The sequence below is a fragment of the Methylorubrum salsuginis genome, assembly GCF_900114375.1.
GTDB lineage: Bacteria > Pseudomonadota > Alphaproteobacteria > Rhizobiales > Beijerinckiaceae > Methylobacterium > Methylobacterium salsuginis.
In genome coordinates, this window is the sequence record NZ_FOSV01000025.1 from 1 (window position 1) to 55,038 (window position 55,038).

Annotated in this window: 56 protein-coding genes and 4 pseudogenes (1 of these 60 only partly in view); 34 read left to right on the forward strand and 26 right to left on the reverse strand. The window is 66.6% G+C overall.

The window, feature by feature from the left end; all coding sequences use genetic code 11:
• Window positions 1-89 precede the first annotated feature (89 nt).
• Complete coding sequence (locus tag BM140_RS25990; protein ID WP_165616517.1) at window positions 90-746, reverse strand: restriction endonuclease; 657 nt, start codon at window positions 744-746, stop codon at window positions 90-92.
• Window positions 747-887: 141 nt separating this feature from the next.
• On the opposite strand from BM140_RS25990, the gene BM140_RS25995 reads away from it, so the two are divergent.
• Complete coding sequence (locus tag BM140_RS25995) at window positions 888-1,346, forward strand: hypothetical protein (RefSeq protein ID WP_165616518.1); 459 nt, start codon at window positions 888-890, stop codon at window positions 1,344-1,346.
• Entirely contained in the window at window positions 1,346-2,131 is a 786-nt protein-coding gene (locus tag BM140_RS21220) for a hypothetical protein (protein WP_131803910.1), read from the forward strand. The genes BM140_RS25995 and BM140_RS21220 overlap by 1 nt, the downstream gene beginning before the upstream one ends.
• Before the next feature lie 188 nt (window positions 2,132-2,319).
• Here the strand turns inward: BM140_RS21220 and BM140_RS25550 are convergent, their stop codons facing one another.
• Window positions 2,320-2,775, reverse strand: a complete 456-nt coding sequence (locus tag BM140_RS25550; RefSeq protein WP_131803912.1) for a hypothetical protein — start codon at window positions 2,773-2,775, stop codon at window positions 2,320-2,322.
• A gap of 202 nt (window positions 2,776-2,977) precedes the next feature.
• On the opposite strand from BM140_RS25550, the pseudogene BM140_RS21230 reads away from it, so the two are divergent.
• Window positions 2,978-3,735 (forward strand): annotated as a pseudogene (locus BM140_RS21230) (IS5 family transposase).
• On the opposite strand, the gene BM140_RS25555 reads toward BM140_RS21230, so the two are convergent.
• Window positions 3,695-3,991, reverse strand: a complete 297-nt coding sequence (locus BM140_RS25555; protein WP_131803914.1) for a hypothetical protein — start codon at window positions 3,989-3,991, stop codon at window positions 3,695-3,697. The pseudogene BM140_RS21230 and the gene BM140_RS25555 sit on opposite strands and share 41 nt — an antisense overlap.
• On the opposite strand from BM140_RS25555, the gene BM140_RS26000 reads away from it, so the two are divergent.
• A complete protein-coding gene (locus tag BM140_RS26000; RefSeq protein ID WP_165616515.1) occupies window positions 3,878-4,234 on the forward strand; it encodes a hypothetical protein in 357 nt (118 codons plus the stop codon). The genes BM140_RS25555 and BM140_RS26000 overlap by 114 nt on opposite strands.
• Before the next feature lie 392 nt (window positions 4,235-4,626).
• Here BM140_RS26000 and BM140_RS21235 read toward each other — a convergent pair whose 3' ends face one another.
• From BM140_RS21235 to BM140_RS21255, 7 genes and pseudogenes are all read right to left on the reverse strand, one after another.
• Complete coding sequence (locus tag BM140_RS21235) at window positions 4,627-4,812, reverse strand: hypothetical protein (RefSeq protein ID WP_091950865.1); 186 nt, start codon at window positions 4,810-4,812, stop codon at window positions 4,627-4,629.
• Between the two features lie 23 nt (window positions 4,813-4,835).
• Window positions 4,836-6,128 (reverse strand): exodeoxyribonuclease VII large subunit, encoded by a 1,293-nt coding sequence (locus tag BM140_RS21240; protein ID WP_244535560.1) that lies wholly within the window; start codon window positions 6,126-6,128, stop codon window positions 4,836-4,838.
• Between the two features lie 217 nt (window positions 6,129-6,345).
• Complete coding sequence (locus BM140_RS21245; RefSeq protein ID WP_091950867.1) at window positions 6,346-7,266, reverse strand: hypothetical protein; 921 nt, start codon at window positions 7,264-7,266, stop codon at window positions 6,346-6,348.
• 338 nt (window positions 7,267-7,604) lie between these two features.
• Entirely contained in the window at window positions 7,605-9,473 is a 1,869-nt protein-coding gene (locus tag BM140_RS26405; RefSeq protein WP_244535561.1) for a hypothetical protein, read from the reverse strand.
• Window positions 9,474-9,535: 62 nt separating this feature from the next.
• Entirely contained in the window at window positions 9,536-9,967 is a 432-nt protein-coding gene (locus BM140_RS26410; RefSeq protein WP_244535562.1) for a hypothetical protein, read from the reverse strand.
• 67 nt (window positions 9,968-10,034) lie between these two features.
• Window positions 10,035-10,484: pseudogene (locus tag BM140_RS26700) on the reverse strand (relaxase/mobilization nuclease domain-containing protein); the annotation flags it as partial.
• A gap of 11 nt (window positions 10,485-10,495) precedes the next feature.
• Window positions 10,496-10,804 (reverse strand): plasmid mobilization protein, encoded by a 309-nt coding sequence (locus BM140_RS21255; protein ID WP_091950871.1) that lies wholly within the window; start codon window positions 10,802-10,804, stop codon window positions 10,496-10,498.
• A gap of 615 nt (window positions 10,805-11,419) precedes the next feature.
• On the opposite strand from BM140_RS21255, the gene BM140_RS21260 reads away from it, so the two are divergent.
• Together BM140_RS21260 and BM140_RS21265 are read left to right on the forward strand one after the other, a co-directional pair.
• A complete protein-coding gene (locus BM140_RS21260) occupies window positions 11,420-12,193 on the forward strand; it encodes a hypothetical protein (protein ID WP_091950873.1) in 774 nt (257 codons plus the stop codon).
• Window positions 12,194-12,493: 300 nt separating this feature from the next.
• Window positions 12,494-13,300 (forward strand): hypothetical protein, encoded by an 807-nt coding sequence (locus tag BM140_RS21265; RefSeq protein ID WP_091950875.1) that lies wholly within the window; start codon window positions 12,494-12,496, stop codon window positions 13,298-13,300.
• A gap of 144 nt (window positions 13,301-13,444) precedes the next feature.
• On the opposite strand, the gene BM140_RS25220 is transcribed toward BM140_RS21265, so the two are convergent.
• Complete coding sequence (locus tag BM140_RS25220) at window positions 13,445-13,630, reverse strand: hypothetical protein (protein ID WP_114436012.1); 186 nt, start codon at window positions 13,628-13,630, stop codon at window positions 13,445-13,447.
• A 406-nt stretch (window positions 13,631-14,036) separates the two neighbouring features.
• On the opposite strand from BM140_RS25220, the gene BM140_RS25560 reads away from it, so the two are divergent.
• The 7 genes and pseudogenes from BM140_RS25560 to BM140_RS21295 all read left to right on the forward strand — a co-directional run bounded on the left by BM140_RS25560 (window position 14,037) and on the right by BM140_RS21295 (window position 22,494).
• Window positions 14,037-15,170, forward strand: coding sequence for a hypothetical protein (locus BM140_RS25560; RefSeq protein ID WP_131803917.1), 1,134 nt, complete (start codon window positions 14,037-14,039; stop codon window positions 15,168-15,170).
• A 21-nt stretch (window positions 15,171-15,191) separates the two neighbouring features.
• Entirely contained in the window at window positions 15,192-15,701 is a 510-nt protein-coding gene (locus BM140_RS21270; RefSeq protein ID WP_131803919.1) for a GNAT family N-acetyltransferase, read from the forward strand.
• Window positions 15,702-15,859: 158 nt separating this feature from the next.
• Window positions 15,860-16,168, forward strand: coding sequence for a hypothetical protein (locus tag BM140_RS21275; RefSeq protein ID WP_091950880.1), 309 nt, complete (start codon window positions 15,860-15,862; stop codon window positions 16,166-16,168).
• Window positions 16,140-17,693 carry a GNAT family N-acetyltransferase gene (locus tag BM140_RS25565; protein ID WP_131803921.1) on the forward strand — a complete coding sequence of 518 codons (1,554 nt, stop codon included), beginning with the start codon at window positions 16,140-16,142 and terminating at the stop codon, window positions 17,691-17,693. Before BM140_RS21275 ends, BM140_RS25565 begins: the two co-directional genes overlap by 29 nt.
• Window positions 17,690-18,280 (forward strand): ATP-binding protein, encoded by a 591-nt coding sequence (locus BM140_RS26705; protein ID WP_091950882.1) that lies wholly within the window; start codon window positions 17,690-17,692, stop codon window positions 18,278-18,280. The genes BM140_RS25565 and BM140_RS26705 overlap by 4 nt, the downstream gene beginning before the upstream one ends.
• Window positions 18,281-19,465: 1,185 nt before the next feature.
• A complete protein-coding gene (locus BM140_RS21290) occupies window positions 19,466-21,460 on the forward strand; it encodes a DUF6538 domain-containing protein (protein WP_091950887.1) in 1,995 nt (664 codons plus the stop codon).
• Window positions 21,461-21,672: 212 nt separating this feature from the next.
• Window positions 21,673-22,494 (forward strand): annotated as a pseudogene (locus tag BM140_RS21295) (IS5 family transposase).
• Between the two features lie 174 nt (window positions 22,495-22,668).
• Here the strand turns inward: BM140_RS21295 and BM140_RS21300 are convergent.
• The 3 genes from BM140_RS21300 to BM140_RS21310 form a co-directional block, all read right to left on the reverse strand.
• Window positions 22,669-22,851, reverse strand: a complete 183-nt coding sequence (locus BM140_RS21300; protein WP_091950889.1) for a hypothetical protein — start codon at window positions 22,849-22,851, stop codon at window positions 22,669-22,671.
• 117 nt (window positions 22,852-22,968) lie between these two features.
• Entirely contained in the window at window positions 22,969-23,133 is a 165-nt protein-coding gene (locus BM140_RS26005) for a hypothetical protein (RefSeq protein ID WP_165616516.1), read from the reverse strand.
• Between the two features lie 770 nt (window positions 23,134-23,903).
• Window positions 23,904-24,644, reverse strand: a complete 741-nt coding sequence (locus tag BM140_RS21310) for a DUF4142 domain-containing protein (protein ID WP_091950894.1) — start codon at window positions 24,642-24,644, stop codon at window positions 23,904-23,906.
• A gap of 282 nt (window positions 24,645-24,926) precedes the next feature.
• Here BM140_RS21310 and BM140_RS21315 point away from each other — a divergent pair, with 282 nt between their 5' ends.
• Window positions 24,927-25,298, forward strand: coding sequence for a phospholipase A2 family protein (locus tag BM140_RS21315; RefSeq protein WP_244535563.1), 372 nt, complete (start codon window positions 24,927-24,929; stop codon window positions 25,296-25,298).
• 181 nt (window positions 25,299-25,479) lie between these two features.
• Here BM140_RS21315 and BM140_RS21320 read toward each other — a convergent pair whose 3' ends face one another.
• The gene (locus BM140_RS21320; RefSeq protein WP_091950896.1) at window positions 25,480-26,130 is read right to left on the reverse strand and encodes a TetR/AcrR family transcriptional regulator; all 651 of its coding nucleotides are present in this window, start codon (window positions 26,128-26,130) and stop codon (window positions 25,480-25,482) included.
• Between the two features lie 378 nt (window positions 26,131-26,508).
• On the opposite strand from BM140_RS21320, the gene BM140_RS21325 reads away from it, so the two are divergent.
• The 6 genes and pseudogenes from BM140_RS21325 to BM140_RS21350 all read left to right on the forward strand — a co-directional run.
• Window positions 26,509-27,630 carry an HlyD family secretion protein gene (locus BM140_RS21325; RefSeq protein ID WP_207549491.1) on the forward strand — a complete coding sequence of 374 codons (1,122 nt, stop codon included), beginning with the start codon at window positions 26,509-26,511 and terminating at the stop codon, window positions 27,628-27,630.
• A complete protein-coding gene (locus tag BM140_RS21330) occupies window positions 27,627-29,174 on the forward strand; it encodes a DHA2 family efflux MFS transporter permease subunit (protein ID WP_091950900.1) in 1,548 nt (515 codons plus the stop codon). The genes BM140_RS21325 and BM140_RS21330 overlap by 4 nt, the downstream gene beginning before the upstream one ends.
• A 7-nt stretch (window positions 29,175-29,181) precedes the next feature.
• Window positions 29,182-30,666: an efflux transporter outer membrane subunit gene (locus BM140_RS21335; protein WP_091950902.1), complete on the forward strand. Its 1,485-nt coding sequence runs from the start codon at window positions 29,182-29,184 to the stop codon at window positions 30,664-30,666.
• A gap of 149 nt (window positions 30,667-30,815) precedes the next feature.
• Window positions 30,816-32,009 carry a patatin-like phospholipase family protein gene (locus BM140_RS21340; protein WP_091950904.1) on the forward strand — a complete coding sequence of 398 codons (1,194 nt, stop codon included), beginning with the start codon at window positions 30,816-30,818 and terminating at the stop codon, window positions 32,007-32,009.
• A 45-nt stretch (window positions 32,010-32,054) separates the two neighbouring features.
• Window positions 32,055-32,426: an energy transducer TonB family protein gene (locus BM140_RS26710; RefSeq protein ID WP_091950906.1), complete on the forward strand. Its 372-nt coding sequence runs from the start codon at window positions 32,055-32,057 to the stop codon at window positions 32,424-32,426.
• Between the two features lie 104 nt (window positions 32,427-32,530).
• Window positions 32,531-32,818, forward strand: a pseudogene (locus BM140_RS21350) (MFS transporter); the annotation flags it as partial.
• A gap of 197 nt (window positions 32,819-33,015) precedes the next feature.
• Here the strand turns inward: BM140_RS21350 and BM140_RS21355 are convergent.
• The gene (locus BM140_RS21355; protein WP_091950971.1) at window positions 33,016-33,645 is read right to left on the reverse strand and encodes a tyrosine-type recombinase/integrase; all 630 of its coding nucleotides are present in this window, start codon (window positions 33,643-33,645) and stop codon (window positions 33,016-33,018) included.
• 445 nt (window positions 33,646-34,090) lie between these two features.
• A complete protein-coding gene (locus tag BM140_RS21360; protein ID WP_091950908.1) occupies window positions 34,091-34,789 on the reverse strand; it encodes a glutathione S-transferase family protein in 699 nt (232 codons plus the stop codon).
• 205 nt (window positions 34,790-34,994) lie between these two features.
• Here BM140_RS21360 and BM140_RS21365 point away from each other — a divergent pair, with 205 nt between their 5' ends.
• The 3 genes from BM140_RS21365 (at window position 34,995) to BM140_RS21375 (ending at window position 37,064) form a co-directional block, all read left to right on the forward strand.
• Window positions 34,995-35,183 (forward strand): hypothetical protein, encoded by a 189-nt coding sequence (locus BM140_RS21365; protein WP_244535564.1) that lies wholly within the window; start codon window positions 34,995-34,997, stop codon window positions 35,181-35,183.
• Between the two features lie 33 nt (window positions 35,184-35,216).
• On the forward strand, window positions 35,217-36,056 hold the full coding sequence (locus tag BM140_RS21370) for an aldo/keto reductase (RefSeq protein WP_091950910.1): 840 nt from the start codon (window positions 35,217-35,219) through the stop codon (window positions 36,054-36,056).
• A 438-nt stretch (window positions 36,057-36,494) separates the two neighbouring features.
• The gene (locus tag BM140_RS21375) at window positions 36,495-37,064 is read left to right on the forward strand and encodes a type 1 glutamine amidotransferase domain-containing protein (RefSeq protein ID WP_091950912.1); all 570 of its coding nucleotides are present in this window, start codon (window positions 36,495-36,497) and stop codon (window positions 37,062-37,064) included.
• Between the two features lie 110 nt (window positions 37,065-37,174).
• On the opposite strand, the gene BM140_RS21380 is transcribed toward BM140_RS21375, so the two are convergent.
• The 3 genes from BM140_RS21380 to BM140_RS21390 all read right to left on the reverse strand — a co-directional run bounded on the left by BM140_RS21380 (window position 37,175) and on the right by BM140_RS21390 (window position 39,988).
• Window positions 37,175-37,588, reverse strand: coding sequence for an ester cyclase (locus tag BM140_RS21380; RefSeq protein ID WP_053610527.1), 414 nt, complete (start codon window positions 37,586-37,588; stop codon window positions 37,175-37,177).
• A 425-nt stretch (window positions 37,589-38,013) separates the two neighbouring features.
• Entirely contained in the window at window positions 38,014-39,126 is a 1,113-nt protein-coding gene (locus tag BM140_RS21385; protein ID WP_091950914.1) for an alkene reductase, read from the reverse strand.
• A gap of 40 nt (window positions 39,127-39,166) precedes the next feature.
• The gene (locus BM140_RS21390; protein ID WP_091950916.1) at window positions 39,167-39,988 is read right to left on the reverse strand and encodes an alpha/beta fold hydrolase; all 822 of its coding nucleotides are present in this window, start codon (window positions 39,986-39,988) and stop codon (window positions 39,167-39,169) included.
• Window positions 39,989-40,347: 359 nt separating this feature from the next.
• Here BM140_RS21390 and BM140_RS21395 point away from each other — a divergent pair, with 359 nt between their 5' ends.
• The 3 genes from BM140_RS21395 to BM140_RS21405 all read left to right on the forward strand — a co-directional run bounded on the left by BM140_RS21395 (window position 40,348) and on the right by BM140_RS21405 (window position 42,015).
• The gene (locus tag BM140_RS21395; RefSeq protein ID WP_091950918.1) at window positions 40,348-40,626 is read left to right on the forward strand and encodes a hypothetical protein; all 279 of its coding nucleotides are present in this window, start codon (window positions 40,348-40,350) and stop codon (window positions 40,624-40,626) included.
• A gap of 104 nt (window positions 40,627-40,730) precedes the next feature.
• The gene (locus tag BM140_RS21400; RefSeq protein ID WP_091950920.1) at window positions 40,731-41,789 is read left to right on the forward strand and encodes an SDR family oxidoreductase; all 1,059 of its coding nucleotides are present in this window, start codon (window positions 40,731-40,733) and stop codon (window positions 41,787-41,789) included.
• A gap of 46 nt (window positions 41,790-41,835) precedes the next feature.
• Window positions 41,836-42,015: an SDR family NAD(P)-dependent oxidoreductase gene (locus BM140_RS21405; RefSeq protein ID WP_091950922.1), complete on the forward strand. Its 180-nt coding sequence runs from the start codon at window positions 41,836-41,838 to the stop codon at window positions 42,013-42,015.
• Here BM140_RS21405 and BM140_RS21410 read toward each other — a convergent pair.
• Window positions 42,005-43,027, reverse strand: a complete 1,023-nt coding sequence (locus BM140_RS21410) for a zinc-binding alcohol dehydrogenase family protein (RefSeq protein ID WP_091950924.1) — start codon at window positions 43,025-43,027, stop codon at window positions 42,005-42,007. The genes BM140_RS21405 and BM140_RS21410 overlap by 11 nt on opposite strands.
• 602 nt (window positions 43,028-43,629) lie before the next feature.
• On the opposite strand from BM140_RS21410, the gene BM140_RS21415 reads away from it, so the two are divergent.
• The 4 genes from BM140_RS21415 to sorB all read left to right on the forward strand — a co-directional run bounded on the left by BM140_RS21415 (window position 43,630) and on the right by sorB (window position 46,503).
• Entirely contained in the window at window positions 43,630-44,118 is a 489-nt protein-coding gene (locus BM140_RS21415; RefSeq protein WP_091950927.1) for an RNA polymerase sigma factor, read from the forward strand.
• Window positions 44,118-44,834, forward strand: a complete 717-nt coding sequence (locus BM140_RS21420) for an anti-sigma factor family protein (protein ID WP_091950929.1) — start codon at window positions 44,118-44,120, stop codon at window positions 44,832-44,834. The genes BM140_RS21415 and BM140_RS21420 overlap by 1 nt, the downstream gene beginning before the upstream one ends.
• Before the next feature lie 123 nt (window positions 44,835-44,957).
• Window positions 44,958-46,169 (forward strand): SorA family sulfite dehydrogenase catalytic subunit, encoded by a 1,212-nt coding sequence (gene sorA, locus BM140_RS21425; RefSeq protein ID WP_091950930.1) that lies wholly within the window; start codon window positions 44,958-44,960, stop codon window positions 46,167-46,169.
• A 13-nt stretch (window positions 46,170-46,182) separates the two neighbouring features.
• The gene (gene sorB, locus BM140_RS21430; protein WP_174804894.1) at window positions 46,183-46,503 is read left to right on the forward strand and encodes a SorB family sulfite dehydrogenase c-type cytochrome subunit; all 321 of its coding nucleotides are present in this window, start codon (window positions 46,183-46,185) and stop codon (window positions 46,501-46,503) included.
• 49 nt (window positions 46,504-46,552) lie between these two features.
• On the opposite strand, the gene BM140_RS21435 is transcribed toward sorB, so the two are convergent.
• Window positions 46,553-47,992 (reverse strand): YncE family protein, encoded by a 1,440-nt coding sequence (locus tag BM140_RS21435; RefSeq protein ID WP_091950973.1) that lies wholly within the window; start codon window positions 47,990-47,992, stop codon window positions 46,553-46,555.
• Window positions 47,993-48,041: 49 nt separating this feature from the next.
• On the reverse strand, window positions 48,042-48,440 hold the full coding sequence (gene copM / locus BM140_RS21440; RefSeq protein ID WP_091950935.1) for a CopM family metallochaperone: 399 nt from the start codon (window positions 48,438-48,440) through the stop codon (window positions 48,042-48,044).
• Between the two features lie 197 nt (window positions 48,441-48,637).
• Between copM and BM140_RS21445 the strand changes: the two genes are divergently transcribed.
• From BM140_RS21445 to BM140_RS21455, 3 genes are all read left to right on the forward strand, one after another.
• Window positions 48,638-49,147: a sigma-70 family RNA polymerase sigma factor gene (locus BM140_RS21445; protein ID WP_091950938.1), complete on the forward strand. Its 510-nt coding sequence runs from the start codon at window positions 48,638-48,640 to the stop codon at window positions 49,145-49,147.
• Complete coding sequence (locus BM140_RS21450) at window positions 49,144-49,941, forward strand: anti-sigma factor family protein (protein WP_091950940.1); 798 nt, start codon at window positions 49,144-49,146, stop codon at window positions 49,939-49,941. Before BM140_RS21445 ends, BM140_RS21450 begins: the two co-directional genes overlap by 4 nt.
• 61 nt (window positions 49,942-50,002) lie before the next feature.
• Window positions 50,003-50,887, forward strand: a complete 885-nt coding sequence (locus tag BM140_RS21455) for a LysR substrate-binding domain-containing protein (protein ID WP_091950942.1) — start codon at window positions 50,003-50,005, stop codon at window positions 50,885-50,887.
• Between the two features lie 14 nt (window positions 50,888-50,901).
• Here the strand turns inward: BM140_RS21455 and BM140_RS21460 are convergent, their stop codons facing one another.
• The 3 genes from BM140_RS21460 to BM140_RS21470 form a co-directional block, all read right to left on the reverse strand.
• Window positions 50,902-51,993 carry a molybdopterin-dependent oxidoreductase gene (locus BM140_RS21460; RefSeq protein ID WP_091950944.1) on the reverse strand — a complete coding sequence of 364 codons (1,092 nt, stop codon included), beginning with the start codon at window positions 51,991-51,993 and terminating at the stop codon, window positions 50,902-50,904.
• Between the two features lie 64 nt (window positions 51,994-52,057).
• Entirely contained in the window at window positions 52,058-53,140 is a 1,083-nt protein-coding gene (locus tag BM140_RS21465) for a YeiH family protein (RefSeq protein ID WP_091950946.1), read from the reverse strand.
• 277 nt (window positions 53,141-53,417) lie between these two features.
• Window positions 53,418-54,218 carry a pentapeptide repeat-containing protein gene (locus BM140_RS21470; protein ID WP_091950948.1) on the reverse strand — a complete coding sequence of 267 codons (801 nt, stop codon included), beginning with the start codon at window positions 54,216-54,218 and terminating at the stop codon, window positions 53,418-53,420.
• A 185-nt stretch (window positions 54,219-54,403) separates the two neighbouring features.
• On the opposite strand from BM140_RS21470, the gene BM140_RS21475 reads away from it, so the two are divergent.
• Window positions 54,404-55,038, forward strand: partial view of a Crp/Fnr family transcriptional regulator gene (locus BM140_RS21475; RefSeq protein WP_091950950.1) — the 5' portion only. The gene runs 40 nt beyond the window's last position; only the first 635 of its 675 coding nucleotides appear in the window; its start codon is at window positions 54,404-54,406; its stop codon lies off the right edge, out of view.

A 55,038-nucleotide genomic window follows, 5' to 3' on the forward strand; every position in this document is an offset into this window, starting at 1 on the left:
GTCACCGTCCCGGATCGAGCCTTCCGGCTACCCATGGCCGCCACCATGCAGTAGCCTCTCAATCGGCTCGGTCCAAAATGCCGGTCAGGTCAGTCCGCGGGCACCTCGACCTTGAACTCGTCTCGGACCACGCCCCGGAGATCAATCGGCAGCCCTGGTAGTGGCGTTGCCTGGCCAAGTTGGCGCAGGTACGGCGAAAAGGCCGGCAGGATCGCGCCGATGAAGAGGTACTTTCGCCAGACGCGATAGTACGCCTCGCGCTCCGCCTCATCCTCGATCAGGTTCATGCCCGGGATGCCGAACGGCTCGTAATAGGTCTCAATGCTGTCGACAGCGCGCGCGAGTGACCACGTCCGGGCGCCGACCCACTTCTCGAAATGCCGCTGCTGAAACTGCGCGAAGGTGAGGAGTTCGATGTTGGTGTTGTGGGCGGCGAGGAGCGCGCCCGGCTGGAAGCCCACTTTCGAGATGATGTAACCGCGATGCGCGCCCGCCTCGGCCATCACAGTCCGGAAGCTGAAGACCACGTCCTGTGGGACATTGCTTTTCCAATTCTTGCACTCGCAGAGCGTGACCGTCTTGATCCCGTTGACCGTCTCCGTCGCCAGCACGTCAATTGCGGCCTCGCCGCCCCGGGGCAGGGCGATAGCGGCCTGGCGCACGGCGTCCATCCCACACTCAGCGAGGATCTGGCGCACCGCCTCTTCCAAGGCCTCCCAGGTCGGCGGTTCGCGTTGGGTGATCACGGGGTCATGGCCTTCCTCGGGGCAAGCCCACGGTGATGCTGAATGGATAGTGTGGCCGACACCTGCGGTCCACCGAACATCTAGGCTGTACGACACCCGAACGCTACAAGGGTCATCCCGGCAACCCGAGATTGACCGCGCTTGGCCGAGATCGACCCTATTGTTGAACCGCTCCTGACTGGGCTGCTGAACAGCCCGATGGCGGACTATGGCCGCGCGGCCACGGTGCGGCTTGAGGAGAACGAAGGATTCCGCGACGAGGGCTTCGACCTTCGCGCAGGCAGGCGGGCTGCGCAGCGCCAGCGTCGCCGGATGCGCGCTGAGCGGCAGATCAAGGCAATCGACGCCGTCGTCCAGAACGCGCTGACCCGCGAGCTCGCGCTTACCGATCGCCTTCAGGGTCTAGCCGAACGGCTCAAGATTCGCTCAATCGGTGTCCTTCCGGCCGGCACCGGCGAGGCGACGGCCGAAGCGGTTTCCAGCCCGGGCCCGATCGATGAGCTCCTCAATTCTGCGCGCGCTACGGCAATCAAGACCTTCCTGGAGGTTTGGGCCGACGCCGTCCGCGAGACGCGCCAGCGGCTGGAGCATGAGCTCTAATGGCCAAGCCCAGTGCCGCCACCCTAGCGAAAACTGCGGCCGAGAAGGCGGCGATGGAAGCTAGGATCAGCAAGGCCGCGGCCGACCTGGCGGTCGCCGCGCCGAGCCTCGCCTCAACGAAGGGTAAGACCTACGAGACCTGGGTCATGTTCGAAATTGCCGCACGGCTCGCGATCAGCCACAAGGTCAAGGCCCGCAATAGCGCGGGCAAGTCGACCACCACCTTCCGGGTGCGCGGCGGGCCCGGGCACATCAAGTCGGCGAGCGAGCCCCCCGGCAAACTACCCTGCCACTTCGAGCTCGGGTCGCCCCAGGCGAGAGAGCCGCTCGAACTTCACAACAGCGTCGAGCACGTCGGCCTCAGCGACGAGACGCACGAGTTCGACGTGTCGGCGATCTCGAAGCGGTACACCTCGGGCCTAAGGAAGTCTGCAAAGGGGGGACCCTACAAGGGCCCGTGTGCCCTCGGCCTGGAATTGAAGGCTTATGACGATGCGACTACGCTGGACAAGGCGATCGCGCGCGCCTTGCTAGGCACCGTCGTCGACCTCCACCCCGGCGCGGTCGTCAAGAGCGTGAAGATCGAATTCCGCGCCAAGGCTTCCGACACCTATGTCGAACGCTTCGGCTATCCGCGCGCGGCGCTCCTGACGACGGCTTGGATCACGCCCGAGACGCGGAAATTCCTTGAAGCCTACGGGATCGGCTCCCACCCCAATGTCGCTCCAGGGCACAACGAAGGCGATCTCGACGCACTGGCGTCCATGATCAGGCCTTGGCTCTGACGTCTACCTGCGCGCGGCCGCCGGGGGTGGAGCCTACTATGGCAGCGATCTTCTTACCCGACCAATGCTCGTCCACCCGTGCCCACGCTTGCCGATTGTTCGTCACATTGGCTCGGCCGGAACTCGCCTGTCGGGCTGGCAGAGCTTGGATTAGGGAAGTAACGAACAAGGGTCCTGGAGTGGCGTCATTAGAACAACGCTGCGCTTCGCGCGCGTGGCCGCCACATGGAGATTGGAACGGGCGAAGCGCTCGCGGTCGCCGCCTCTCGCTGACAGGTAGCGCTGGTAGACACCCTCGAAGACGATGACTCGTCGAACTCCTTTCCCTTGGACTTGTGGATCGTCCTCACCGTCACCCCGTGATGCGGGCGGGTCGTGGCGGCGAACTGATCCTCAACAACTGCGGCCGCCAGGTGTTCACGGGCGTCGCGATATGCACCGTTTGCGCGCCAGGCCTCGGCGAGTTGTCTCTCGATCTGGGCACCGCGCTGAAGCAGACGCAGATGACGCGCCTCACGAGCGACATGCTGCAGCTCTTCACGCGGGCTGTCCGCAAGGGCAGCGCGGACCAGGCGCCAGTCCGACATCGGATCGCCTGTGAGCACGATTTGCCGAACATTGCCGACGAGATCGCGGACGTCCATCGGAATGCCTCGGGCTCCATAGCCTGCATCGCCGCGCTGCCGGACTTGGCCGGCCGCCCGTCTCAGGCGTCCCGCCTTAGTCAGTGCTGTCGATCCAGCGGCCTCGGTGCGGCCCACCTCAAAGGAGGCTAGGTCGCGAACCCATAATGGCCGGCACGGCTGAGGTGCGGCGGCGTTAGCCCTCTGAGCAGGAGGGACCTGGATGGCGCGTTTTGACCTGACGGATGCGGAGTGGGCGGTGATCGAGCCGCTGTTGCCGACGGATGTGCGCGGCAAGGAGCGCGTGGATGACCGGCGGGTGCTCAACGGCATCTTCTGGCGGCTGCGCACGGGTGCACCCTGGGCCGACATCCCGACGCGCTACGGCCCGCATACGACCTGCGGCAACCGTTTTCGGCGCTGGCGCAAGCGTGGCATCTGGGATCGACTTCTGGACGCCGTGTCAAAGGCTTACGAGGGCGACCTGCAGATGATCGACGCCACCAGCGTGCGGGTGCACCAGCACGCCGCCTGCGCCCAAAAAAAGACGGCCGATCCGGTGGCATGGGTCGTTCGCGCGGCGGCCTGACGAGCAAGATCCACGCGCTGGTGGATGCCGAGGGCCGTCCCGTGGCCCTCAAGATCACCGAGGGCCAAGCGCATGACGGACGCTCAGCGGTCGACATGCTGGGCGGGCTGGGTGCAGGTCAGATCCTGCTGGGTGACCGAGCCTACGACAGCGACGCGCTCCGCACTCGGATGGCGGAGCAGGGCGCGTGGGCGAATGTGAAGCCGATGCCCAACCGCAAGCAGGTGCTGGCGTTCAGCCCCTTCCTGTACAAGTACCGCAATCTGGTCGAGCGCTTCTTCAGCAAGATCAAGCACTTCCGAGCCGTCGCTACACGCTACGACAAGGACCCCGACAACTTCCTCGCCAGCGTCAAACTCGCAGCCCTGCGTGTCTGGCTGCGAGCTTTATGAGTCCGCGACCTAGAGCTTCGAGCACCAAGGCGGCCAGCTGATGGGGGTCGTTGTGCGGCTCGAGTAGGAGCGCGATCAAAGCCGATGCCAAAATTGGCCCCTCAGCGGCGACCAGGATCTCGGCCGGGTAGGCGGGCAGTCCGTGGTCAGAGCCAAGCATGTAGTCGAAGGCGGTGATCGCAAGGGCGTTGGTGGGGACAAGGATCGCGACGGACCACTCCGGCGAACGGCGATAACGGTTCACAGCCTGCAGCATAGCCTGCTTCAACGGCCGCAGGCTCTGTCTACGGTAACGGTTAATGGTAACGCCGGAATAGGGCTCAGGCCGGAAAGCGCCATCCAGAATGGCGTCGGCGAACCGGATGATGTCTGTCCCCGCGCTACGGTTGTTCTCGCCGCCAAAATCGAACGGCTCCGGCTGGAACGCAGCGAGGAAATCATCAAACCGACGGGGGTCGGCGCCCTTGAAGTCGTAGATGCGCTGCTTCGGATCCCCTGAACTAGCTCCGCCTTTGCGAGCCTAGCAGGTCTTGCGGCCCCAGGCCGCTAAAGGTTCGCGCCCGCGAGCGGACCTTTCGAACGTCGCCAATGGGTCACGAGGAGCCCATCGCCTGAGCTGTGCCGAACGCCCGCCTACTTCTTTGCCAAGCTCTGAGGGCGGGCCACGATTGGCAAGAAGGCGCAGCAATCAACAACTAGCCTCGCGATTTTCCGCTTCGGATCAAGATTTGGTCCATGCCGATTTGATGATTCGTCTCAAGCGGTTCCGCGCTTCTGGGATTTTGGACCGTGCTCATACCTATGCGGTAGGGGCTTCGCCAACTGACCTCGCGGTGTAATCGCACCCAACCACTGCCGATGAACGCTCATCGGCGGTGGCTGTGCTATCTGTTACGCGCTGCGGCGGCGCAGCTCGGAGATCCGCGCGTTGAGTACGGCGCGTAGATCCTGCACCTCGGCATAGGCGGCTTCCGCCTTCTCGAAGGCGGCCAGCCCATCGCGGCGGATCTCCTGGGTCAGCGCCTCGATGCGCTTGACCGCTGCCAGGAAGCTCGGGGTGTCGGGGGAGTGGGTCATGGTATCGGCGTCCTCGTTCGATGTCAGTGGGCGGTGAAAGAGAAAGGTTCGACCCGGACCGGTACGGCGCCGTCCGGGAACTGCAGCAGCAGCGGCAGGCCCGCTGAGAGATCCTGGGCGCTGGTGACGATGCAGCCCGTATCGGTCGCGATCACCAGCACCAGGGCTGCGCTCAGGGCTGCGTCGTCCTCGGTGTCACCGAGAGGATCCACCTCGACGGGATCAGCATCCGGTTCTTTCCGCGTGATCCCGCCGACTGCCGCGCTCAATCCCAGCAGTAGGCTCTGCTCGACGGCCCGATCGAGCTGTCGCAGTCGTGCTTCGGCCGCGGTGACGAGATCTTGCAGCGCCATGTCGAAGGCGGTCGTGGCTCGTGCCAGGGCGATGCGGCTGGCCGCCCCGAGATCCTCCTCGATCGCAGCCTCAAAAGCGGCGAGCGCGCGCTCGGCCCGGAGCCCGGTGCGCTCGACGAGGTGGCGCACCAGCATCGCCGCCGCCGTCGGAGTCGGCTCGGAGCGCGCCGCCACTGCATCGAGGGCGGTGCGCGGCGTGCCGGCATGGCCGAGGCCGACGATCAGGTTCGGCACCCGATCTGCTGTCGCGGCATGCGCGATCGCGTAGCTGTTGAGCGGACGGAATGCTTCGATCGGCCCACCGCCGCGGCAGACCAAGGTCGCCGACAGTCCATACTCGGCATGCAGGCTCCTGACGCGGGTAAACGCTTCGACCAACGTGCGCTCGGCCCCGGCTCCCTCGAAGTTGGCCCACACCCGGTGGAGGCGGAGGAGACCTGCCGCTTCGAGCGACTGCAGCACGTGCTCGACGTCGCGCCGCGCCTCGCCATGCTCTGAGACGACGAGCGCAACATGATAGAGATCCTCCGGCTCGACCCAGTTGTCCGGCCCGAAGCGGCCCCCCTCGAGCCTCAGCCGCTGCAGCGTGCACTCGCGCTCAATGTCTGCTTCGAGCGGGATCTGCCCGAGCGAGAGCAGGGCCATGAGCTTGGCTTGGACGCCGGCTCCGCGGCCGAACCGCTGACGCAGGCCGGTGCGTAACTGAACCGCGATGGTACGGTTGACGAGGTCGGCCGGATCGAAGTCAACGCCATGCTCCGCTCGGATTAAGACGAGCTCGGGGGCATCGAGACGGACCTTCAGGCGCGGTGGATCGTAGCTCAGGCTCGCCTGCGCTTCGCCCAGCAAGAGGAGATAGCTGTCGGGACCGGCGGCCTCGACCGTGAGGACGCAGGCCCGCACGCTGTGTTCGCCGCGCAGCCGCTGGCGCAGCCAGCCGATCACGTCGCGCAGTTCGTGCACGTCGGCGGAGAGTGAGTCGGGTTCGAGCGCGCTGCCGCGGTCGTGACGGGCGCGCGGTGGCGCGTCGCCGCCGGAATGAGGCTGGTGTGGCGGCGTGTCCCTCCAGGCGGGGAATCGGTGATGTCGCATCGTGTCCGTTCGTGTGTCGTCGTGTGAATGGCGGGGCGAGCGGCCCGGCGGCCGTCATGCGGTCGCCGGGACTGTGGACGGGAGCGCGTCAGTCGAAGAGCGCTGCCCCGTTGACTGGCCGATCTTCGGCCGCCGGTGCCGGTTCGAGCTCGCGGGCGATCGCCTCGAGGCGGGGCCGGTCGGCCTCACGCAGCTCCCGATGCAGGATCTCGATCAGCAGCGCGGCGAGTTCGGGTGCGGTGTCGAAGCTGCGGAAGGCGAGCCCGTCGAGCAGCGTCACCGGCCGCGTCCGCCGCGTCAGGATGGGGACCGGGAACTCGCACAGCCGCTGCGCCAGGCCCGGGTCCGACAGGGACCGGAAGGCGAAGCCCGTGCCCGGTTCGACGATCACTGCGTCGAGCGTGCCCCACTCATATTGATCGAGGGCGGCATCGAGAGCGCGGTGAAGCGCTGCCACCGAACCCGGCTCCTCGAACGCGAGAGGATGCCGGATCAGCGCGATCATTCCGAGTTCGTGCCAGCGAGCGAGACCGTCCGCGATCGCGTGCGGCGCGCCATCGTCCGGCTCGATCAGGAATGCCCGGCGGAGCCGGCGCGGCATCGGCAGCTCGTGCTGCCTGTCCCACAGGCCGTTGGCGTCGAGCGCCTCCCGCACCCGCGCGTCGCGCTCGGCCCAAGCCCTCAGCATCAGGCCGCGATCCAGGCCGATGATCCGCCCGGTCAAGCCGAGCAGCGGATCGACGGTAAGCGTTAGCAGAACCGTATGATCGCCGACGAGATCTTCCTCGTGCAGCATGATGCCCGAGGCCTGCTCGATCTGGTCCGTGAAGTCAGCGGACATGAAAGCGGTGAGCCGACCGCTGCGCGTTGGGTCGAGCGCCTGAAGGTCGAACAACCAGCCGTCGTGGTGACGGCGGGGCCGGCTCGCCGTGGCGCGTACCCACAAGCCATCGGGCTCGAGCGCGCAGGCGGTCGCGTCCGCATCGGCGGGCAGATCGTGATGTGTCATTTCAAGGGTCCGTAATCAGAGAGGAGGTCGAAGACGCCTCGCCGATGCGAAGCGGACGCTGTCTCAGCGCCGCCCTGCCTCACCCGTCCTTTCCGGGATTTTCAGCGAAGGTGCCTTCGCCCTTTCCCCTCTCGATCCCTATTCTCTCAGCACCCAGCAACGGCCTGGGTGCGCAGGTCTTTCTCCGTCTTCCGTGATATCCAACGCAGGCGCGCGCGTGCTGTGAGGGGCCTGTGTCCAAGGCATCGCGGCGCCGAGCGACGCAGGCTGTTGCGTTCCGCCTCGAGCTGGCCCAGCCTTCGGGGGCAGCGCGTCCACAATCTCCCTGAGCGCCGATCTCACCGCTCCCCCGGGCCCTCCGGATCACCACGCCCGTTGCTCGCTTTCCTGCGTGTCGCACCCAACCTGGCTTCGCTCGGCGGGAGAGGCACCGGTCCGGCGAACGGCGGCACAGGCGAGGGTGTAGGCTTTGGCTTGTCCGGCCGCGCGCGTGCCTTCACAGCCTGTTCCAGCTCGGCCCACATCGCCGGTGTCGCTCGGTCGAACGCCCAGCAGCTGTCGGCCTCGTCGCGGAAGGCATGGGCCGCCGCGCGCCGGCCATAGCCGGTCCAGGCCCGACGGCCGATGCGCGGAACACCCGGCGCACAGGCGGTAACGAGGGCAGCGACCGCGGCCTCGCTGTGCCCAGTGCTGCGCAGGCGGCGAGCGATGAGCGCGTCGACCCGCGAGGGATCGGGCCAACGACCCTGCCAGCGCGCGAGCAGGTCGGCGCGGTGAGCCCAGTACAGCGCCGCGTCGGCGTGCGGCGTGCCATCGTCCGGGTCGGCGCCGCGGCCGAGGCGCGAGCCCGGACCGAGCCCGAAACGCCGGGCAAACACAGCGACGAAGTGTGAGATGAGACGGCCCAGCCGCTCGCATGTCATCCCCGTCGCGGTCACGATCTGCGCGTAGATCCGGGGGGCGTGACGCTCGGCACCGGGCAGAGCGGTGCCTGGGCGCTCGGCCGCGTCGATGCGCAGGCCGAAGCGTGTGCGGCCAAGGCCGAGGCTGAGCCGGAGATGCTCGCGCGCCTCGGCCAGCGCAGCCTGTTCGAAGGGCCGGTTCCGGTTCGGTGCGGTGAGCACGACCTCGTGGCGCCCGTCCCGCCGGTCCAGCACCAGGGTTGGGGCGAAGCCCGCCGCCTGCAATCGGCCGACATCCTCGATTTGCAGCCCTGAGAGCACGACGTGATGCCGCTCGTCCGAGATTGGCGTCAGATAAATGGCACTGTCACTCCCAGCCGCCTGCTCCAGCGCCGACCAGCCGGCAGCGATCCCGACCATCGGTCGCGGCGTCAGTTGCACCAGCCGGTTGGGAACCGGTCGATGCCGTCCGTCCTGATCGGAGGACGCCGGTGAGCGGGTGCGCTCGGCCACGACCCGGTAGCGCTCGGCCTGCATCCCCGCGTCATAGAGCGCGAGCAGGCCGGACAGGTTCGAGCCGCTTGCTTCCGGCTGTCGCACCGGAGCGAGGCGCGGCAGCGGCTTGCCGATCCGCCGCGCCAGCGTGCGGGCGCTCGGGGCGGCGCGCGGGGCCGGGCCGACGACAGCGGCCTTCAGCAGAGGCGCGATGTTCAGTTCCGGGTAGGTCGCATCGTACGCCTCACGCGCCGCACCTGCCGCAGTCTGCGCCTGCCGGGCGACGGCGAACAGCGCCGGATCGATGCCGGGCGCGGCCCGCGGCGACGGAACTGCCGGTGCCCGGTGATGGCCCTGCGGCAGTGGCGGACCGTCACCTGCCGGGCCCGGCTGGAACGGGCGGAGACGCGCCTCCAACTTCGCTCGACTGGCCGCGCGGCAGGTCGAGGCCTTCAGCACGATCCCGTCGACGATGAACACCGCGCCCGAACCCTTTGCAGCGTAGGCGATGCCGTGTTCGGCGAGGTTCCTATGCAGGTCGGCCCACGAGCGGGACCGCTTCACGATCGGACCGGCGATCTCGATCACCCGCCGCGCGGCGCTCTCCTCGCCACGGTACACTTCGGCTCTCGCCGCTCCCGCCGGCAGGGCATCGCTCGGCTCCACGCTGCGCGCGAGCAGCGGCGCGGACGCTGCCGCGCGGTGGGCTTGCCGGGCGCTGACCGCCGCGACGAGGCGGGCGCGGGCCGCTTCCGGCGTCGGTGCCGAGACCGCGCGCAGCCGTTCGATGACCCGCTCGGCCCTGACCACGTCCGGATCGGCACCGGGATCGAGCTGCCGGGCCGCGGCGGCCCGAACACGCGCGGCGTGGCTCAGGCGGGCTTCGGCGAGTCGGCGGACTGCGCGGGCCTTGTCGTTGCCCGCACCAGCCTGTCGTAAGTTTCGTCGCACCGCGTCTGCAGCCTCTGCACCTGTGTCTCCAGCGTCTGCATCTCCAGACGCAGGGCCTGCATCTCCAGGCCATGCCCGTCCTGTCTGGTCCGGATCTCGCCAACGACCGCGAGCACCGTGCGGAGTAGATCGAGCACCTTCGCCTGCCGCTCGATCGTCAGCAGTTGCCCCTCCGAGATCGCCGCGAGCGGGTCCGCTTCCTCGTCGCGTTCCCGCAGCATCTTCAGGATCTCGCCCGTGTCCTGATGCGCCGCCGCGGCCTCGCAATGCGCGCCGAGCGCCTCCCGCGCCGCTCGCTCGACCCAGGGCATCGTCGGTGCCCCGCCCGCCGTGTGTCCGGTACCGGATGACATGCTGCTCTCCTGTTCGTTCCTCGAGGACCTCGTTGTGAGCGCCGGGCTCCCGTTGCCAGCCCTGTGCGTGCTCAATCCGAGCGACGGCGCGCCCGATCGCGTTGTGGAAGAAAGCGACCCGCGTCGGCCTGTCCGCATCCGGTGCGACGCGCGAGATCAGCGCGTGCAGGTGTTGGTTGCCGGATCCGCCGAGATGCAGGGTCCAAATCACTTGGTGACCGCGCAGGCCGGTCTCCTCGAGTAGGATCGCGAGTGCCTGTTCGATTTGGAGGACCGTCGGCTGCTCACCGGCCCGCCAGGACAGCACGATGTGCTCGATCGCGCCCCGGGCGCGGGGGGCGCCCATCGCGGTGGCGATCATCTCAGCGACCTGTCCCGTGCGTGTGTCGGCGATGAGATGGAGCTGGCCCTGGGCCAGGATATCGCCGCGCTCCGCCCCGCCTGCGCCGCCGTCGATGTACGCAGCCAACTGCGCCACTTGCCGGGCGACCGGCGCGCCGTCGCGGCGCCTGGGCATGCGCTTGCCGATCACGACGGCGCGGCCAGATGCGCGATGGCGGAGCGGATGTCCTGCAGCGCGCGACAGCCGCTCTCGGCCATGCCGGGCGTTCGGATGCCAAGCTTGGCCAACCCGCCGAGGCGGCGCAACTCGCGGATCAGCCCTGCATCGACCTGCGCGGTGATATGGAGCCCGAGCAGTCTGCGCCGGGTGAGCGCGGCGAGCGTGAGACCCGCGGCCTCGGCCTCGCCGAGCAGGCGCTCGTACTCTTCGGGGGTGAGCCGGATCCCGACCTGTCTGGTCAGGATGCGCGTCTCGGTTCCGCGTCGGCCGGACATCGCGGCGGTCCTTTCCGGGGGGCTTCTGGGTCGGGGGTTCGGGGGCTCGCCCCGACAGGTGAGCGGGTGTGAGAAGCGTCAGCGCCGAACGGCGGCGTCTCGTTGCGGTCCGCGCCCGGCTTGGCCGGCGCGGATAGCAAAGAGCATCCTGCCCGCTTCGTTCTCCTCGGGATCGTCCTTCCGGGAGCACCCGCTCGCGAACGCCTGAGCGCTGGCAAGGCGCGCGGAACTGGTCACCGCGCGCCGGAACAGGTTGGCGACGCTTCCTCGCACCCCATGCGCAACGGGTCCGGGAGCGGCTGAGATTCGACGGGACGACATGTGGGAGGCTTCACTCCGGGACCGCTCATCCGCACGACCTGCAACAGATCGCTTGAGCACCCAGACAACACAGCCGATGACACGTGGCGTGTCAAACGGCTGTACTGACTTTACCTCGCGAATCGAGCGCGAAAACGCACATTGCAAGCATATCTATGGGCATTGTTTGCAGTCATCCACTTGGCAAGTCTTTGCTCAAGCGTGACCATGTGCGTGTCGGGTTCGGAACCGCCGCCCGACCCGATCCCACGCCAACCCGTGAGACATGCGATGACCAAAGTCCGAACCAGGCCGATGCCGATCCTGCCCAGCGAGATGGACGCAAACCGCTCGGCCCTGGCCGCGATGAAGCAGGAGACACCGCTGCCGCCACCGGAGCGAATGACCACGGCCAAAGCGGTGGCCGAACTCGCGCCCGAGATCCGGGCGCTGCTCAAGGCGGGGCATTCGCTCGACGAAATCGCCAAGCGCCTGCGCTTCGGCGGACGCGCGCTGAGCGGGCAGCAGCTGCAGCGCTACCTCAGCCGCTGCCAGACGCGCGCGGCCAAGAAGAAGAGCGAAGTCAAGACAAGCGCGACGCCGCCCACGCCCCGGGGTGCGACAGCAGCCCAGACGCCGGATGCACCGACGGTCGGTCCGTCGAGCCGTGGTGTGAGCGTGCAGACGAACCTGCCATCACGGAGCACGTCCGCGCCCGCGACGGCGGCGGTCGGCTCGGGTGCAGACGGTCATGTCCCCGTCACGGCAGCCCCGTCGTCGACCTTACCGCGGACCGTGCCCGTGGGCGGCACATCGCCTGGTCCGGTCTCCGGCGCGACAAACCTTCCGACGGATGCCAGTCTGGCTCTGGCGAAGCCGCAGAGCACGGCCTCGCCCGCGACCGACGGCCGGTCGGTCGCGGAGGCACAGAGACGGTCCATCGACATGCTGACGCGGACCGCACCCCCAAGCGCGAAGGTCGATCGTCCGCATGAGCCGAACATCACCTGGCGTGGAATGGGTACGACGACACCGTCGCCAGACGATCCTCAGGCCCAGGCGCGGCCTGAGCCCGGCAAACTGCTCTGAGCGCCCGCCTGACCGTCACTCTGCCCACGGCACGACCTGCCGCGGGCAGATCTGCTGTCGGTGCCAGCGGCGCCGCCGATGCCGATAAAACAACGGCTCTGGCATCACGACGACGGACGTGCGACAGCTCGGCCATGATGTGTATCGCCGCAACACCCTGCGCTGTCTGGTGGTGCTCCCTCTGAGGAGTGGCACGACACGTCATCTCACGAGGACGAACCCTGCCGCCGTTGTCCGGCAGGCCTGTTCTCAATCCCGACAGCTTTCCCGACGCGGCGGCTTCCATCCGGAGAACCGCCTGTGTTTGACATCCCCGCCGACCCGCGTCCCGTCGTCCTGACGGGCGATCGCCCGTCCGGACCGCTCCATCTCGGTCACTTCTGCGGCAGCCTATGCAACCACGTCACCCTCCAGCACGGTCACGACGCGTTCGTGCTGATCGCCGACGCGCAGGCGCTCACCGACAACGCCGACGATCCCGGGCGCATCACGAGACACGTCATCGACCTCGCCCTGGACGATCACGCCGTCGGGATCGATCCGAACCTCACCACGATCTGCGTGCAGTCGGCCATGCCGGCCCTCTGCGAGCTGACGCAGCTCTTCCTCAACCTCGTCACCGTGGCGCGACTCGAGCGCAATCCAACGATCAAGGAGGAGATCCAGGCGCGCGGCTTCGGGCGCGACATCCCCGCCGGCTTCCTGTGCTACCTCGTGGCCCAGGCCGCCGACATCGCCGCGTTCCGGGCCACCCTTGTGCCGGCGGGCGCCGATCCCGACCACCTGCGCGTCAGCGATCCCGGCCGGGTGGAGGGCAACGTGGTGTTCACCTATCTCGACGCGTTCGACCCCGATCGCGACACGGTTGCCGAGATGAAGGCACACTATCGTCGCGGCGGTCTCGGCGACACGGTGGTGAAGCGGCGCCCGGAGACCGTGCTGCTCGATCTGCTCGCGCCGATCCGTGCGCGCCGCACTGCCCGGGCGCATCGCCCGGACGATGTCCACGACATCCTGCGGGACGGCACCCGCCACGCCCGCGGCGTCACACAGGCGACGCTCGACACCGTCAAGGACGCGCTCGGTCTGTACCGCCTGGCACCGTAGCGGCGTCGCGCCAGCCGGCGACCGTCCGAAGCCGCTTCCGGGTACGACGGGTCGGCACCGTTCGCCGGTCCATTGCCCCGTCGCTCGCCGCGCTGCCGGCCGGGAACCCGGCGAACCGTCTGCGATGCACCGGGTCCGCCGCGCTCAGCGCAGGAACTGGAGGATGCCCTGGTTGGCTTGGTTGGCCAGCGATAACGCCGAGATCGCCAGCGACTGTCGCGTCGACACCGCAGCCTCTCGGAAGTACGAAGCTGGCTGCACCGCCAGGATCAATCTGCCCAAGCCGGCAAGCTTGGAGCCGCCTGTACCGCCGGGCAGGCCCTTTACCATTATGGTGTAGGTCGAGAGCGGGACGGGTCGAGATGCGTCTCGCCGCGATCTATCCGATCGATGGGCAGTGGCGGCATTCAACGCGGTCGAGGGAGCGTACCCGCACAACGAGATCACCCTGCGCCAAGGCATCCGGATCGTCCGTAAGCGGGACCGGCCGGGCCGATAACGGAGTCTGCACGTCAAAAAAACAGAGGGTAACTTTAGATTGGGCACCTCTGTCGTCGCGCTAAAGTTGAGCCTCTCATATGGTCCGCTGATGAACGGCACTCTTGCACTCTGGTACGAAAGCAATGATGCGGTACCGCAGCCGGGGGGCGCTGCACCTCCGTCAGCGCCCGATATGGCTGAGCCAACGTTACCGGATGGGGGTGGGTCGTCAGTGATCTGCGGAGCCACGGTTTCATTGCCGGGAACCGCCGAGTGTCGGCCAGCAACAACGCAGCCACGCTTAAGGCTCCATATCAACCTTTGGCGCGACTTGGACAAAAAATTCAATTTTCTCGACGTTGGGCTGCTCCTGACCGACGTTGAGAAGATCGATCGTATCTATCTCTATCTCCCAACGCACATCAATGCGAAAGATGTATTTGACCTTAGCGGGGCGCTGAAGGACGTCGAGACTTTGAACGCCGTTTTCAATGAAGTTTCTGCATTAGTTCGCGACAAAGATAGATATTTTGTGGTCGCCGCAAAACCGGAGAAACTTCGAGCAATCTACAAAATCAATGTAGCTCAGGACATATCGATCGACCCGGTCAACGTTCCGGGCAAATCCAACGGTACTATCATAGCTCTAAATAATTGTCTATGCACAGATATTGTAGAGGCAGACAAATTACATAAAGAGCACTATGTCAGGATCCGAATATTTTTAGAGGGTCCGGCTCAGAACTTATTTTCAACGGAGGATCGGGCAGCCAGTGTTGGGCTCGCACTCACGCAGGACATTCTAGAGACTACCGAATTTCGACTGAACGAGCGCAGAAGTTTCCCGCCGGATGTATTGCAACGTACGGCCGACGGTCAATTCTTTCTTGAGTCAGTCCACTATTTCTTGATACGCAGTCGAGATTATCAGCTAAGTAGTCAGCACCAAAATTTCCGAAAGGTCCGTCGTCTCGAGGACGAAATATGGTCGAGCTATCTCAGTGTTGGGAAGCCGGCGCCGCGAACGCATAATCGCTCGGCAGACGGGATGACTATCTATCAGTGGCGCGAACTTGCCGGAGGAGAAAAATCTATCGACGATTTCATCGCGTATGCGAGTTTCCGCACTGGCAAGCCACGGATCTGGACCTACTTCATCGCGATTCTCGCTATAGGCGGGATAGGCTCAGCGATTCTCAATGTCGTCCTATCAGGGCTCGCTCGCAGCTTCCGCGCTGCCGGTTTCGATCAGCCGAGCCCTGGTTATGCGAACCTGTATGCCGGATTGTTGCTCACTGTCTTCGCCCTAGCGCCGATGGCGGTGGCTGGGATCAGCCGGGCGTGGAAAAGAAGGCAAATGCGGGAGCCGCAGCCCTTTCAGCCGCGGTGAGGGTCCACTATGATTCTAGGGATGCCGATGCCGTTGACAACCAATGCCTCGTCCCTGCACGCAGGCCTAATCGATACCGCCGCCGGCTCCCTCGTCAGAGATGCGGAGCAGTTGTGGCCGACCCTGTCGCGCCTCGAGGGCACCTACCCAGGCTTCACATCCTGGTACTGGAACAAGGTCGTGTCTGGCCTCTCACGCGGCACTCGGCACTTATTCTGGGAGGGCAGCCTCGACGCGCCGTCTGCGGTCGCGATTCTCAAGCGGGAAGGCGGCGAGTCGAAGATCTGCACGGCCTGGGTGGCGGAGTCCGAGCGCGGACGTAGTCTTGGACGCCGACTCCTCGAGGAATCGATCGAGTGGCTTGGCGAGGCTCGCCCGCTCTTCACCGTACCGGCCGAGCGCTATGCGGAGTTCGAGCCATTGACGCGGAGACTAGGCTTTGTCGAGACGACCCGCATAGATTCCCTTTACCGGCCAGGGGTAGTTGAGCACGTGTTCAACGGTTCGCTCACTCCCTCCCTCAACACGTGAAAATGCCGCCGAGACAGGAGTCGTTATTTCCCTCGGAGGTTTGCGAGCGGCCGACGTTTCTATTCAGCATTCACAACCAATATGCAGAGCTGATCCTCAACGGGAAGAAAGACGTCGAGTTACGTCGACGTTTTGGACCACACGGATCGGGCTGCAAGATGCTGATCTATGCAACGCAGCCAATCGCCGCGGTCGTCGGCTACACGCAAATCGAGAATGTCGATCGCCTCCCGATAGTGGAGTTGTGGAACAGATACGGTGAACGCGCGTCCATCACCAAGGTCGACTTCATGCGCTACTTCGACGGCGTCGATGAAGGGTGCGCGATATTGCTGACGCGACCCAAGAGGTATGCCGCGCCGATCCGGCTGGATGAGATGCGGTCAACGCACGGCCTAAACGCACCGCAATCATACGTTGTCCTGCGGGAGGCCCACCGTGACCTCATCGACCATGAGCAGGGTTAGGCTCCTCATCGACACCAATGTGCTGATCGCCCTTGAGGATCCGGGGCAGACCGAACCACTTGTCGCCGATTTCGCGCGCCGCTGTTTGGCAGGCGCAATTGCACTGTATGTTCACCCGGCGACGCTCGACGACTTTAGCCGCGATCCAGACCGGTACCGTCGCTCCATATCGGAATCTCGCGTCTCTAAGTTCCTCCAGCTGGTTCCGATACCGCTGCCACCGACCGCCGAGTTGGAGGCCCGTTGGGGAACGATCCGGTCCCAGAACGACCGCGTCGATGTGACGCTCCTTCACGCGCTCTCGATCAAAGCCGTCGATATTCTCGTAAGCCAGGACGCCGGATTACATCGACGTGTCCGCGGCGGAGATCTCGAGGAGCGAGTAATCACGCTGGGTGACACCGTCGCTTGGCTGAAATCGTTACAGGATCCTGCCGATGACGGATTGCCGCATGTCTCCGACATCCCTGCATACAGCTTAGATCCAAGAGATCCAATATTTGATAGCCTCCGTTTAGACTACATTGAGTTCTCGGGGTGGTGGTCGACTAAGTGCGTCGCTGAGCATCGAGCGTGTTGGGCAATTATGGGCAGCGACGGACGGATACACGGTCTTGTCGTGCGAAAGCCGGAGTCCGGCAAGGAAATAGGCCTCGCATCGAATTTACGCGCATTGAAACTCTGCACCTTTAAGGTAGCAGACAGCGCTCAAGGCAATAAAGTTGGTGAACTTTTGCTGCGCAAATCTATTTGGCACGCACAACAGAATGGTTTCGACTTTATCTATCTTACAACATTCCGGAAACAAGTCGCTTTGCTTGACCTTATTGAGCGTTACGGTTTTGAGACCAACGTTGAAAATGCCGCCGGGGAAATTGTAGCCATTAAGCCACTTCGCCGTACTCGGCTTGAAGTCTCAGGCCAATCTAATCTGGCAGATGTCTTGAGAAGGAACTATCCGCGTTTCACTATCCGGGAGCCTGTTGCTCTTTTCGCGATCCCCATTCAATGGCGCTTCCATCGACAGCTTTTTCCCGAGGCCGCGCGATTGACGCCGACGCCACTATTTGGTGACGAGACATTCGATCTTAGACAAGCCGGCCGGAAGCCAGGAAATACAATTCGCAAGGTTTACGTCTGTCGCAGTTTTAACAAGATGATGAAGGCTGGCGACGTTATATTTTTCTACCAATCCCGCGAAGAAGCGACGCTCAATTCTCAGTCGATTACGACGGTCGGCGTTGTGGAACAGGTCCGTCGAGCCTGCGATTACCGCGAGCTGTCTCGATTGACCGCGGGTCGATCTGTCTATTCCGAGGACGATCTGAAACAGGTCGTTGAGGACGCGCCGAACAGCGTGACGGCTATAGATTTCCTTTTGATAGGCCATCTCGACCCTGTCATCAAAATCGACAAGCTGCTTGAGGGAGGTGTACTGAAAGCTCCTCCACAATCGATTACACCCATCCCGCGAAATAGCTTAGGCATACTGTTGCCGTCCATGAATTTTGGCTTCGCGCTATGAGGCCAGGCCCACTCGTCGTGCTTCTCGGCATTTCCGGAGTCGGAAAGAGTTTCCTAGTACAGAAGATTTCCGAACGTCGGTCGGATCTACTCTGTATAAGCGCCGGCACCCTTCTCAGAGACGCTCTTAAGGCAGACCCCGAACAACTGCGCACGTCAAATCGCAATGTTATCTTGTCAAATCAGCTGCTGTTGGCGGATGCAGTTCGACGTGCACGAAGTGGAAGATTGCAACAGACTGTCCTCCTTGAAGCGCATAGTATCATCGACAATGATACGGAGTTGATCGAGGTACCTTTGGAGGTAATCCGGGCTTTGGAGATTGCAGGGATCATCCTTGTCGAAGACCACGTGACCCATATAAAGCGCAAGCGGAAGACGGATACGAGATTCAGGCCGGATAGATGCTTACGTGAGCTGAAGGATCAGCAACAACAATCCAGCGACGCGGCAACTAGATATTCAATAGCCTTAAATGTGCCAATCCAGAAGGTTTTGTCTGGAGACGTTGAGAATACGTTAGACTTCATTTGCCGGTTGGAAAAATCATCTCGACTGGAGCAAAGCGACTCACAGTCTCGCTCTTGAGGGACGACGCCCTTCCCCGCGACGCCGTCGATGAAGCGCGGTGTCATGGGTCCCAAGGATCTCATCCTGTCCGGGAGTAGGGCGTCGAGCGCGCTTCCCGGCTTCGACGATCGGCGCAGGTCGGCTCTGCACGCCTGCCGCTACGCCTTCAGGTCATTCAATGCCCAGTTGGAGATCAACGACGCGTTGGTCGATGCTATCCAGGGGCACAGGGATAAGTCGACGGTTCGCACGTAACGCCAAGTTACCCTGACGCAGATCGCCGCCATGGCCTGCTTTCCGGTGTTCTCCCTCGCCGGGAAGGAAGACGACGGCGCCGGTGAGATCGGCGCAGAGATCGTTACGCCCTGCGCCTTCTTGGCAGCCAGCGCAGCCTTCTGCGTGCGGAAATCATGGACCGCTCTTTCTCGGCGAGCGCTGCGTACAAGCGCAGGACAAAGGGTTCCACGCCTTCGCCCAATTCAGCGACCGGGAACGGCGCCCAATGCGCCATCAACCTAGCAATAAAGGCCAAGTCCCGAGATGGGCAGTCGAGCTTGGCGACCACGATGATGCATTTCAATCGGCGCGCCGCCGTCAGGGCCGCCGTCAGCTTGGGCCGGCGGTCGAGGGCGTCGCTTCACTTGCTCATCTCAACCTCACTATACTCACCAACAATCCTTAAACCCGCCGTCCGCGGCAAAGGCAGTCACCGCGGCGCGCTGTGCCTCCAAGCCGAGACCGTTCTTGCCCTGGCGGTCAGTCGAGACCGCTCGGTAGCCGATTAGGAAACGATTGGGGTCCTGAATAGGGAGCGTCTCGAGCTCATATCACACTTCTATACATCCGCTCATAGGCGTCAGGCGGATATCACGCCTGGCGTCTTGTGGACCTTCGGCATGCTTCAGAGCGACCTGAGTGAGCGAGAGGGCGGTGTTTGACAGCCGCCTGTGGATGGCCGGAGGGCGCTCTTGGCAGTGAGCGCCGGATCGTATCCACTGCGTGTGCGCACGAAGCTAAGGCGCCTGCAATTGCAATGATTTAGCTGATGCTTTCTGTTGAGGCCATGCTGGGTGAGAATCCTGGCGCCCCAGCCAAGCCTTCTAAGTCTCTGATCTCGCTCGTATCTCCTGTGGCTGGGTATCTCTGCGGTCCAACTGGGTCACGGAGGTGGGGCACACGCGTGGGACACAGGAGGCGGGCCAGGTGGCGCTCGCGACGAACCTCCATCGCCGGGGCGCCGTCTACTACTGGCGGCGACGCGTGCCGGCGACATTCGCCTTGGCGACGGGCGCGAATTGGTTGAAGCTCAGCTTGAGGACGCGCGAGCCGGTTCGCGCGCGCTTCCTCGCCGCCCAGCTGGACGCGACCGCCGCCGACCTGTTCATGACGACCCTGCCCGATACCATCACGAAGGAGCAGCTCGCGACGCTGTTCCGGAAGGCTTTCCTCGGCCACGAAGTGAAGCTCGACCGCGTAGCGGCCTTCGCGCGCCAGGAACCCGACTTCGATCCGGCGGCCGAGATGGCCGCGGAACAGGCCATGGGCTGGAGCTATCGGGTCGCCTCTAGCCGGGGCGTGAACGGGCGCCTGACAGAGGATGACCGCGCTGCTATGGCGAAGGCGGGGCTTGCGGAAGCTGAGATCGCCTGTGTCGGCGATTGCCTCGACGCCATGCGGAGGAGCGGCGCCCTGGCACCCTCGCAGGCACGCATCCGCGAGATTGTCGAGGAGATCGGGGCACTGCCGACGCCGGGCAACGTGGCGCGGGCTGAGCCGATCTACCTGCGTGCCCTGGGTGAGGCCCTGCTGCGCACGCGCGACCGCTTCGTCTTGGACGCGCTGCCCTACGAGGACCTCATGGCGGACCTCGGTACGGAAGCAGGCGAAAACGCATCGGAACAGCCTGTTGCCGAACCGATTGTTGCCGTGGTGGACCCGATCACGGCACCGTCGGTTCCTCTCCCGATCGCGTCGAAGGGATCACCGCTCGCGCCAGCCTCAACATCCATTGTCACCATCGAGGCGATCGGTGGGAAGCTCATCGCGGAGAAGCGTCAAGATCGAGATTGGGACGACAAGACCTGTCGGCAGGCCGAGTTTATCTTTACGCTCTTCGGTCGCTTCCTGCGCGAAGAGCACGGGCTGACCGACCTCGGCGGGCTCAGGCAGACGCATTGTGATGCCTTCGACGGCTTCCTGCGTGGGCTGTTCACGAGTGTCGGGAAGAGCCCGAAGGACAAGGACCGTCCGATCCGCGAGTTGCGCCAGATCAGTGAGGCGAAGAAGCCCGGCGAGCGCGGCCTCGCCTCCGGTACCCGCAATAGGCACCTCACCTTCCTTGGACAGGCCCTCGTCCGTGCCCGAAAGGCGGGCGTGATCATCGACGCCGGGGTCTCCCTCGCCGAGTTCCGCGCCCGCAAGAAGAAGCGGGGCCGCGACCAGCGTCCGACGCCGCCGAGCTCGGCGCTTGCGACGTTCTTCTCACTGCCGGTCTTTACGGGGTGCCGCGACTGGGACGACATCCATACCGCCGGTACCGAGCTGTTCCATCGAGCTGCCTATTTCGGCCCGATGCTGGCGCATTACACGGGGATGCGGCGCGAGGAGTTTTGCGCGTTGAGCGTGGACGATGTCGTCACGACGAACGGCGAGCATCCCTACCTCCACGTCTGCTTCAATGCGTTCGGACGGGTGAAGAACGCGCAATCCGTGCGCAACCTCGCAGTCCATCCCGAACTCATCCGGCTCGGCTTCCTCGACTACGTCGCTGCGGTGCACCGCCTGGGACATAAGCGCGTCTTTCCGGACCTGTTCTCACCCTCTACGCGTAGCCTTCTGGGCGATCGTCTCTACGACGAATTGCGCCCAGCCTTTACGATGGCAGGATTCACGACGCATCAGGTTCGGCACTTCTTTGGCAATGCGCTCAAGCAGCAGAGGGTCGCCGAAGAGTTTAGAGCTGATCTGCTTGGTCACGGCGGAAAGAGCGAAACGACGGAACGCTACTGCAATCCCATCGGGATCAGTTTGCAATTGGAGGAACTGATGAAGCTCCCGATCCTGACTGCGCATCTGGTGCCGAGGCCAACTCGACTGGTGCCCTGGGTCGAGCGTGGCGAGATTCCGCCGTGGTCCCGTGCATTCCGTCAACGCTCTGTATCGCGCTCTGTACGCACCTGTTCTGCTTCCAGATCATGACCCATGGACGCAGACCGCTGGATCTGGATACATGGATCGATACAGCTGCTCGTGGCTCCCTCGCGTCCCTCACTCCTGCCTGACCTGATCAGCTAGCTTTGATGATCTTTCCTCGTCTTCGCAATCCGACACCTTCCCCGCTCAGCATGAGCGTATCAGAGCCTGTTTGACTAGGCTGGAGTGTGGCGCGTTGGCTTCGCGAGGAGCAGCCGATGTGGACGGACGCAGATCGTGAGACGTACCGGGATCGGAGCAGTCGCTACCCGAGTGACCTGACGGACGCGCAGTGGGCGACGGTCGCGCCTTTGCTGGCAGGCTACGATCCGCTGACGGCGGACCTGCGGGAGACGGTCAACGCCTGCCTGTACCTGGAAAAACAGGCTGCCCCTGGCGCCACCTGCCGACCGACTTTGGTCTCTGGGAGACCGTGCGGACCTGGCACGACCGCTTCCGGGCCGATGGGCTCTGGTCGGAGATCGCCGCCCTGCTTACACGGGCGATGCGGCGGAAGCGCGGGCGTCCGGCCGAGCCCAGAACCGCGATCCTGGACTCGCAGAGCGTGGTGTCCGGGCCGCAGGCCGGCGTGGGTGGCACGGACGGCAAGAAGAAGGTCCGAGGCATCAAGCGCCACGTCTTAACCTGCTCACACGGCTTCGTTTTGGCAGCTCTCGTTACGGCGGCCAACATCCACGACACCCAGGCGGCCGGCTGGCTGTTCGATCGCGCCGCTCAAGCAGGCTGGGCTCCCGAACGGGTGAAGGTGGATGGCATCTACACCGGCGCGCATGGACGAAGCCGCCGCTCGTCACGAACTCGACGTGCAAGTCTCGACCCGCCCACCCGAAACCAAAGCCTACGAGCCCTTGCCGCTGCGATGGCGCATTGAGGCGACCTTCGGCACCCTCTCCACGCGCTACCGACGTCTCACTCGGCTTTGGGAGTAAAGCCCGGCGGCGGCCGAGGATGCCATCAGCATCGCAAACTGCCAACGCCTGCTGCGCGCCTATCACCGCGACCAAGACTGCCCGACATAGTCAAACAGGCTCTCAGTGGTGTCCTCGAAGCCGAGGGAGGATCACTCTTTAGCGTCTGTTTGCTGAAAGACGGCTTTGCGCCATCAGCGGACCTTTGACTAAAGACCCCGGAATGGCCGCTTGGAGCCCAACAGCTGCCGTTGATATGAGACGGTTGGCCCAGCGGCCACGCCGTCAGCAGTGGTCGCTCACGACCTTGTTGGCGCCGGCCACGCCGGCGTTGCGCTTCACCCGCGCCCACACGTTCCGCAGGGCGACCCACTCCTTGCCCTCGGCCCGGAGCTGATCCGCCGCGCGGAACACCACCCAACGCCGAATGCTGGCGGCCCGCGCCGGGTCCGCCTTGCTCTTCGCCATCGCCCGCACCTTTCGCAGGCCGCCAGCATTCGGCGAGCGCGGTTAAGGGTGGCGCTCCAAAGCGCATCGCGGATAGCGCTACTTCGTACGCGCTATTGTCGGAGTCGAGAATCTCCCTCAGGCGAGCTCCTCGTGGAAGCCCAGCATGCGGATGTGGATGGACGAGATGTTCACAGCAACCGGGATGCCCTCGCCCGACGAGCCCCAGCCCTGCCCGGGCTTGTTCCAGCGCAGGAGCGCCTCGAAGCCGGTGGCGGGCCCGGTGCGACGGCTCGCCTTCATCGGCACTGATCGATGAGTATCACCCGGCCTCGGCCTCCCACCGACTACCGTTAAACAAGAAGGTAACGGACCATGAGTTCGCTCGCGGCCCGGCATCCGTATTCGGGGGCGTCCTCGCCGGATCTCGGAGGCACCACCGCGGTCAGATCCCGCCCGTTCAAGAGGTCGGAAACCTCACGCTCGGTCAGCGTCATCGACTGTGCCTCAAGCAATGCGAGGCGGGTGTACTCGCTGCGTCGCTTCAAATTGTAGGAGTTGGACTCGGGTTGAAACATCCTAACATGTCGTTTGACCTGTAGGTCGGCCTTCCTAGAACTCATCCCGCCCCTGCGACCCGATCCATCGCGGGTCGACAAGAGATATGTCCGCGAAGTTTTAAACCGTCCCAATCGATACCTCGTCTCAACGTACTTGAACCTCACCGAAGTATGATCGTGATTCGGGTGCCCCCTCCCGGGGGCCGCCGACGAACAGCGCTTCGCAGCTTGGGCCCAGGTCGTTCGGCATGGACCTCATGCACGACACGATACGGGTACGATCTGGGATCTCGTACATACGGCACCGCATGATGTCGCCCCTGCACAAGCGGCGTGCCCGACTTCCCCGGCCCCGCATGGAGCGACCCAATAGGAGGCCAAGCCGATCAAGGCCGCCGCCGTCAGTTTCGTGAGAATCACGTCTTCCTCCATCCCATGTACGGTTTGGCTCGCGGAAGGCCGTTCGGACAGGAGCGGAGCCCGTGAGGCCCCGTCCCGCCCGAAATCCGATGCTCAGTCCGCAGGGTTCTGGGGCACCTTGCGGGAGTGAAGGTCGGCCCCATCCTCCTGGGTCTCCTTCAACATGGGCAAGGCCTGGATCGCGAACTGACGACCGGCGACGCTGTCGCCGGTACGGGCGTAGCTGCGGTAGAGCCTCACGTTATCCGCGTTGGCGGCCGCGAGCTGGCCGGAATAGACCGCATCGAAATCACGGCCGTTGGCTGCGCTGAGGTTCGCGAGCATCTTCTGGCTGGCGGGATCGAGAGCGACGCGCTTGCCCGGTTCGGCGCGCTTGGCGTCAACCACGGCAGGTACGCCGACCACGGCGCCGACGGCAGCGGCGGGAGCGCCGATGACGGCGAACGGGGCATCGAGCGGCAGGGCGCGCTCATCGACGACGATGCCGCCGGGCGTCAGGGAGCTGCTAGGCGGCAGCAGCGCATCCGTGGTCGCCTGACGGTTGCTGATCGAACGCTGGGCCAGGCGACGGACCTTCGGGTCGTTCGAGCGGGCGAGCGCGATCCGTCCCGCCTCGATGCTGTAGGCGTCGTTGCGCAGGGCCTCGGCCCGGAACACGCCGGTATTGACCGCAGGGGAACCCAGCAAGGAGCCATCGAGGCCGGGGACCTGAGCCTGGGCGGAACCGAGGCCGGCGATGCTGAGGCCGAGGCTTGCCGCGATAAGACGAGAACGCAAGGTCATGTCGATGGTGTCCTGCTGGGGATGCGAGAGGTCGGAAGCCTGGGCGGGCATGCGTGATGCGGCATCAGGGAGCCTCGGGCGTCAAAACAGCGAGGATACGGATAGGTTCCATTTCTTATGGAGGATGTGGCGCTCTTCGATCCCTCATAGTGTTCGCGGACCTGCGAGGCCCTTCCCCCAAATGTGATGCAAGCGCAAAGGTGCGTCGGGGATGCCGTACCAGAAATCTTCGCTTCCTAAACCTGAGGCGCTTCAATGGAACGATACCGTTTCTATCTCGTTAGGCCGAAGTCCCATACCCGCGCCGATGCGGCACCCAACCCGAGCAACCCCATGCGCCACCTTCGTCTTGTCTGCCTCTTCGTGCCGGTGGTCGCATTCGCGGCACCGACCCTCGCCCAGGACGTTCCGGGCCAATCGATGCGGCCGAAGATGCTGATCCATGGCCACTATTGCGGCCCCGGGAACGACGGCCCAGGCGTTGCGCCAGTGGACGCGCTCGATGCCGCTTGCATGCGCCACGATGCCTGCACGCCGGACGTCGGGTTGCCCTCCTGCAACTGCAATCGACAGCTCAAGAGAGACGCCAGCGTCGTTGCCGCCAGCCCACGTCAGCCGGAGGACATCCGGATGCTGGCGGGACTCGTCGCGCAGGGGAGCGATCTGCTGATGTGCCGAGAAGGCCTCACCGCCCTCCGCAACTGAACCGGACCGGACATGTGCGCTCGGCGTGCCAACGACCGGGCTCCCAGGGATCGCGGGACCGAAAGATCCCGCGAAAAGCGACCGACCCGTCCGCATGCCCGGATCAGGATGGGTCGGTCGTGAGAGATTGGGTTTCCGCGCTCAAGGAGCCGGCCACCGCAAGCCCGCCCGACGGCAAGTGTTAGGGGCGACATCCCCCGAGGAAGAACTCGACGGCGCGCTTCACGGCAACCCGCTTGACGTGGGTCAGTTCTGCCCGTTCCAGCCCCAGGACCGCTCGGTCGACCGGCGGGCGAATGGCCAGGTTCAAGAAGCAATCGGCGGCGAAGCGGATATCGGGAACGGTGATCTCGCCAGCCTCGACGGCCTGCTCAAGACATCTCTCGATCAGGGAATGAAGCCGTGACTGCCCGAAGTCGTTCATCGTCAGGGCGAATTGCGGGAAGCGCATCGCCTCGGCCGTGATGATGCGCTGGAACGCGATGACATTCGGCGTCAATGCGACCTTCAGCGACGCAACGGCGATCCGGTTGAGGCAGTCGCTCGCCGATCCGACATGACCTGCCTCCCGCTCGATGGTGGGGATGCACTCATCGATGAAGCGCAGGAAGACGGCCTCGAACAGATCGGCTTTCGAATTGAAGCGGACGTAGAAGGTCTTCTTCGAGATCCCCGCGGCGGCCACGATGCTGTCGATGCTGGCCGCCTCGAATCCTTCGGCCAGGAAGATTGGCATCGCGGCATCGAGGATGCGCTGGGTCGCCTCGCCCTCCGTGCCGCGAGCGGGACGCCCGGGGCGCCGCGCGCTCGTCAGTAGCGTCTCACTCGACATGATCCGTTGCCATTTCTGCCTGACGGAAACGTAGCAGGTACTTTTCCGTGAAGGAAGGGCCCCGTACGATATGGGCCGACCTCCCGAATGTGTGTTGCAAACGCCCGTTCCCGGATTCCAGTTGCAAGCGACCGATGGCACCTATAAGGAACGAAACCGTATTGTTTTCTATGATCCAGGACTTGCAGCGCGATGGCCGAAGGCGAACGGGACACCGGGTCTGGATCTGCCGACGATAGCCAACGGCGCGAGGACGACCTAGGTGGATCGAGCCGGGACCGCCGGAGCCCGGAGCAGGAGCGACGGACGTCGGGGGGCAACGGCGACGGAGCTATGGAAGGAGACGCGGCCGCGTCCTCGCCGCTGAGGAAAACCTGGGTGAAGGTGCTTCTCGCCGTGACCGTGGTCGCGGTCTTCGTCGGCGCCGGTATCTGGGGATGGCGGTACTGGACCGTCGGGCGCTTCATCCAAGAAACCAACAACGCCTACGTCAAGGCCGACCAGGTGACGGTCTCACCCCAGGTCTCGGGGTACGTTTCCTCGCTGCCGGTGTCGGCGAACCAGGTCGTGACTGTTGGCCAGATCCTGCTGACCATCGACGACGGCGAGGCGCGGGCGAGGCTCACGGAGCAGCAGGCCCTGGTCGACGTGCGCCAGGCCGACGTCGCCCGAGCGGAGACCGAGCTCTCGCGGCAGCAGGCGCAGATCGACCAGGCCAAGGCGCAACTGTCCGCCTCGCAGGTGACCGCGAAGTTCTCATCCGATCAGGTCCGGCGCTACAAGCCGCTCGCCGCGTCGGGCGCCGACACCGTGGAGAAGCTCGACCAGTTCCGCAGCCAGGCCGAGCAGAACGACGCACAGGTCGAGGTCAATAAGGCCCAGTTGCTGTCGGCCATGAAGCAGGTCGACTCCCTGAAGGCGGCGGTGGTCCAGGCCAAGGCGGCGGTGGACCAAGCCCGCGCCGGGCTGCTCCGGGCCCGCATCGACATCGGCCACGCCACGATCAAGAGCCCCATCGCCGGCCGGGTCGGCGACCTGACCGCCCGGGTCGGCCAGTACGTCCAGGCCAGCACGCGCCTGATGAGCGTCGTGCCCGTCGAGGACCTCTACATCGACGCGAACTTCAAGGAGACCCAGATCGGCCTGATGCGGATCGGGCAGCCGGTGACGATCTCGGTCGATGCCCTCTCGGGGAGGGATCTGCAGGGGCGCGTGGCCAGCTTCTCGCCGGGCACCGGCGCCCAGTTCGCGCTGATCCCGCCGGAGAACGCCACGGGCAATTTCACCAAGATCGTGCAGCGCGTGCCGGTACGCATCCGGTTCAAGGCCGGTGCGGAGGCCCGCAAAGTGCTGGTCCCCGGCCTGTCCGTCGTCGTCTCGGTCGACACCCGCGCCGCACGGGCCGAGGAGGAGGACGAGGAACCGGTCGAGGAGCCGGTCGCGCAGGTCGGCCCAGGCGGACAGGTCGGCCGTTCCCGCTCGGCGGGCGCAAGGCCATGAGCGGACACCCCACCCCGCCCGCCAAGGCCGATGCCGCCGCCTGGCTCGCGGTCGCGGCAGGGACCATCGGCGCCCTGATGGCGACCCTTGACACCTCCATCGTCAACGCGGCCCTTCCAACCATCCAGGGCGAGATCGGCGCCAGCGGCTCGGAGGGAACCTGGATCTCGACGGCCTACCTCGTCGCTGAGATCATCATCATCCCGCTCACGGGATGGCTCGAACGCGTCTTCGGCCTGCGCAACTTCCTCGTCGCCTGCACCATCCTGTTCGTCGGGTTCTCGGTGCTTTGCGGGGTGGCGACCAATCTCGACATGATGATCATCGGTCGCGTCGGCCAGGGCTTCGCCGGCGGCGGCATGATCCCGACGGCGCTCACCATCGTCGCCACGCGCCTGCCGCCGGACAAGCAGCCCATCGGCGTCGCCCTGTTCGGAATGACGGCGGTGCTCGGCCCGGTCGTCGGTCCCATCATCGGCGGCTGGCTCACCGAGAACGCCAGCTGGCACTACCTGTTCTTCATCAACGTCCCCATCGGCCTTGGCCTCCTCGTGCTGCTGTTCGTCGGCCTGCCGCACGAAAAAGCCCATCCGGCGCAAGTGCTCGAAGGCGACTGGTTCGGCATCCTCGGCCTCGTCATCGGCCTCGGCTGCCTCACCGTGGTGCTGGAGGACGGCCAGCGCGAGCAGTGGTTCGCCTCGAACCTCATCGTCTCGCTGAGCGTCGCGGCGACCTTCGGGTTCGTCCTGCTCGCCATCGGGCAGTTCACTGCGAAGACACCCGTCATCGACATGAGCATTCTGCGCACGCGGGCGTTCGGCAGCGTGTTCCTGATGAGCTTCGCGGTCGGCGGCGGCCTCTACGGCATCCTCTACCTGATCCCCCAGTTCCTCTCGCAGGTGCCACGCTACAACGCCGAGCAGGCGGGCCACATCGTGCTGCTGTCCGGCGTCCCGACCCTGATGATGCTGCCGTTCTTCCCCATCCTCATCCGCGTGATCGACGTCCGGATCGCGGTGGCCCTCGGCTTGGTCTTCTACGGCTGGAGCTGCTTCCTCGATTCCGGACTCACCACCGAGGATGCCGGCGGCCAGTTCGTGGTCTCCCAGCTCCTGCGCGGGGTCGGACAGGGCTTCGCGCTGTTGTTCCTTAACCAGGCAGCAACGAGCTCTGTCCCGCCGGAGAAGGCGAACGACGCCTCCGGCCTGTTCAACGGAGCGCGCAACCTCGGCGGCTCCTTCGGTCTCGCCCTGATCACTACCCTGCAGGAGCGACGCAGCGACCTCCATACCGACCGCCTGCTCGAATCCGTGAACGCCAATTCCGTCCTGGCGCAGGACCGCCTGAACGCGATGGGCGGTGCCGGAGGGCCCGACGGCATGCGCCAGGCCCTCGCCGGCTTCAAGCAGGTCATCGACGCCCAGGCCCTCGTGATGACCTTCTCCGACCTGTTCTTCGTCTTCGGCGTGATCATGCTGGTCGTCATCCCGCTCGTCCTGTTCCTGCGCCCGCTGCCCAAGGGCGGCCCGGTCGCGATGCATTGAGCCCGCCATGATCCCCAACACCCTTCTGCGCGGCGTGCTGCCCGTGACGGCGGCACTCCTCGGCGGCTGCGTCGTCGGCCCGGACTACGCCGGTGCGCCGGACGTCGCACCGCGCGCCGAGGCCGGTGCGCCGTTCATGCGCGGCAACACGGTTCGAAACGCCGTCGCCGTCGATCCACCGGCCAGGTGGTGGACGGCACTGCGCGATCCGGTCCTGAGCGACCTCGTTGAGGAGGCCCTCGCCTCCAGCACGAACGTGCGGATCGTATCGGCGCGGCTGCTCCAGTCCCGGGCCGTGCTCGGCCAAAGGACGGCGGACCTCGCGCCCAGCATTTCCGCGCGCACCTTCGCGCTGAACAACCAATTGCCGGTCCGGGACTTCGCCGGAAGCGGAGCCGTCGTAGCAGGAGCTGCGGTCCCGAAGTCGCTGAACATCGACCTCTACAACGCCAGTTTCGACGCGACTTGGGAAATCGACATCTTCGGCGGCAAGCAGCGCGCCATCGAGCAGGCCGCCGCTCAGGGCGAGGCCGCCGAGGCGGCCGTGGCGGACGCGCAGGTGCAGGTCGCGGCCGAGGTGGCGCAGGCCTACGTGACCCTCCGCGGAGCCCAGAGGCGCCTCACATTGACCCAACGTGCGGCTACGCTTCAGCGCGAGGCGGTTGGCCTCAGTCAGCAGCGCCTGGCCGGTGGGGCCGCCTCGTCGCTCGATGTCGAACGCCTGCGCACCCAGTTCGAGACGACCGCCTCGCAGGCGCCGGCCTTCCAGGCGCAAGTCGATCAGTCCCTGAACCAGATCGCGGTGCTGGTCTCCCGCGAGCCCGGTGCCGTCGATGCGGTGCTGAGACAGCCCCGGGCCGTGCCGATGCCGCCGCGCGTCGTGGCCATCGGCGACCCCAGCGCCATGATCAGGAGGCGGCCGGACATCCGGCGGGCGGAGCGGCAGCTCGCGGCGGCCAACGCCCAGATCGGCCAGTCCGTGGCGCGCCTGTTCCCGCGGGTGAACCTCATCGGCAACGCCGGCTGGGTCTCGCCGAACATAGGCTCCATCGGCTCACTGGCGGCCTCGACCTATAACCTCGGGCCGACCCTGTCCTGGAGCGTCCTGGATTTCGGCCGGACACTGGCGCAGATCCGTCAGTCCGAGGCGGGCGCCGACGAGGCGCTGGCCCAGTACGAGCAGACCGTGCTGCAGGCGATGCAGGACGCCGAGACCTCGCTGTCGCGCTACGGCAACCAACGCACCACCGTCGCCCGTCTGGCCCGGGCCAGCGCCTCGGCCGGCAAGGCCTCGATGCTGACCGACCAGCGCAACACGGCCGGCACCATCAGCACCATCGACGTGCTTGACGTCGAGCGCCAGCGCCTCCAGGCCGAACAGAGCCTCGCCCAGGCTCAGGCCGATTACACCAACGCCTACGTCGCGCTTCAGAAAAGCCTCGGCCTCGGTTGGGGGCTCGGTCCGGAGCGCGTGGCTCTCGACGTGCGGTAAGTGCAATCCCCCATCATCGGATCGCGTGTCCGACGCCCCCCAGGACACGCGGTGCGACGGTCGGCCCGTGCGAAAATCCTTCCCCGCACGGGTCGGCCGTTCAGCCCCACCGTCCCAAGACGGAAACGCCGGTCGAAACGAGAGCTTCCATGTCACCCACCAAACGCCTCGTGACAAGCCGGTCGGCACTCGTTTCCGCCCTCGTCGGATCGCTCGGAGCTTGCGCCTCGGTTCCCCGCATCCCCTACGGGGCGAGCGAGTCCGCCGCGGCCGAGATCGCCGGTATACCCGGTGCCCGCGCCTACTCGGACGCATCCGTCGGGACCTTCGCTTCGATGCTGTCGAATGCGTCGGGACGCAATCGCCCGTTCTCCTACCTCGCCTTGTCGGGCGGAGGCGGCGACGGTGCCTACGGGGCGGGCATCATGAACGGGTGGACCGCCACCGGCACCCGACCCAAGTTCAGCCTCGTCTCGGGCGTGAGCACGGGGGCGCTGATCGCCCCGTTCGCCTTCCTTGGTCCCGCCTACGACCCGATCCTCACGGAGATCTACACCAGCGGCGTCGCCGAAAACCTGGTGAAGGATCCGAGCGTCGTCAACGTGCTCTTCGGCTCCGGCCTCTTTGGTGACGACCGCCTGCGGGACCTCGTCGGGCGCTACGTCACGCCTGACCTGCTCACTGCCGTCGCCATCGAGCACGCCAAGGGCCGTCGCCTGCTGGTCGTGACCACCAACCTGGACGCCAAGCGGGCGATGATCTGGAATATGGGAGCCATCGCCGCCAGCGGCGCACCCAACGCCCTGGCCCTGTTCAGGGACGTGCTCACCGCCTCCGCCAGCATACCGGCCGTATTCCCCCCGCAGCTCCTCGACGTCCGGGCGGGGAACCGAAACTTCCAAGAACTTCATGTCGACGGCTCGGTGACGACGCCGGTCTTCACGGTGCCGCAGGCTTTCATGGTGGGGGATGGGCGAGCCGGCGTGGCTTCGCGCAAGTCCGACATCTACGTGCTGATGAACGGCAGGGTCGAGCCCGAGTTCGAATTGGTCGGCAACGACTCCCTGTCCATCGTCGAGCAGACCGTAGCGACCGGAAGCCAAGCCCGCAGCCGCGCGAGCCTCGCGGCGACCTACGCCTTCTCGCAGGCGCACCGCATCGGCTTCCACCTCACCTACATCGACGAGGGCGCCCCCCGCACCTCGACCGCGCGCGGCTTCGACACGGCCCACATGCGCAGCCTCTACCAAGCTGGCTACGACAAGGCCCGGGCCGGATCGGCATGGCGTGGGGACGTTCCCGTCTCGCCGCTGGCGTCCAAGGTCATCGCATCAGCGAACTGACCCGCTCCCCACCAGGGAGACCGTCATCAGCACACATGGATTTCCATGGCCCCGCATCGAACGATTGCATGCCTTTGGCTCTGCTGCCTGCTGGTCGGACCAGCGAACGCTCCGGCCCAGGCAAGCGTTGCTCCCGAGGTCAGGGGATGGGTATCCGCCCTCGTGGCCAAGGTGCAAGCCGCCGGGAATGCCGACGGCATCCCGCGGAACAGGCGACGCACCGGGGTCGTCGACCTGAGGATCGTGGTCAGTGCGGATGGAGCGCTACGAGACGTTTCCGTTGCAGGACGTCCACTGTCGCGTGCGGATGAAGAGGGCGTCATCGCCGCGGTGAGGTCCGCAGCTCCCTTCGCGCGCCCTCCCGATGCCCTCCTTACGCCCGAGGGGACAGTGGAATTACGCTTCCAATGGAATTGACCCGACGGCGATGACGCGTCCCATACCCGGCTGGAACCTACCGCAGGTGCTGGGACATTATGCAACGGCCAACCTCTGCGTTGTCGCGATCCTGAGAGATAGGGCTGGCCCTCAACCTGCCGCTGGTCGCTCTGGCGGCGATCCTCTACGGCGCCGGCAACGGAATCTTCTCGATCGCACGGGGCACCGTGCCCCTGGCGCTGTTCGGCCCGGAGCGCTACGCGCCGCTGCTCGGCCGCTTGGCGCGGCCGGGTCTGGTCGCCCAGGCCCTGGCCCCGCCGCTCGGCGCCTACGCCCTTGCCCATGGCGGCGCCGACACCACGTTCGCCCTGCTCGCCGGCCTGGCCCTGCTCAACGTCGCCCTGGTCGGGGCGTTGTGGCGGGCACGCTGACCACGGCAGAAGTTATGAGCATTTCTAGTGCGTTTAGGACGGACTCATAACGGACTGACAGCGCCGGTAATGTCCGCTAGCCCCCCCATCCGGTCCTTCAGCGACAGCGCCGCGAATGTCTGCTTGGGGTCATTCGGCACCCTTGGGGGAGACCATTTTACTGGCACGCCGCGGCCATTTCGACCGCGGCGTCCGGTTCAGATCTCGGTTTGCTCTGAGAGGATCAGCGCGTCGTCAACCTCAATGCCGAGATAGCGAACCGTGCTCTCCAGCTTGGTATGGCCAAGGAGCAATTGGCAGGCTCGGATATTGCCGGTGCGCTTATAGACCAGTGCGACCTTCGTGCGGCGCAGGCTGTGCGTGCCGAACGCCGAAGGGTCCAGGCCGATCAGGGCAACCCAACGGTCGACCAGGCGACTGTAATGCCGCGTCGTAAGATGCTCTCCGAGTCGACTCCGGCTTGGAAACAGCCAGTCGCCAGCTTTCAACCTGCGCGCAGTCAGCCAAGCCGCGAGAGCCTCGCGCGTCGGTTCGGTGATCTCGAACGGGACCGGCCTGCCGGTCTTGCGCTGGCAGACGGTCGCTCGGAGACGCACGGCGTCGCCCAGGTAGATGTCGCTCACGCGCAGGCCGACGAGATCACACCCGCGCAGCTTGCTGTCGACGGCGAGGTTGAACAGGGCGAGGTCTCGCGTGCGGTTGGCGAGCTGTAGGCGCGTGCGTAGGGCCCAGATGTGCTTCGGTTTCAGCGGCGGTTTGGGGCCGACGATACGCTCGCGGTTCCAGGGAACACGCGGTTTTGTGGAAACGGTAACGACTTCGGGCATGACAGGCTCCTGGGTTGAGGAGCTCGTCATGAGGAACCCGATGCTGCCGCTGAGCCCAATGTCGAATGACGGCTCTCTGCAGCGAAAGCCGACATTGGCGCCGGCGGGCCTGGATCCCCGCTCCAGACCCATTGCCGACCCTGGGGAGGTCTGCTTCGGGGCGGCTTCGTGGAGGCCGGCCTACGACCGAAGTGGGTGGATTTCTGCCTGTCCGCTCCCGGGCGACGATAGACGAAAGCGGACCTCATCGGCGCGATCTGGGGCGAAGCGTGGTGAGACGGCCCCCGCTTTATCGCCGATGTTTGCGATCGTGCGACGTTCGCCGTGAGGGCCCCCCGCCGCGCTGAAGACCGCGCTGTTGTGCGCGGCCCTACGCCCCTATGCCTGGGAGGCGGGCGAAGCGAGCCGGCGCGTCGCGTAGTCGCTCCGCCGGACCCAGTCCCGATCAGGCGGTCTGAAGCGCACTCAATTCCTGAAGGCCGCCGCCATCCGCATAAGCGAGGCGGAAGCTCGGGCGCGCCTTCCAGCGCTGCCAGAACTGGTCGAGCTGCTCGTAGCGCTCATCCAGCGGGGTCGCGACCGGACCGAACTTCGAGAACGCGATCGCCGTGCACAGCGTGATGTCGGCGAAGGTCGGGTGCGCGCCACCGAGTATCCAATCCCGCCCATCCGACAGATGCCGGTCGACGAGGCCGGCATGGGAAAGCGCCTCCTTGCGACAATGCTCGCCCCATTGCGGGTTGCTAGTCAGTTCCAGCTTCGGCCCAAGGCCCTGGTGGAGCACGTGGAACAGTGTCGTGAGCCGGTACAGGATCTGCACCCAGATCCGGTCGTTCCACATCACGTCCTGTGCCTGCTCCAATGCGCCTTCGCCCAGGATTTTGCGGCCCGGGAAGCTCTCGTCGAGGTAGCGTGCGATTGCGACACTCTCGGCCAGATAACCGCCACCCGGCAGCTCAAGGGTCGGGGTCTCACCCCACGGATTGCGCTTGAGATGTCGCCAGCCGCGCTGCTCACCGCCCGGTGCCATGTCGAGCACACGCTCCTCGACATGCTGCGCGATACCCTTCTCGTGCATGAACAGGCGCACCCGCTGCGGGTTCGGGAAGGCTGACGGCGAAGTGTAGAGGGTAAGCTTGTCCATAATTCCTCAGCGGAGCGTGCTTTCGACGTCACCACATGTGGGGTTGGTTTTGAGCGGCAACAGAGGGACGCAAACGTTGGCTTCGTGCCTGCTCCCCACCCTGCCGAACGTGCCGGAGGTCCGGCGAACGACCGCTTTGGAGAACCGCATCCAGTTCTTTAGGTGGGGTACAGCGACGACGGAATTCGCGACCAAACGGTGCGGTATGACGGTGCGCACCGCCCAACAACACGGACAAGCCGACATGGACCGGCTGCTGACGCACGCCCAGAAGGGCGAGCTCAACCGGACCTGCCTCGCCACCCACCGTTTCTCCCTTGAGGACGGAACGCGCGGCTACGACATCTTAAAGCACAAGACGGACGGCTGCTTGCGCGCGGTGTTCGCGCCTTAAACGCACGTGTCGTCCGCGGATGTAGGGAAAGGCATGGAGCAGCGCCCGTTTGGTCCCGTACCGCGTGATGTTGCGGTGATCGGCCAGGGAACCTGGTACATCGATGACGCGCACCGGCCCACCGCGGTCGCAGCGCTCCGCCGCGGCCTCGACCTCGGCATGACGCACATCGATACCGCCGAGATGTACGGCGACGCTGAGACCGTGGTCGGCGAAGCCATCACCGGGCGGCGCGATGACGTGTTCCTCGTCTCCAAGGTTCTCCCCAGCAACGCCTCCCTTGCCGGGACGGTGGCGGCCTGCGAGCGCTCGCTCGCGCGCCTGCGCACCGACAGGCTGGACTGTTACCTGCTGCACTGGCCTGGCTCGCATCCCCTTGAGGACACCTTCGCCGGCTTCGAGCGGCTCCGCGAACAGGGCAAGATCCTGTCCTGGGGGGTGAGCAACTTCGATGTGCCCAACCTCGAAGCCGCCTGGAAGGCCGGGGGCGAGGGCCGCATCGCCTGCAACCAAGTGCTCTATCACCTGGAGGAGCGCGCGATCGAGCACGCCGTCCAGCCCTGGTGCGAGGATCACGGCATCGCCGTCGTCGCCTACAGCCCATTCGGCCATGGCAGCTTCCCCGGCCCACGAACACCGGGCGGCCGCGTCCTGGAGGAGATCGCGGCGAACCACGGCGCCACCGCCCGTCAGGTCGCGCTCCGGTTCCTCACGCGGAGGCCGTCCACCTTCACGATCCCCAAGGCGTCCAGTCCCGAGCATGCCGCCGACAACGCCAGCGCTGGCCCGCTGCGGCTGACGGAAGACGAGCTCATGCGGATCGACGCAGCGTTTCCGCGGGGTCCCCGACCACGCCACCTTCCCATGTTGTAGGCCCGTGATGCCCGCTCGGTCAGGGCAGATGATCGTCCCGCCGTCTCGCATCCCCACCCGGCCGCGGACGATCCCGCCGCTGGGCGGGGATTCGCGGATCGGCGGATCGTCCGAACGACCCACGCTGCCTGCCGAGAGGTGAAGGCGCCTCGAACATGCGTCGTGGCGACCGTCCGGCGGATGGGCGCCCCCTCGGGCCGCAAAGGAACTCGTTCGTATCCCGGGAGATGACTTTCCGCCCAGCGCACAGTCTGGCGGCGCACCGGCCGCTCGGTTCGGTGATGCCGGCGCGCCTCCAAGTCTATCGGACGCTGAGCGCCGTCCGCCACCGCGAAAACGGCGTCGCGGCCGGGATACCTCCGGCATCGACCGCATCCCGTCGTGAGGAACGGCGCGACCGTGCCTCCGTTAGGTTCCGACACCCAGAAGGACGATGACATGAGCTTGCAGGGCAAGAAGATCGCGATCCTGATCGCACCGCGCGGCACCGAGGATCCGGAGTTCGCCAAGCCGCATGAGGCGGTGAAGCAGGCCGGGGCGACCGTGACGGTCATCGGTCTGGAGGCCGGCGAAGCCGAGACAGTCAACAACGACCTCGATCCCGCCAACCGCTACAAGGTGGACAGGACCATCGAGGGGGCGTCGGCCGCGGACTACGACGGCCTCGTCGTGCCCGGCGGCTGCGTCGGCGCCGACAAGCTCCGGGCGAGCAAGGATGTCGTGGCGTTCGTCCGGGACTTCTTCGCCGCGGGCAAGCCGGTCGGGGTCATCTGCCACGGGCCGTGGACCCTGATCGAGGCCGACGTCGTGAAGGGCCGGACGCTGACCTCCTACCCCACCGTTCGGCGGGACATCGAAAACGCCGGCGGCACCTGGGTCGACGAGGAGGTCGTCTGCGACAAGGGGCTCGTCACGAGCCGCACGCCCAAGGACCTGCCAGCCTTCTGCGCCAAGATCATCGAGGAGTTCGCTGAGGGCCGCCATCCCGACCAGGCCCGGAGCGCCTGAGGAGTCGGGAAGCCGACGATTGACTCTTGAAACCCGGGGCGGTCCATGGGCCGCCCCGTGCCAAGCCTTGACGACGTCCCGTGGCAGGGGCGCCCTCGCGGAAGCTTCAATCAGCCCTCGATGGCGCCGATCTGCTTGAGGATACCGAGCTCGTCGGAGGAGCCCCACCGCTCGACCATCTTGCCGTCCACGAAGCGGCCGATCTGCATGCCGCGGACCTTGATGGCCTTCCCCGTCGGCTTGTGGCCGTTGAAGTCGCCCTGGTGCGTGCCGGTGAGCGTGTAGGCGAACGCGACGCTGTCCCCGTCGGCGACGAGCTTCTTCACCTCGACCTGCATGTCGGGGAAGGCGGAACGGAGCTGCGTGAAGAAAGCCTGGTATCCCTCGGGACCCATGTGCTGGCCCGGCGCCGGGTCGTGATCGTGGCAATCCGGGGCGACGACCTCGGGGAAGGCATCGAACCGACCGCCGTTGACGAGTTCTCCGAACTTCTCGGTCGCCTGGATGCTGCTCTCGCGGGACATGGTGCTCCTTGGGTTCGGTTCGGTAGGATCGGGGCGTCTCACTCGAAGGCTAGGAAACCCGCGCCACGCCCGGTCGTTGCACGCCGCCCTCGCGAGGCCGCGCCTGGACCCGGTGCCGGAGCGACGCGGCGCGCCGGCCCGCACGTCGGCATGGGTTGTAGGCGGCCGAGGACGCACTCTCGGCGCCACGTCGCATACTCACCGACTTGGCCGCCTCGGAGGCTCGGAGCGCGGTTTCGAGCAACTTGCCCCTGGTGGTGGTGAACCACGCCCGATGTCGGCCGGGGTACACACCGGCCGCTCGGTTCGATCCTGCCGGCAAGGCCGAGGTTGGCCGAGCGCTCTCCCGCGCGCAGCAAGACACTCACACGATACAGGCCGTCGCCTCGGTCACAATCGGCGACGTGCCGATCTCCGTGATCGGTTCAGCGCCGTACCGGTACCGGCCCGTCCATGCCCGGCCAGTCGGAGTAACCGGTCGCACCGCCGCCGTACCAGTATTGCTTGGGGGCCTCGGCCAGCGGTGCCCCGCTCGCCAGCCGCCCGACGAGGTCGGGGTTCGCAATATAGGGCCTTCCGAAGCTGAACAGATCGGCGCGGCCTTCGGCCAGTTCCTTCTCAGCGAGATCCAGGGTGTTCTGGTTGTTGCCGATATAGGCGCCCTCGAACCGGCGCCGCAGGTCGAGGAAATCGACGCCGTCCGGCACATCCCGGGTCTGCTGCGTGACGCCCTCGATCGTGTGAATGTAGAGCAAGCCGAACGCGTTGAGCGCATCGACATAGGCGCCGAAGGTGGCATGCGTCTCGGAATCGAGCGGTGTCTCGCCGGGCTGCGTCGTGGCGGGCGACAACCGGATGCCGACGCGGCTTCCGCCGTCCCAGGCCTCGGTCACCGCACGGACCACCTCAAGCGGGAACCGCAAACGATTCTCGATCGAGCCGCCGTAGCGATCGGTTCGCTTGTTGGTCGAATCTCGCACGAACTGCTCCAGCAGGTAGTTGTTGGCCGAGTGGACCTCGACCCCGTCGAAGCCGGCGCGCTTGGCGTTCACGGCCGCGCGCCGGTAATCCTCGACGATGCCGGGGATCTCGTCGGTCTCCAACGCCCGCGGGGTGACGTGGGGCTTCATCCCCTCCATCGTGAAGGCAGTTCCCTCCGGCTTCACCGCCGAAGCGGAGACCGGGAGTCCGCCCCCTGGCTGCAGGTCGGGATGGGAAATCCGCCCGGTGTGCCACAGCTGGAGGAAGATGCAGCCGTCGTTGGCGTGGACGGTCGAGACGATGCGCGTCCAGGCCTCGATCTGCTCGTCCGACCAGATGCCCGGCGTGTAGGCATAGCCCACGGCTTGGGGCGAGATATTGGTGGCCTCCGTGATGATCAGGCCGGCGCTGGCACGCTGGCCGTAATAGTCGGCGGCAAAATCCGGCGGCACGCCCGCGGTCGAGGACCGACTGCGGGTCAGCGGCGCCATCACGATGCGGTTCTTGAGTTCCAGGTCGCCGATTGTCACGGGTTGGAGGATCGGGCTTGTCGTCATGATGCCTCGGATCGTGGGGGGATGGTGAGCGGAGTGCGGGTCAGTCCTTGAGGAAGGCGATTAGATCCGCGTTCAGCCGCTCGACATGGGTGAATGGTACGGCGTGCGGCGCGCCGTCATAGACGACGAACTTGGCGCCAGGGATCGCGGCGGCTGTGGCCTTGCCCGACACGTCGATCGGTACAGTCCGGTCGGCATCGCCGTGGATGACGAGGGTCGGCACGCGGAACGCGGCCATGTCGGCGCGGAAGTCGGTCTCGGCGAAGGCCGTCACGCAGGCAGTCGTCGCCTTCGGCGACCCGCGCATCGCGAGGGTGCCGGTCCATTCGATCAGGTCGGACGAGACCGGCGACGAAAGCATCCCGACCCCGAAGAACGTCTTGGCGAAGGTCGCCATGAAGTGTGGGCGGTCCTTCTTCAGCCCGGCGATCATGCCGTCGAACACCGCTGAGTCGACGCCCTCTGGGTTGTCGGGAGTCTTGAGCATGTAGGGCGTCACCGACGAGACGAGCGCGGCTCGAGTGATCCGGGCGCCGCCGTGCCGGCTCATGTACCGGGCGATCTCGCCGCCGCCCATCGAGAACCCGACCAGCGCCACGTCCTGCACATCAAGGGCGTCGAGCACGGATTTCAGGTCGTCGGCGAGTGTGTCGTAATCGTAGCCGTCCCAGGTCTGGTCCGAGCGGCCGAAACCGCGGCGGTCGTAGGCGATGGTGCGCAAACCCGCCTCGGTGAGCGCCCGCTGCTGGAACTCCCACATGTCCGCATCAAGCGGCCAGCCGTGGACGAGCACGACCGGCCGACCGCGTCCCCAGTCCTTGAAAAAGAGCTGCGCGCCGTCGTGGGCCGCGATGAAGGGCATGATGGTCTCTCCGGTCAACCGATCGTCCCTCCTACGACGAGTTCCGGCCGGCGTCGGTTCCCCGGGGTGAAACCTGCGCGAATAACGCCGCATTCAGTGCGCTGCGGAAAGCGCCAGTGGACCGCCGAGGAAACGCGCCGGATCATCTGGCGGCAACGGCTCGTCCGCACCTGACGTCTTCGTTCAGCCCGCAGCGCCGGACGAACCGGTGTCTCCGACCCATCAAGCCAGCGATCACGATCGCTAAACGACTGCCTTGATCGAGCGTTTATCCGCTTTCAAGCGCCGGATCTGAAGCGGTGAGCGGCTGAGTTGGGTCGGAAGCAGCCCCTCGCCTGGTAGATTGAGCTTAGACCCTGTTGTTCCCACCGCTCAACGTCTGCGAGGATCCGAGGGACAACAAGGCACGCGGGCTCTGGCGGGAGCGCAACCCCGACCGCCTCGCGTGGTCCTGCCGCCTGATCGAAACGGTCGTGCCCGGCGATGCGCGACGGGCCGAGCTGCAGGCCATGCTGGACTCGCGCTCACGGGCCTTCGGCGGGCAGAAAGTCATCGCTCGCGACTTCTCCGAGGTCGAAGATCGTTGCAGGCGTGCGATGGGCGAGGCGCGGACCGGATCATCAAGCGTGCGAACCTAGGCCGAGGACGGCAGCTTTCCTTTGGGTAAGACTGGTCCAGGAAGCAGTCGCCGCCCACGCGTCCCGCCAATGCCCAGCTTACGGGAAACAGGAGCGAGCCGACCATGCAGAGAAAAGTCCTCGTCGCGGGCGCCCAGGGCGTCATCGGCCGCGCCGCAGCCACTCGCCTCGCTGTTCGACCCAATACCCAAGTGCTGGGGCTGTCGCGACGGACCGAGCCGTCCGTCCCGAACGTCGAGGCGGTCTCGGTCGACCTGCTCGACCCCGGACAGATCCAGGACCGCCTCGGCGGCATCCGCGACGTCACCCACATCGTGTTCGGCGCCTACATCGAAAAACGGACCGCCGCCGAGAAGAGTACGGTCAACGTCGCGATCCTGCGCAACCTGCTCGACGTCGTCGAGGAGACCTCACCGGGCCTGCGCCACGTCACGTTCTACCAGGGCGGCAAGGCCTATGGCGCCGATCTCGGCCCGTTCAAGACGCCCGCCCGCGAAGACGACCCGCGCCTGATGCCGCCGAACTTCTACTACGACCAGGAGGATCTCCTGCGTGAGCGCCAGCAGGGCAAGGATTGGTCGTTCACGGCCCTTCGGCCAGAGGCGGTCTGCGGCTTCGCGGTCGGCAACCCGATGAACCTGCTGACGGTGATCGCCGTCTATGCGGCCATCTCGAAGGAACTCGGCATCCCGCTTCGCTTCCCGGGGACCGAGGCCGCCTACCGGGCGCTCTACCAGGTCAGCTCCGCCGACATCCTGGCCGAGGCCGCCGACTGGGCCGGTACGACGCCGGCTGCGCGAAACGAGATCTTCAACATCACCAACGGCGACTACTTTCGCTGGCAGCACATGTGGCCGCGGATCGCGCGCATGTTCAACATGGACTGGGCCGATCCGATCCCGATGCCGCTCGCGACCTACATGGCCGACAAGGGGCCGCTCTGGGATAGAATGACCGAACGCTACGGGCTACAGCTGATCCCCTACGACAAGGTGGCTTCGTGGCCCTTCGGCGATTTCATCTTCGCCAGCGGCTTCGACAACATCAGCAGCACGATCAAGGCCCGCCAGGCCGGATTCCATGCCTGCATCGACACCGAAGACATGTTCCGGAACCAGTTCCGGCACCTGAGCGACCTGAAGGTCATCCCGCCCGTCGCCTGAAATCCGGCATCGCCTACGGCATCACCCGTTAGGAAGGAAGCCGAACATGTCCTGCCTCGAGAAGAGGGTCGTCATCACTGGTGCCGGAAGCGGCATCGGCGCCGCCACCGCAAAACGGTTCGCGTCGGAGGGCGCTTCCGTCGTCCCGAACGGTCGGGACCGGGGCAAGCTCGACCGGCGTCCCAGCTCCGAGCCGGGACGCTTCGCGTGTCGGCTTAGTCGCTGAACCCAGCGAGGACGACCTTGCCCCTTGCCTTCCCGCTCTCGATGAGCGCGTGGGCGCGTGCCAGGTTGGCGGCGTTGATCGAACCGAAGGTCTCGCTCAACGTCGTGCGCAGCCGTCCCGCATCGATCAGGCGGGCGATCTCGGTCAGGATCGCATGCTGCCGTTCCATATCGGCGGTCTGGAACAGCGAGCGGGTGAACATCAGCTCCCAGTGCAGCGACAGGCTCTTTGGCTTGAGCGGCATCACGTCCAGGGTCTCAGGGTCGTCGATCGGGCCGAGGCGTCCCTGCGGCGCAAGGAGCTCGATGATCTGCGGGAGATGCGCACCGGTCTGCGTCGTCGCGAACACGAACCCGGGTGCTCCGGGAAGACCGAGCGCCGCCACCTCGGTGGCGAGGGGCTTCGCATGGTCGATCACGTGGTGGGCGCCGAGGTCCCGGCACCATTGCGCCGTCTCGGGGCGCGAGGCCGTAGCGATCACGATGAGATCCGTGAGCTGCCGGGCGAGCTGGATCGCGATCGAGCCGACGCCGCCGGCGCCGCCGACGATCAGGATTGCCGGGGCGGCACCCGGCACGGGCCTGGCGACGTCGAGTCGGTCGAACAGCATCTCCCAGGCGGTCAGCGCGGTGAGCGGCAGCGCTGCGGCGGCGGCGAAATCGAGGGTGGCCGGCTTGGCACCGACGAGGCGCTCGTCCACGCATTGAAGCGCGGCGTTGCTGCCCGGCCGGTCGAGCGCACCGGCGTAGAACACCGCGTCGCCGGGCTTGAACAGGCGCGCGTCCGGTCCGACCGAGACCACGGTTCCAGCTGCATCCCAGCCGAGAACCTTCGGCTCACAACCCTGCTTGTAGGCGCCTTGGCGAACCTTGGTGTCGATCGGATTCACCGAGACGGCTTGCACGCGCACGAGCAGGTCGCGCCCGGCCGGCACGGGATCGGGAAAGGTGGTGTCGAGGAGGGCGTCCGGCGCATCGATCCGGGCGCCTTCTGTGTAGGTAACAGCACGCATGAGTGTCTCCCAGGATGTCGCAACGGGCGACCCCGCGCCGCCGTCCTAGGCCGCCTCATAGCGTGCCGCCTCCTTTGGCGCAGCGGCATGACGCGCATATCCCGCCGCTGCTGCTGAGACGGTAAGGCAGGGGCGAAATGTTGACCCAAACGAATTTCGAGATCGGTGATTCAGCAACCTAACGGTTGTGCCAAGGCGCTTTGGACGACCAGATTGAGTCGGGTGCGGAATGTCCGCTTCTGATCAAAGGGTTGAGGTCCGCTCCCCACCCCATCCGGTCCTTCAGCGGCCGTCACCCCAGAGTCCGCAAGGGGTCAGGAGTTCGCCTCCGCCTTGTTCAGCTCAGCGCCATGAGCGGACATCAACTCGATACCCGGAACCGGACATTCAGCTTCGCGCCCACCCCGGTCTTAAAACCGCATCCTCACAATGCCTGAAAGCAGACATACGAGCTTGCAATCGATTGTTCAGCAACAGCAACGCTCCGAGTAGCGCTGCAGAGGTGTAAGGCCTCCCGACATCCACAACCATCGACGACCGTTGCGACTCTGTGTGGACATGCATCGATGTGCTATGGAGTGCGGGGAGGATGACACATCAGGATGCGGTCCATCGGTGAGCACCTCGTCGAAGCGTGGCCGCGCCTGTTCCGCTACGCGCTGACGCTGACGCGGGAGCCCGACGCCGCGCGCGACCTGATGCAGCAGAGCGCCCTCAAGGCGCTCTCGACGGGGACGACGCCGAGCGAACCGCGGGCGGCCCGCGCCTACCTGTTCCGGATCGTGCGCCACGCCTGGATCGATCGGCTCCGCCGGAACCGGACCCGCCGCGAGGACGATCTCGTGGATTGGCCCGACGAAGGGTTCGACGACCGCCTGATTGAGGCCATCGCCGTGCGCCAGGCTTTCGCCACCCTCGATGCACCCTGCCGAAAGGTCGTGACCTGCGTGGACGTCGAAGGCCTGAGCTACCGGGAGACCGCCAAACGGCTCGGCATTCCCGTCGGCACGGTCATGAGCCGTCTGCACAGGGCGAGGCGGATCATGCTGCACCGGATCGCCGAGCCATCCGATGGGAGCGAGGGGCCGTGATGCGCTGGGAGACCCTCAATGCCTACGTCGATGGGGAACTTGATGCGAAGGACCGGCGCGCGGTCGCGGAGACGCTGGCCCGCGATCCGGTCCTGGCCGCGCGGGTCGCGACCCTGACCCGGCTGAAGCAGGGGGTGAAACGGGAGGTGAAGGCTGCGGTCGTGCCGCCCCCGCGCGCGCCGATGGCCCGCGCCTCCCTCGGATGGGCGTGCGCCGCGGCCCTGGTCGTCCTCGTCGGCACCGGCTGGCTGGCCCCGTCGTCTCGCCCGCCGGCCGACGCCGCGCGCGCGGCCTTCATGGCCTGGAGTGCGGCGGGCGCACCCGCGAACGCCATGCAGCCCGCGGGCGGCCTGAACGGCTTCCCCCTCGATCTCGGGGCGGCGGGCTTCCGCTTGGTCTACCTGTCCGAGGGTGACGGTTCGGCTGGCCGGCTTGCCGGTTACGAGGGGCGTCACGGCTGCCGGCTCGCCGTCTGGAGCAGGCCGTCGCGCGGGCAGGCCGGACTCGAGATCGCGCAAGGGGACCGCGACCTGCGTGTGGCGCGCTGGGACAGCAAGGGGCGCCGCTACGTCCTCCTGTCCGAGACGGTGCCGGCCGAGCGCTTCGCCCTGCTGGCCGAGGCGGCCGTGCTCCTCACCGAACCGACCAAGACGGACCGCCTGCGGCTCGCCCTGGACCGGGCCACCGGCCTCTCTGAACGCCCCTGCACCGGCTGACCGGCGCGGGCCGCGGAATTTATTTCGACCCGCCGCGAATAGACCGGGGGCGACGTGCGTCTCCTCCTCCGCACGTCGCGGGCCCGGTCGCCGGAGTCACGCGCGAAACCGGGGAGGAATCGGATGCTCGACAGACGCGATCTCATCAGGCGGGCGGGTCTCACCGCCCTGGCGGGCCTCGGCGGCGGCAGCTTCGCGTCGTTGCGGGCACTCGCGGGCGACACCACCACGCTGCCCTTCGGCAACGGCGAGCGGCCCCTGGTGGCCTATCCGGGCAAGCGCCCGCTGCTCCAGATGACCGCGCGCCCGCCGCAACTGGAGACCCCGTTCTCGGTGTTCGACGAGGGCGCCATCACGCCCAACGACGCGTTCTTCGTGCGCTACCACCTCGCCGACATCCCGACCGAGATCGACCCCGAGACCTACCGGGTTGCGATCAAGGGCCATGTCGAGAAGGAGGTCTCGCTCTCGCTCGCCGACCTGAAGGCGATGCCGACGACCGAGATCGTCGCGGTCAATCAGTGCTCGGGCAACTCTCGCGGCTTCTTCGAACCGCGCATGGCCGGCGGGCAGCTCGCCAACGGGGCGATGGGCTGCGCCCGATGGACCGGCGTGCCGCTGAAGGCGGTGCTCGACAAGGCCGGGGTGAAGGCGGGCGCCGTCGAGGTCGCCTTCACCGGCCTTGACGGCCCGGTGATCCCGGAGACGCCGGACTTCGCCAAGTCGCTCAAGCTCGACCACGCCCGCGACGGGCAGGTGATGCTCGCCTGGGGCATGAACGGGCAGGATCTGCCCTGGCTCAACGGCTATCCCCTGCGCCTCGTCGTGCCAGGATTCTACGGCACCTACTGGGTCAAGCACCTGGAGAGCATCAGCGTGCTCGACAAATCCTTCGACGGCTTCTGGATGCAGAAGGCCTATCGCATCCCCGACAACGACTGCGCCTGCACGCAACCCGGCAAGGCGGCGGACAAGACCGTGCCGATCAACCGCTTCACCGTGCGCTCCTTTCTCACCAACCTGACCGACGGGGCGGACGTGAAGGCCGGGCGCACGCCCTTGCGCGGCATCGCCTTCGATGGTGGCTCGGGAATCAAGTCGGTGGCGGTCTCGACCGACGACGGCAAGACCTGGGCGGAAGCGCGGCTCGGGCAGGATCTCGGCCCCTACGCCTTCCGGCCCTGGACCCTCGACGCGGAGCTGTCGCAGGGGGCGCACGCGATCCGGGTGCGGGCAACCGCCAACGACGGGGCGAGCCAGCCGATGGAGCCGCGCTGGAACCCGGCCGGGTACCTGCGCAACGTGGTCGAGACCACCCGCGTGCGCGCGGCCTGAGGGAGTGACGACGATGACCCGCACCACCCTCGCCCTGACGGCGGCGCTTGCCCTCGCCACCGGCGCGGCCCTCGCCGCCCCGAAATCCTACGCGGTGCCGGAGCCGACCGCGGAGCTGCGGGCGCCGAAGGCCGGCACGCACGCGGAGGGCTTCGAGGCGGCCCAGGCGAACTGCCTCGTCTGCCATTCGGTGGACTACATCGCGATGCAGCCGCCCGGCAAAGGCGCGGCCTTCTGGGAGTCCGAGGTGACCAAGATGGTCAAGGTCTACCACGCGCCGATCGACGCGGCGCAGGCCAAGGCCATCGCCGCCTACCTCGCCGACACCTACTGAGGCGCGGCTGGAAACAGGGGGCGGTCCGGCGACCGCCCCCCTCGTCCCGTCAGCGCGGTGCCTGCGTCTGGACCGTCGCGCCGGTCTCGCCGGGCTTGCCCTCGACGATGACGAGGCTTCGCCGCGCGGCCTCGTTCGCGTTCTGCGTCACCTGCCGGATCGGGCCCACGGCGTTGACGATGGCCGCGCCCGCCGGGTTCGTCATGAAGGCGGCCAGCGGCTCCAGCGGCCCGGCGCCCTTCGGATCGGCCGAGAGGGCCAGCACGTAGGGCTTCTTCGGCGTGAGGCCCGTCACCGCCGCCTGCAGGGTCTGCAACACGCCCTGGTCGAACAGCGTGACCTGCGTGGCCGCCTTGCCATCCGGCCCGGCCAGCGTCAGCGTGCTCGACTGGCCCGCCGCGCCCAGCGGCTGGAGGTTCGGCGCACCCGCTCCCTCCGACACCGCGTCCGGGACGTAGGCCACCCCCTGCGGCCCCTGGCCGATCGGGATGGTGGCGATCACCGCGTTGCTGCCGGTGTCGATCACCGCGACCGCGTCGGCATTCTCCAGGCCGACATAGATCCGCGAACCATCGCCCGAGGGCCAGAGGCCGTGCGGGAGCGCGCCGGTGGGAATCGTCGCGACCTGCGAGAAGTCGTCGGTGCGGAACACCTTCACTTGGTTCAGGCCGCCGATCGTCACGTAGGCGAACTGCCCGGCCTTCGTGCGCGCGATGTTGACGTGGTTGGTGATCGGTCCGGTCTCGATGGTCTTGAGCGCCTTGAACGGCGGCGTGGCCTCGAACACCTGGACGCGGCCGACGTCCTTGAGGGTGAACCACACCTGCTTGCCGTCGGGCGTCGCCGCGATGTCGGGGCAGAACGGGCTCTCCTGCTTGATCCGCCCGACGATCTCGCGGCTCTTCACGTCGATGGCGACCGTCTCGGGGCTGAAGCTGGAGCAGACGTAGCCGTAACGCCCGTCGGGCGAGAAGATCGTCATGCCGGGCCCGTTTGGCACCGTGATCCGGCCCGTCTCCTTGCCGGTCCCCGCGTCGAGGATCGCGACGTAGTCCTCGCCGCGCACGCTGACCCAGACCTCGCGCCCATCCGGCGTGAAGAACGCCTCGTGCGGCGAGCGGCCGACATAGGTTGTGCGGCGCACAGTGTTGGTGGCGGTGTCGATGAAGCTGACCGAGTTCGAGCCGATCGAGACGGCGAGCAGGGTCTTGCGGTCGGGCGAGAAGCCCATGCCGTGGACCAGGAGCTGGCCGCGATAGAGCGGGCTCAGGTTCGCGGGCGTCGTGTCGCCGAGACGGATCACGCCTAGGAGCGTATTGGCGGCTGGGTCGATCACCGAGACCGTGTTGGAGAACTGGTCCGAGGTGTAGAACCGGTCGCGGGGGCCGACCGGCACGTCCGGCGCCGAGGCGGGCCCCGGCGCCTGGCCCGCAAGCGCGGTCCCGCCGAGGAGGGCGAGCAGCAGGGTCGCCGGAATGAGGTGTCGCATCATGAAGGTCTCTTCGCGCTGATGGTCGGGACGGGGGACGGCGATCCGCTCAGTGGTGGTGGCGGGCCGGCGGCTGCGTCGGTGGGGTCTGCGCGACCGGTCGCTCGGCGAGGGCGCGGCGCATGACCTCGATCTCCTGCGCCTGCTCGACGACGATGCCCTGCGCGAGCCGACGCAGGACCGGGTCGCGGCCGTATGCGAGTTCGGCCTTCGCCATCTCGATCGCGCCCTGATGGTGCGGGATCATCATGGCGGCGAAATCCCGGTCGGGGTCACCGGACGGCGACACCGCCATGTCCGCGTGCATCCGCGCCATCGATTGGGCCATCATCGCATCGAAGCCGCCGGGGGCGGTCTCCGCATGCCCGGCGCGCATCATCATGCCGCCGCCCAGGACACCCCCGGCCATGAACAAGGTGATGAGGATCGCCGTCGGTGCTCCGCGCATGGTCTCTCCCGCAGTGTCGAGGTCACGCGGGGAGAGATGCCGGCCGGGCCGGGATATTCCCCGGCGCTCCCGGTCAAGCGGTCACGGATGCGTGATCGGCTCGCCGGGGCCAAGCTTGGAATAGTTCGGGCAATTCCGGCATCTCTGTTCCGAACAGCGGCACGGGCATCGCCGTAGCCGCGATCCGGAGACCACCCTTGGACGACCTCGCCGTCCTGATCGAACCGCAGATTCCGGCCCTGCGGCGCTACGCGACCGCGCTGCTGCGGCAGCGCGAAGCAGCCGACGACCTCGTCCAGGACACGCTGGAACGGGCGATCCGCGCCTGGCCGCAGCGCCGCGAGGGCGATCTGCGGGCGTGGCTGTTCGCGATCCTGCGCAACCGCTACCTCGAAGGCGTGCGCCGCCGCCGGGGCATCGAGGTCGGCCCGGAGGCGCTGATGGAGATCGCGGAGGTCGGGGTCGATCCCGAGGCGGCCGTGGGCGCGCGGGACGTGCTCGACGGGATCGCCGCGCTTCCCGAGGAGCAGCGGTCCGTCCTGCTCCTCGTCGCGGTCGAGGACATGTCCTATGCCGAGGTCGCCGCCGTGCTCGCGATCCCCGTCGGCACGGTGATGTCGCGCCTCAGCCGGGCGCGCGGCCGGTTGCGCGCCTTCCTCGACCGGGCTCCCACGATCGTCACCGGGCATCTGCGGAGGGTGAAATGACCGCGTCCGACCCGCGTCCCGTCGGCGAGGACGACCTGCACGCCTTTGTGGACGGACGGCTCGATCCGGGCCGCCGCGCCCGCGTCGAGGCGTGGCTCGCCGCGCATCCGGAGGCAGCCGCCCGGGTCGCCGCCGACCGGGAGGTGCGGGAACGCCTGCGGGCGCGCCTCGCGCCCGTGGCGGACGAGCCGATCCCCGCCCGCCTGCGCATCGCGAACCTCGCAGGCTCGCGCCGGATGCGCCTCCCGCGTCGGTGGCCGAGCGCGGCGGCGGCGGCGCTCCTGCTCGCCCTCGGCGGCGCGGCCGGGTGGGCCGGGCGCGGCGCCGTGCCGGGCCCGGGCGCCCACGCCGAACCGATGACGCAGGCGGCCGTCTCCGCCTTCCGCACCTACGTGGTCGAGGCCGCCCATCCGGTCGAGGTCCGCGCCGACGGCTCGACCGACCTCGTGCGATGGCTCAGCGCGCGCCTGGGCCGGCCCGTCACCGTGCCGGACCTGCGGGCGCAGGGATTCCGGCTCATGGGCGGGCGCCTGCTCCCCGCCGGAGACGAGCCGGCGGCGATGCTGATGTACGACGACGACCGGGGCACCCGCCTGACCCTGTACAGCCGGGCCGGGCCGACCGGCGGGCGCGGCGTGTTCCGCTACGCCCGCGCCGACGACGTGGCCGCCTTCTCGTGGATCGATGCCGGGATGTCCTACGTGGTGACGGCCCGCACGGACGAGGCGCGGCTGCTCCGGGTCGCCGAGGCGGTCGATGCGCAGGTCTCGGGCAAGCGCGAAGTCGCGCGGTGATGCTCGTATCCGAACCCTGCCGGACCACGCCGGCCAAGGCCCCCGCCGAGCACGAGACGCCATGACCCTCGACCAGTTGCGCATCTTCGTGGCGGTCGCCGAGCGCCAGCACGTCACGCGGGCGGCCGAGGCGCTGAACCTCGTCCAGTCGGCGGTCAGCGCCGCCATCAGCGCACTGGAGACTCGGCACGCCGTCAAGTTGTTCCACCGGGTCGGCCGGGGCATCGAACTGACCGAAGCGGGCGGCGTCTTTCTCAGCGAGGCTCGCGCGGTGCTCGCCCGCGCCCAGGCGGCCGAACAGGTGCTCGCGGACCTCAGCGGCTTGCGGCGCGGCACGCTGTCCATCCAGGCGAGCCAGACCATCGCCAGCCACTGGCTCCCCCGGCACCTCGTCGCCTTTCGGGCGGCCTATCCCGACATCGTCCTGCGGCTCGGCATCGGCAACACCGCCGAAGCCGCCGAGGCGGTCCGAGCCGGGACGGCGGAACTCGCCTTCGTGGAGGGCCCGATCGAGGACGGCAGCCTCGCGAGCACTCCGGTCGCCGAGGACCGGCTGATCCTCGTCATCGCGCCTGATCACCCGTTGGCCGCACGCGCGCGGTCGGGACGATCCGACCTCGCTTCAGTCTCCTGGGTGCTGCGCGAACCCGGATCGGGCACGCGCTCCGCCTTCGAGGCGGCGATCGTCGCGCTGGGCATCGCACCGGACGCACTCACGGTTGCCCTCGAACTGCCGTCGAACGAGGCTGTCCTCGCCGCCGTCGTGGCGGGGGCCGGGGCGAGCGTTCTATCCGAAGCGGTGGTCGGACCCTCTCTGCGAACCGGAGCGCTCGTCGCCGTGCCCTTCGCTCTGCCGACGCGAACCTTCCGGGTCCTGCGCCACAAGGAGCGCTACCGCAGTCGCGCCGCCGACGCCTTGCTCGACCTGATCCGTGCCGCCCCCTGACGGGGGGCGGCCCTTCAGGCGACCTCGACCCACACACGGTGCCAGGAGGCGCTGAGGTAGCCCTTGAAGTTCCACGTCTCGTCCGGCCGCGCCGGCTGGGTCTGCCCGGCGCTGTCCCAGGCGCGCACCACGAGGTCGCGCTCGCCGGACGGAAGGTCCAGCACGATCTCCCAGAACGTCCAGGCGAAGGGAGCGCCGGCCTCGTGTTCCAGCGTAGCTTGATGCCAGGACCGACCGCCATCGCCCGAGACATCGACGCGCACGATCGCCCGATCTCCCGCGATGGCGTACCCGCGAATGGTGGTCTCGCCCGCCTTGAGCCGGGCTCCGCGCGCGGGCTCGCAGATCGCGGCGTTAAGCGGCATCGTTTCGATGGTGTGGCCTTTCGCGGGATTGGCGGTCTCGGCCGTCACGTCCGGCGGGAACAGCTTGTAGTCGTCGGCTTGCATCGGGTTGGTCGAGGGATGGTCCTGCACCGTGATGCGCTTCAGCCATTTCGGGCTGCGCACGCCCGCGAAGCCCGGCACGACGGCCCGCACGGGGAAGCCGTGCTCGGGCAACAGCGATGCCCCGTTCATCGCGAAGGCCAGCAGTGTCTCGCCGGCGACCGCCTTGGCGAGCGGGATCGAGACGCCGTAGGGCCGTCCCTCCACCACATCTTGGCTCTCGAAGGCCACATGGAGGTCCGAGTGGAGGTTCGCTCCTGGCGCTACGCCCGCCGCACGCAGGACGTCGCCGAGGCGGACGCCGGTCCAGTCCGCCGTCCCGATGGCGCCGCCGTCCCAAGGATCGCCCGAGACTGGGGCGACCGCCCGCATATCGGCGCGGCGGTTGCCGGCGCACTGCATCGTGGCCGTGACGGTCGCCTCGGGAAAACGCGCGCGCAGATCCGCCAGCGACAGATCGAGGGGACCGACATGCGCGCCATCGACGGACAGGCGCCATGCGGCGGCGTCGATCTCCGGCAGGTCGCCGTGGGAGCGGACGTAGAAGTCTTCCGCAGGGGTCCGGTAACGGGCCCGCAGGCGGGTCAGCGGTGGCTCGGCATTGTAGGGGCGCTCCCCATGAACGATCAGGCGCGCCATACGCTCGGTCAAGCTCGACATGGGTGTCTCTATCGCAGAAGGTCGGACTCCAACGCGCTCATACGCGCCGGGTGGCAGGCCTATTTCAGGCGATGCCGAGCAGGCGGATCAGCCCGAGGCTCACGGCCGTCAGGGCGGCGAGCGAAGCGACTACCGCCAGGGTGACGCGTGGTCCCGCCTTGGCGACGCTGCGCACGTCGACGCCGAGGCCGAGGGCCGCCATCGACACGATGGTCAGCGCGTTCGCCGCCGCGGCCATGGGGTGCAAAGCCGCTTCGGGAACGAGCTCCGCGGAGCGAAGACCCGTCAAGGCCAGGAAGGCGAGGATGAACCACGGCACCAGCCGGTGCAGCGGCATCCGGCCCGAGGCGGGGCGCTCGCCGGCCGTGCGGTGCGGTACGGTCACGCCCGTCCCCGCGCGCAGCCAGCTAATCCCGAGCGAGAGAGCCAGGACCACTGGCCCAAGCATCAGCACGCGGACCAGCTTGACCAGGGTGCCGACTTGGACGCTGAGGGCGGCCACCGGGGCGGTTGCGGCGAGAACCTGCGGCACGGCGTAGACCGTGAGCCCCGCGAGCACACCGTACTGCATCGGTGAGAGTCCGAGCAGCGGCACGAGCAGCGGCAACCCGAGAACGACGAGAACGCCGAGCACGGCGGTGAAGGCGATGGAAGAGGCGACGTCCTCGCCGTCCGCGTCGATCACCGGGGCCGCCGCCGCGATCGCCGAGTTTCCACAGATCGAGTTGCCGCAGGCGACGAGGATGGCCAGGCGCGGGGTCAACCCGAGAACTCGGCCGATGCCGTAGCTCGCCGCAATGGCGAGGGCCACCACCACCGCGATGCCGACGAGGAGCCCCGGCCCGGCCGCGAGCAGCGTCCCGAGGCTGAGCGAGGCGCCGAGCAGGACGACGGCGATTTCCAGGACGGTCTTGGCGCCGAACGCGATACCGCGAGCGAAGCGCCGACCAGGGTTCCAGGCCGTGCGGACGGCCGTGCCCAGCACGATGGAGAGGACCAGAGCCTCCAGCCACGCACGGCCGAAGATATGCTTCTCGACCATCTCCAGCCCGAGGGCGGCGCCCGTCACCGCGAGGCAAAGGCTCAGGCCGGGCAGGATGGAAGACAGAGCAAGCGCGCGTGATCGGAGAAAGGCTGCTGCGGGCATGGTGCGTGCACCTCGCGGACTGGATCTGCCACGACCATGACCGCGTCCATTCGTTCGATCCAACGGAACGTATCGATCATTTTGATCACGCGATGCGATGATTTGGCTGGGGACGACGAACGTCGTGCTTTGGCTTGAAGCCAGTCTTGTCGATTGGGCAACCCGAGTTTGCGGCTTCGCTGATATCAGGGAACGTTGTAGATTACCGCTGACTAGGTTTCTTGAGACAGAAACCGTTGAGGTCAGAGGCGGGCCGTCAGGTTGGTGAACGGGCGGATCAATCGGATGCCTGAGTGACGGCACGGTCGATGTTCACCCTCTCCGCCCAGTCCTTGGCCTCGGACTGACCTTGGAGGTCGATGAGACGAGCGCCGCTGACATCGACGTTCTTGAAGTCCGCGCCCGTGACCGTAGCACCGGTCAAATTGGCCCCGGACAAGTCTGAGCCCATCAGCACCACGCCAGTGAGATCGGCATCCTTAAGATTCGCATACTCCAGGCGTGACCGGCCGAGGTTGGCTCCCTTGAGGTTCGCGCCCGACAGGTTCACCGAGGTGAACACCGCCCGCATCAGACCCATGGACTGATTCTTGATGTTGGCTCCGCCCTTGAGATCGACCAGCGTGGCGCTGCTCATGTTGGCGCCCTTGAAATCGCCGATGGGCATGGACCGGCTGAGGTCGGCCCCGCTGAGGTTGGCCTCCCGCGCAGTGATGCCGAACATTTTCGCGTCCGCGAGCTTGGCCCCGGAAAGGTCTGCCTTCAGGAGCCATGCCTGTTCGAGGTTTGCGCCGCTGAGGTCGGCGCCGCGTAGATTGGCCTTGTTCAGGCGCGCAGTTCGTAAGTTGACGCCCCGGAGATTCAACCCGGAGAGATCGAGGCCCGACAGCGCCTTGTCGTGCAGGTCGATGGGCTTACCGTCCGCGGCCTGGATCATCGCCTCTACGTCGGCGCGGCTCATCTCGGCCTTCGTCATGGCAGGCGAGGACATGTCGGCTCCGAGCAGCAGATCTTGTTCGGCCGCGGCGGGGCCGGCAGCGAAGACGGCGAGCATGAAGCTGAGGGCTAAGCGGCGCATCGGTTTACTCCCGGCGGGCGCCACGCATGGCGGGCACCCTTATCGTGTTCGTTGTGTCGCGATGCTATGCCGGGCCGCTGCACCCGGTCGGTGACCCAGGTCACACAAATCCGGCGCGGCGGGAGGAAAACGCAACGCGCGCCGGACGATCAACCCGTCGTCATGGCCGGGGGACCACGCCAGCCATGACGGATGCCCAAAAGGTCGAGCGGTGGATCGACCGGTTTCCGCTTCTTCAAGCTCTCAGCCCGGCGCATCTTCAGATCGCTCGGGGAACCGTGCATTTCCCGGTGCTGGATGCAGGCGCCATCGCCTACGAACTAAATGGCGAGTGTGCCAACTACCTGATGTGCCTGGAGGGACGCACGCGGATCTTCCGGATGTCGGAGGGCGGACGCGAGGTGCTGATCTACAAGGTTGGCCCGGGCGGCACCTGCCCCCTCACCACTCAGTGTCTCCTGTCCGGCGGCACCTTTCCGGCGCAGAGCGTGGCCGAGGAGCGGACCGAACTCGCGGCCCTGCCGGTCGGCACGTTCCAGCACCTGATCGGCGACAGCGCGGCGTTCCGCAGATTCGTCATGGATGACTACACGCGATTGATGTCCGGCCTGTTCACGCTGATCGACGAGGTCGCGTTCGCACCGCTAAAGCAGCGCCTCGCGCAACGCCTCCTCGCTGAAGCCGATCCGCGGGGCGTCGCCGCGGTGACCCATCAAAAGCTCGCGGACGATGTCGGAAGCGTGCGCGAGGTGGTGAGCCGCATTCTGGCACAATGGGCCGAGGCGGGCCTGATCGAACTTCGTCGAGGCGCGGTCGAGAT

Coding starts and splice junctions, on each gene's coding strand:
- BM140_RS26410 (WP_244535562.1), bottom strand. CDS start 9,967: ATGTCATCCGGTACCGGACACACGGCGGGCGGGGCACCGACGATGCCC.
- BM140_RS21400 (WP_091950920.1), top strand. CDS start 40,731: ATGCAGAGAAAAGTCCTCGTCGCGGGCGCCCAGGGCGTCATCGGCCGC.
- BM140_RS21365 (WP_244535564.1), top strand. CDS start 34,995: ATGACGGTGCGCACCGCCCAACAACACGGACAAGCCGACATGGACCGG.
- BM140_RS21460 (WP_091950944.1), bottom strand. CDS start 51,993: ATGTCGAGCTTGACCGAGCGTATGGCGCGCCTGATCGTTCATGGGGAG.
- BM140_RS21405 (WP_091950922.1), top strand. CDS start 41,836: ATGTCCTGCCTCGAGAAGAGGGTCGTCATCACTGGTGCCGGAAGCGGC.
- BM140_RS25220 (WP_114436012.1), bottom strand. CDS start 13,630: ATGGTAAAGGGCCTGCCCGGCGGTACAGGCGGCTCCAAGCTTGCCGGC.
- BM140_RS26005 (WP_165616516.1), bottom strand. CDS start 23,133: ATGAAGGCGAGCCGTCGCACCGGGCCCGCCACCGGCTTCGAGGCGCTC.
- BM140_RS25555 (WP_131803914.1), bottom strand. CDS start 3,991: ATGCTGCAGGCTGTGAACCGTTATCGCCGTTCGCCGGAGTGGTCCGTC.
- BM140_RS21220 (WP_131803910.1), top strand. CDS start 1,346: ATGGCCAAGCCCAGTGCCGCCACCCTAGCGAAAACTGCGGCCGAGAAG.
- BM140_RS26710 (WP_091950906.1), top strand. CDS start 32,055: ATGGCCCCGCATCGAACGATTGCATGCCTTTGGCTCTGCTGCCTGCTG.
- BM140_RS21320 (WP_091950896.1), bottom strand. CDS start 26,130: ATGTCGAGTGAGACGCTACTGACGAGCGCGCGGCGCCCCGGGCGTCCC.
- BM140_RS21330 (WP_091950900.1), top strand. CDS start 27,627: ATGAGCGGACACCCCACCCCGCCCGCCAAGGCCGATGCCGCCGCCTGG.
- BM140_RS21315 (WP_244535563.1), top strand. CDS start 24,927: ATGCGCCACCTTCGTCTTGTCTGCCTCTTCGTGCCGGTGGTCGCATTC.
- sorB (WP_174804894.1), top strand. CDS start 46,183: ATGACCCGCACCACCCTCGCCCTGACGGCGGCGCTTGCCCTCGCCACC.
- BM140_RS21270 (WP_131803919.1), top strand. CDS start 15,192: ATGCCGATGCCGTTGACAACCAATGCCTCGTCCCTGCACGCAGGCCTA.
- BM140_RS21375 (WP_091950912.1), top strand. CDS start 36,495: ATGAGCTTGCAGGGCAAGAAGATCGCGATCCTGATCGCACCGCGCGGC.
- BM140_RS21275 (WP_091950880.1), top strand. CDS start 15,860: ATGCTGATCTATGCAACGCAGCCAATCGCCGCGGTCGTCGGCTACACG.
- BM140_RS21335 (WP_091950902.1), top strand. CDS start 29,182: ATGATCCCCAACACCCTTCTGCGCGGCGTGCTGCCCGTGACGGCGGCA.
- BM140_RS21245 (WP_091950867.1), bottom strand. CDS start 7,266: ATGACACATCACGATCTGCCCGCCGATGCGGACGCGACCGCCTGCGCG.
- BM140_RS21380 (WP_053610527.1), bottom strand. CDS start 37,588: ATGTCCCGCGAGAGCAGCATCCAGGCGACCGAGAAGTTCGGAGAACTC.
- BM140_RS21235 (WP_091950865.1), bottom strand. CDS start 4,812: ATGACCCACTCCCCCGACACCCCGAGCTTCCTGGCAGCGGTCAAGCGC.
- BM140_RS21455 (WP_091950942.1), top strand. CDS start 50,003: ATGACCCTCGACCAGTTGCGCATCTTCGTGGCGGTCGCCGAGCGCCAG.
- BM140_RS21385 (WP_091950914.1), bottom strand. CDS start 39,126: ATGACGACAAGCCCGATCCTCCAACCCGTGACAATCGGCGACCTGGAA.
- BM140_RS25550 (WP_131803912.1), bottom strand. CDS start 2,775: ATGGACGTCCGCGATCTCGTCGGCAATGTTCGGCAAATCGTGCTCACA.
- BM140_RS21415 (WP_091950927.1), top strand. CDS start 43,630: ATGCGGTCCATCGGTGAGCACCTCGTCGAAGCGTGGCCGCGCCTGTTC.
- copM (WP_091950935.1), bottom strand. CDS start 48,440: ATGCGCGGAGCACCGACGGCGATCCTCATCACCTTGTTCATGGCCGGG.
- BM140_RS21370 (WP_091950910.1), top strand. CDS start 35,217: ATGGAGCAGCGCCCGTTTGGTCCCGTACCGCGTGATGTTGCGGTGATC.
- BM140_RS21300 (WP_091950889.1), bottom strand. CDS start 22,851: ATGGCGAAGAGCAAGGCGGACCCGGCGCGGGCCGCCAGCATTCGGCGT.
- BM140_RS21465 (WP_091950946.1), bottom strand. CDS start 53,140: ATGCCCGCAGCAGCCTTTCTCCGATCACGCGCGCTTGCTCTGTCTTCC.
- BM140_RS21410 (WP_091950924.1), bottom strand. CDS start 43,027: ATGCGTGCTGTTACCTACACAGAAGGCGCCCGGATCGATGCGCCGGAC.
- BM140_RS21360 (WP_091950908.1), bottom strand. CDS start 34,789: ATGGACAAGCTTACCCTCTACACTTCGCCGTCAGCCTTCCCGAACCCG.
- BM140_RS21260 (WP_091950873.1), top strand. CDS start 11,420: ATGCCGATCCTGCCCAGCGAGATGGACGCAAACCGCTCGGCCCTGGCC.
- BM140_RS21355 (WP_091950971.1), bottom strand. CDS start 33,645: ATGCCCGAAGTCGTTACCGTTTCCACAAAACCGCGTGTTCCCTGGAAC.
- BM140_RS21255 (WP_091950871.1), bottom strand. CDS start 10,804: ATGTCCGGCCGACGCGGAACCGAGACGCGCATCCTGACCAGACAGGTC.
- BM140_RS21310 (WP_091950894.1), bottom strand. CDS start 24,644: ATGCCCGCCCAGGCTTCCGACCTCTCGCATCCCCAGCAGGACACCATC.
- BM140_RS21470 (WP_091950948.1), bottom strand. CDS start 54,218: ATGCGCCGCTTAGCCCTCAGCTTCATGCTCGCCGTCTTCGCTGCCGGC.
- BM140_RS21390 (WP_091950916.1), bottom strand. CDS start 39,988: ATGCCCTTCATCGCGGCCCACGACGGCGCGCAGCTCTTTTTCAAGGAC.
- sorA (WP_091950930.1), top strand. CDS start 44,958: ATGCTCGACAGACGCGATCTCATCAGGCGGGCGGGTCTCACCGCCCTG.
- BM140_RS21420 (WP_091950929.1), top strand. CDS start 44,118: ATGCGCTGGGAGACCCTCAATGCCTACGTCGATGGGGAACTTGATGCG.
- BM140_RS26705 (WP_091950882.1), top strand. CDS start 17,690: ATGAGGCCAGGCCCACTCGTCGTGCTTCTCGGCATTTCCGGAGTCGGA.
- BM140_RS21435 (WP_091950973.1), bottom strand. CDS start 47,992: ATGCGACACCTCATTCCGGCGACCCTGCTGCTCGCCCTCCTCGGCGGG.
- BM140_RS21340 (WP_091950904.1), top strand. CDS start 30,816: ATGTCACCCACCAAACGCCTCGTGACAAGCCGGTCGGCACTCGTTTCC.
- BM140_RS21450 (WP_091950940.1), top strand. CDS start 49,144: ATGACCGCGTCCGACCCGCGTCCCGTCGGCGAGGACGACCTGCACGCC.